At 58.6% G+C, this 57,671-nt stretch carries 31 protein-coding genes and 1 pseudogene (2 of these 32 cut by a window edge); 11 read left to right on the top strand and 21 right to left on the bottom strand.

What is annotated here, in order from left to right; genetic code table 11:
- The 3 genes and pseudogenes from GH656_RS14400 to GH656_RS18310 all read right to left on the bottom strand — a co-directional run.
- Positions 1–4,615: the 5' portion of a non-ribosomal peptide synthetase gene (locus GH656_RS14400; protein WP_153076767.1), read on the bottom strand. Its footprint begins 554 nt before the window's first position; only the first 4,615 of its 5,169 coding nucleotides appear in the window; its start codon is at positions 4,613–4,615; its stop codon lies beyond the left edge, outside the window.
- Between the two features lie 11 nt (positions 4,616–4,626).
- Positions 4,627–11,499, bottom strand: coding sequence for a non-ribosomal peptide synthetase (locus GH656_RS18315; RefSeq protein WP_246184318.1), 6,873 nt, complete (start codon positions 11,497–11,499; stop codon positions 4,627–4,629).
- Between the two features lie 83 nt (positions 11,500–11,582).
- Positions 11,583–15,347 (bottom strand): annotated as a pseudogene (locus GH656_RS18310) (amino acid adenylation domain-containing protein); the annotation flags it as partial.
- Between the two features lie 623 nt (positions 15,348–15,970).
- Here GH656_RS18310 and GH656_RS14385 point away from each other — a divergent pair.
- From GH656_RS14385 to GH656_RS14370, 4 genes are all read left to right on the top strand, one after another.
- A complete protein-coding gene (locus GH656_RS14385) occupies positions 15,971–17,818 on the top strand; it encodes a cyclic peptide export ABC transporter (protein ID WP_153076764.1) in 1,848 nt (615 codons plus the stop codon).
- 276 nt (positions 17,819–18,094) lie between these two features.
- Positions 18,095–19,708, top strand: coding sequence for a methyltransferase regulatory domain-containing protein (locus tag GH656_RS14380; protein ID WP_153076763.1), 1,614 nt, complete (start codon positions 18,095–18,097; stop codon positions 19,706–19,708).
- Positions 19,709–19,990: 282 nt separating this feature from the next.
- Positions 19,991–20,272, top strand: a complete 282-nt coding sequence (locus GH656_RS14375) for a hypothetical protein (protein ID WP_153076762.1) — start codon at positions 19,991–19,993, stop codon at positions 20,270–20,272.
- Between the two features lie 132 nt (positions 20,273–20,404).
- Positions 20,405–21,598, top strand: a complete 1,194-nt coding sequence (locus GH656_RS14370) for an LD-carboxypeptidase (protein ID WP_153076761.1) — start codon at positions 20,405–20,407, stop codon at positions 21,596–21,598.
- 177 nt (positions 21,599–21,775) lie between these two features.
- On the opposite strand, the gene GH656_RS14365 is transcribed toward GH656_RS14370, so the two are convergent.
- Positions 21,776–25,081 (bottom strand): autotransporter domain-containing protein, encoded by a 3,306-nt coding sequence (locus GH656_RS14365; protein ID WP_153076760.1) that lies wholly within the window; start codon positions 25,079–25,081, stop codon positions 21,776–21,778.
- Between the two features lie 1,177 nt (positions 25,082–26,258).
- On the opposite strand from GH656_RS14365, the gene GH656_RS14360 reads away from it, so the two are divergent.
- The 4 genes from GH656_RS14360 (at position 26,259) to GH656_RS14345 (ending at position 32,818) form a co-directional block, all read left to right on the top strand.
- A complete protein-coding gene (locus GH656_RS14360; RefSeq protein WP_217352295.1) occupies positions 26,259–27,626 on the top strand; it encodes an ankyrin repeat domain-containing protein in 1,368 nt (455 codons plus the stop codon).
- Positions 27,627–27,997: 371 nt separating this feature from the next.
- Positions 27,998–29,698, top strand: a complete 1,701-nt coding sequence (locus GH656_RS14355; RefSeq protein ID WP_153076759.1) for an ankyrin repeat domain-containing protein — start codon at positions 27,998–28,000, stop codon at positions 29,696–29,698.
- 349 nt (positions 29,699–30,047) lie between these two features.
- A complete protein-coding gene (locus tag GH656_RS14350) occupies positions 30,048–31,280 on the top strand; it encodes a hypothetical protein (RefSeq protein ID WP_153076758.1) in 1,233 nt (410 codons plus the stop codon).
- 305 nt (positions 31,281–31,585) lie between these two features.
- The gene (locus GH656_RS14345; RefSeq protein ID WP_153076757.1) at positions 31,586–32,818 is read left to right on the top strand and encodes an ankyrin repeat domain-containing protein; all 1,233 of its coding nucleotides are present in this window, start codon (positions 31,586–31,588) and stop codon (positions 32,816–32,818) included.
- Here the strand turns inward: GH656_RS14345 and GH656_RS14340 are convergent.
- The 15 genes from GH656_RS14340 to GH656_RS14270 form a co-directional block, all read right to left on the bottom strand.
- The gene (locus GH656_RS14340) at positions 32,815–34,029 is read right to left on the bottom strand and encodes an ABC transporter substrate-binding protein (protein WP_246184317.1); all 1,215 of its coding nucleotides are present in this window, start codon (positions 34,027–34,029) and stop codon (positions 32,815–32,817) included. The genes GH656_RS14345 and GH656_RS14340 overlap by 4 nt on opposite strands.
- The gene (fhuF, locus tag GH656_RS14335) at positions 34,026–34,823 is read right to left on the bottom strand and encodes a siderophore-iron reductase FhuF (RefSeq protein ID WP_246184316.1); all 798 of its coding nucleotides are present in this window, start codon (positions 34,821–34,823) and stop codon (positions 34,026–34,028) included. Before fhuF ends, GH656_RS14340 begins: the two co-directional genes overlap by 4 nt.
- A gap of 164 nt (positions 34,824–34,987) precedes the next feature.
- Positions 34,988–37,159 carry a Fe(3+)-hydroxamate ABC transporter permease FhuB gene (fhuB, locus tag GH656_RS14330; RefSeq protein ID WP_153076755.1) on the bottom strand — a complete coding sequence of 724 codons (2,172 nt, stop codon included), beginning with the start codon at positions 37,157–37,159 and terminating at the stop codon, positions 34,988–34,990.
- A gap of 52 nt (positions 37,160–37,211) precedes the next feature.
- A complete protein-coding gene (locus GH656_RS14325) occupies positions 37,212–38,135 on the bottom strand; it encodes an ABC transporter ATP-binding protein (RefSeq protein WP_153076754.1) in 924 nt (307 codons plus the stop codon).
- Positions 38,132–39,148, bottom strand: a complete 1,017-nt coding sequence (locus GH656_RS14320) for a TauD/TfdA family dioxygenase (protein ID WP_153076753.1) — start codon at positions 39,146–39,148, stop codon at positions 38,132–38,134. Before GH656_RS14320 ends, GH656_RS14325 begins: the two co-directional genes overlap by 4 nt.
- Positions 39,149–39,357: 209 nt before the next feature.
- On the bottom strand, positions 39,358–39,633 hold the full coding sequence (locus tag GH656_RS14315) for an MbtH family protein (protein WP_153076752.1): 276 nt from the start codon (positions 39,631–39,633) through the stop codon (positions 39,358–39,360).
- A gap of 134 nt (positions 39,634–39,767) precedes the next feature.
- The gene (locus GH656_RS14310; protein ID WP_153076751.1) at positions 39,768–40,436 is read right to left on the bottom strand and encodes an RNA polymerase factor sigma-70; all 669 of its coding nucleotides are present in this window, start codon (positions 40,434–40,436) and stop codon (positions 39,768–39,770) included.
- Positions 40,437–41,311: 875 nt separating this feature from the next.
- Positions 41,312–41,530 carry a hypothetical protein gene (locus tag GH656_RS14305; protein WP_153076750.1) on the bottom strand — a complete coding sequence of 73 codons (219 nt, stop codon included), beginning with the start codon at positions 41,528–41,530 and terminating at the stop codon, positions 41,312–41,314.
- 100 nt (positions 41,531–41,630) lie between these two features.
- Positions 41,631–42,350 carry a 4'-phosphopantetheinyl transferase family protein gene (locus GH656_RS14300; protein ID WP_153076749.1) on the bottom strand — a complete coding sequence of 240 codons (720 nt, stop codon included), beginning with the start codon at positions 42,348–42,350 and terminating at the stop codon, positions 41,631–41,633.
- A 10-nt stretch (positions 42,351–42,360) separates the two neighbouring features.
- A complete protein-coding gene (locus GH656_RS14295; RefSeq protein ID WP_153076748.1) occupies positions 42,361–43,815 on the bottom strand; it encodes an efflux transporter outer membrane subunit in 1,455 nt (484 codons plus the stop codon).
- A 13-nt stretch (positions 43,816–43,828) separates the two neighbouring features.
- Positions 43,829–45,844, bottom strand: a complete 2,016-nt coding sequence (macB, locus tag GH656_RS14290) for a macrolide ABC transporter ATP-binding protein/permease MacB (protein WP_153076747.1) — start codon at positions 45,842–45,844, stop codon at positions 43,829–43,831.
- Complete coding sequence (gene macA, locus GH656_RS14285; RefSeq protein ID WP_153076746.1) at positions 45,844–47,004, bottom strand: macrolide transporter subunit MacA; 1,161 nt, start codon at positions 47,002–47,004, stop codon at positions 45,844–45,846. Before macA ends, macB begins: the two co-directional genes overlap by 1 nt.
- A gap of 425 nt (positions 47,005–47,429) precedes the next feature.
- Complete coding sequence (locus GH656_RS14280) at positions 47,430–47,669, bottom strand: hypothetical protein (protein WP_153076745.1); 240 nt, start codon at positions 47,667–47,669, stop codon at positions 47,430–47,432.
- A gap of 181 nt (positions 47,670–47,850) precedes the next feature.
- Positions 47,851–49,101 (bottom strand): leucine-rich repeat domain-containing protein, encoded by a 1,251-nt coding sequence (locus GH656_RS14275; RefSeq protein WP_153076744.1) that lies wholly within the window; start codon positions 49,099–49,101, stop codon positions 47,851–47,853.
- A gap of 181 nt (positions 49,102–49,282) precedes the next feature.
- On the bottom strand, positions 49,283–49,879 hold the full coding sequence (locus GH656_RS14270) for a hypothetical protein (protein WP_153076743.1): 597 nt from the start codon (positions 49,877–49,879) through the stop codon (positions 49,283–49,285).
- A 93-nt stretch (positions 49,880–49,972) separates the two neighbouring features.
- Here GH656_RS14270 and GH656_RS14265 point away from each other — a divergent pair.
- A protein-coding gene (locus tag GH656_RS14265; protein WP_425495843.1) for an IS3 family transposase occupies positions 49,973–51,072 on the top strand; the annotation gives its coding sequence in 2 pieces (ribosomal slippage) (positions 49,973–50,234 and positions 50,234–51,072; 1,101 coding nt in all).
- Positions 51,073–51,101: 29 nt separating this feature from the next.
- Here GH656_RS14265 and GH656_RS14260 read toward each other — a convergent pair.
- Positions 51,102–51,797 carry a hypothetical protein gene (locus GH656_RS14260; protein WP_153076742.1) on the bottom strand — a complete coding sequence of 232 codons (696 nt, stop codon included), beginning with the start codon at positions 51,795–51,797 and terminating at the stop codon, positions 51,102–51,104.
- Positions 51,798–52,318: 521 nt separating this feature from the next.
- On the opposite strand from GH656_RS14260, the gene GH656_RS14255 reads away from it, so the two are divergent.
- Both GH656_RS14255 and GH656_RS14250 read left to right on the top strand, forming a co-directional pair.
- Positions 52,319–55,126 (top strand): hypothetical protein, encoded by a 2,808-nt coding sequence (locus GH656_RS14255; RefSeq protein ID WP_153076741.1) that lies wholly within the window; start codon positions 52,319–52,321, stop codon positions 55,124–55,126.
- A 129-nt stretch (positions 55,127–55,255) separates the two neighbouring features.
- Positions 55,256–56,851 (top strand): hypothetical protein, encoded by a 1,596-nt coding sequence (locus GH656_RS14250; protein WP_153076740.1) that lies wholly within the window; start codon positions 55,256–55,258, stop codon positions 56,849–56,851.
- 206 nt (positions 56,852–57,057) lie between these two features.
- On the opposite strand, the gene GH656_RS14245 is transcribed toward GH656_RS14250, so the two are convergent.
- A protein-coding gene (locus GH656_RS14245; protein ID WP_153076739.1) for a hypothetical protein crosses the window boundary here: on the bottom strand, positions 57,058–57,671 show its final stretch. Its footprint extends 832 nt past the window's final position; the window shows 614 of its 1,446 coding nt (coding positions 833–1,446); its start codon lies off the right edge, out of view; the stop codon is at positions 57,058–57,060.

The following is a 57,671-nucleotide window of genomic DNA, read 5'->3' as shown; positions in this document are numbered from 1 at the left end:
CGTCCCAGTCGCACGTGCTGCTGGTGCCTGGGCGCAAATAATTGAACATCACCTGAAACAGCGGATTGCCATGTGGCGTGCGTTCGGCGCGCACTGCTTGCACCACTTGGGCGAAGGGCGTCGCGGCGTGCGCGTAGGCCTCAAGCGCGGCATCGCGCACGGCTCTCAGGATGGCCTGTGGTTGCAGCGTTGACGGCATCACGGTGCGCACCACCACCGCGTTGATAAACAGCCCGAGGGTTTTGGCTTCACCGCTGTCGCGTAGCGAGGCCAGCACGCCTACGGCCTGGTCGCGCACGCCCGTGGCGTGTAGCAGCGCGGTATTCAGCACCGCATGCAACAGCATCGGCAAGGTTGCGTGGGCGCTGTGCGCCAGCGCTTTGGCGCGTTGCATCAGGCTGCTGTCGAAGCTAAAAGCGAAGCGGCCCGCCTGCCATTGCGGCGCGATGCTGGTGCTGGTGCTGGTGCTGGTGCTGGTGCTGGTGCTGGTGTTCGCGTTCACACGTGCCGAAAGCGGAAGCGGCAATGGCAACCGCGTCAGATCCGCCAGCGTGGTGCGCCAGAACTGCAAGTCATGGGCATGGTCATGAGCCTCATATCCGTCTAGTAAAGCCACCGGCTCTGCACGTGGCGTCACGGTCTCTGGTAGCGCGCCACTCAGCACGGCGTGGTACGCCTCGCGTAATTCGTCGAGCCAGGTTTCGAGCGACTGGCCATCGGCCACGATGTGATGAATCACCAGCGATAGCACGTAGTCCTGTGGCCCCAAGCACAGCACGCGCACGCGCCATAACGGCGCGGCGTAAAGATCGAATGGCGCTAGCGCGTCGGCATCCGTCAGGCGAGCCGCCTCGGCTTCGCGTTGCGCGAGCGATGGCAACGCCCGCAGGTCTACTCGGCCTAGCGCCAGCGTGCTAACTGCTTCGCGCTTTAGACGTGCGCCCTCGCCCGGCACGGGCACCAGACACGCCCGCAGCACCGGATGACGGCGCGCGCTGTGCTCGAACGCCGTTTGCAGCGCATCGAGCTTCAGCGGACCGCGCAAACGCAGCGCGAGTGGAATGTTGTAGGCGGCGCTTTCCGGCTGGTTGCGCCAGAGAAACCACAAGCCGCGTTGAGCCGCGCTCAGACGTACGCTGCCATCGGCATCGGCATCGGCATCGGTGTCGGCATAGGCCTCGTTCGCTGCCGCGTGCGGCACGGTTTGATCCGGCGCGGCCGAGCCAGCAGCAGAAGCCGTGAGCGATGCGGCAGCCCGCGCCACGCGTGGTGCTTGCATCACGTGCTGGGCATACAGGCTGAGCGTCGGCGCTTCGAACAGTGTCCGCACCGCGATCTGGTGCCCCAATCTGTCGGCCACGCGTGTGGCCACGCTCACTGCCGCGAGCGAATGCCCGCCTAGTTCAAAGAAATGATCGGCGCGGCCCACGCGCTCAAGCCCTAACACCTCACACCAGATATGCGCCAGCGCAGTTTCAGCACCAGCTGCGGGCGCGATAAAAGCCCGCTCGGCGCGCACTGGTGCGGGCAGCGCGGCGCGGTCGATCTTGCGGTTGGCGTTACGCGGTAGTGCCTCGAGCACCACGATCTGGCTCGGCACCATGTAGTCCGGCAGCGTGCAGCGCAGATGCGCCGCCAGCGTTTCACCATCGGTGCGTGAGACGCGCCGCGCGGCCTCCGCAGCCAGTTCGACATATGCCACCAGCAGCGCGTCGCTGCCGTTGCCGCGCACCAGCGCCACGGCATCGCGGACGTCAGCGTGCGCAGCGAGCCGCGCTTCGATCTCGCCCAGCTCGATGCGCAAACCGCGCAGCTTCACTTGGTGGTCGATGCGCCCAACAAACTCCAGCACGCCATCCATGCGCCGTCGCACGAGGTCGCCTGTTTGATACAGCCGGGCCCCTGGCGCACCAAACGGATCAGGCACAAAACGCTCGGCGGTCAACGCAGCACGCGCGTGATAGCCGCGCGCCACACCGGTGCCGCCCAGATAAAGCTCGCCCGTCACGCCAGGTGGCAGCGGCTGCCCCTGGGCATCCAGCACATGCGCGGTGCGCTCACCAACCGGCGTGCCAATCGGCAAATACGCAGCGTCGACACCCGAGGCATCGGCGTGCGCGTCGATCATCCATAGCAACGGGGTAATCACGGTCTCAGTTGGACCGTAACCGTTAACGATGCGCGTCTCTGGAAACGCACGGCGCAATGCAGCGAAGGCTTCACGTGAGGTGGCTTCGCCGCCGACAGTCAGCGAGCGCAGCGCGGGTGGCGCACCATGAACGCTGGCCCATTCGCCCATCTGCACCGCGTAACCCGGGGGAAACGCAGCCATCGTCACGCCTTCCAGCGCCATCGTCTGGCAGGTTTGCGCGGGCGACCAAAGCTCGTCATCGGTGATACGAATTGGAATGCCCACCGTCAGCGGTGCCATCCAGCATTCATGCGCGCCATCGAAATTGATCGACATGAAATGCAGCACCCGGTCATCGGCGCGCATGCCGTAACGGGCGACGATAGCGGCGCTGTGCATCGCCAGGGCGGCGTGTTCGACCACCACGCCTTTGGGCTTGCCGGTTGAGCCTGAGGTGTAAATCAGATACGCCGCCTGCGTCGCGCCAAAGTGCGCGGGCAATGGCGTGGCCTGGCTGGCAGCGGCGGTGCGGGAATTGACCTCGGCCTGAGCCTGAGCCTCCGCCTCAACGGCAAGCTCGGCATCGGCGTCCGTCAGCCAGACCCGGATGCCGGGGCGCAATGGCAGCTTCGGCACGTGGCGGCGTTGTGTAATCACTTGTTCAATGCCCGCGTCTTCGACGATATAGGCGAGGCGTTCGCGCGGATGAGTCGGGTCCAGCGGCACGAACGCGCCCCCTGCTTTCAGGATCGCCAGCAAGCCGATAAAGAGCTCCGTCGAGCGGCCAACTGCGATGCCAACCCGAGTCTCGGGCCGTACCCCGGCTGCCACCAGACGTTGAGCCAGGCGCTGAGCCCGGATCTCCAGCTCAGCTCGCGTCAGGCTGCCTTGCGCATCGCTCAGCGCCTGCGCCTCGGGCGCGGCTTGCGCGAGGTGCGCAATCTGTTCCTGCACCGTGAACCACGGCGCGTGATTGGGACGGTAGTGATTCCATGCATCAAGCTGCTGCCGTTGTGCGGGACTGATCCAGTCGAGTTCGCCGATCCGGGTCTCTGGCTGCGCCAGGGCATGGCTCACGAGCTGGGTGTACTGGGCCGCAATCTGCTCGATGGCTTCGGCCTCGAATAAATCAGTGGCATAGACCAGCGTGGCGTCCAGTGCGCCGTCTTCGCGTTCTTCCAGCCCCAGGCTCAGATCGAACTTGGCGTAAGGAGCGCCAACCGGCATCTCCGTCACCTGCACCTCGCCCAGCGCAGGCAACGCGCGCCGCACGGCATACGTGGCCATCACCTGAAACAGCGGGTGGTGGCTGGCGCTGCGGGTCACGCCCAGCGCTTCGACGATCTGCTCGAATGGCACGTCCTGGTGCGACTGGCCTTCCACCAGTGCCTGCTGTACGGCCTGCACCAACGCCCGGAAGCTCATCTGCGGCGTCACCGCCACGCTGATGACTAGCGTATTCACAAAGAAACCAATCAGCCCGACGGTCTCGGGCCGCTCGCGGTTGGCGGCGGGCACGCCAATCTGGATCTGGCGCTCGCCGGTGGCACGGGCCAGCCATGCATGCAACGCGGCCAGCAGCACGGCGAACGGCGTCGCGCGCTGCGCCTCGGCCAGCGTTCGCACCTGGCTAACAGCGGTAGCTTCGAAGGCAAAGTAGTGACGGCCGCCTCTGGCGCTGCGCTGCGTTGGCCGAGGGGCGCTGGCGGGCAACGCGGGCACGCCCGCTTGCGGATCCAGCCGGGTGCGCCAGTACGCGAGCTGGCGCTCGCCCTCGCCTGCGCTTAACCAGCGGCGCTGCCATAGCGCGTAGTCGGCGTACTGCACCGCCAGCGGTGCCAGCGTCACGGGCGTGCGCTGTGTATACGCGTGATAGAACCGCGCGAGTTCTTCGAGCAACACCTCCATCGACCAGCCATCAGCTGCGATGTGATGCAGCGTCAGCACCAGCCAGTGCGCGCTCGCGCTGAGGCGCACCAGATGCACGCGCAGCATCGGGTCATGCGCCAGATCGAAAGGCTGTGCCAGATCAGTGGCGGCGGCCTGACGCGCGGCCAGGTCACGCTGGGCCAGTGGCACCTGGCTCACATCGGTGCTGCGCCAGGGGCAGCGCACCGGTGCCTGGATGCACTGCTCAACACTGCCGTCAGGGTTGGCTGCGAAGGTCGTGCGCAACGCTTCGTGACGCGCCACCAGCGCATCGAACGCGTAGCGCAGCGCATTGAGCTCAAGCGGGCCATCCAGCTTCAGTTGGCCTGTGATGTGATACGCCGCCGCTTCATCGACGATGCGCGCGTGCAGCCATAAACGGCTCTGGGCGAACGAAGCAGGCACTGGCAACGCACGTGCCGCCCGCGGCGGGATCGGCAGCAGGCGAAAGTCGATCCCTGCTGCGTCGAGCTTTTGCATAAACAGCGCGCGCTGGGTCTCGGGCAACTGTGCGAAGCGGCTGGCCAGCGCCAGCAAATCAGGGGTGTTTTTCATGCAACGAATCCTTATTGCGCTTCAAGTTCGCCTAGCAATGCGTCGATGGCACTGGCGGCGTCATCCAGTGCTTGTGCGCCGCGTGCATGCAGCGCGTCATCAATCGCTGCGGCGTACTGCCGCAACGTGCGGGTGTCGAACAACACCCGTAACGGCAAGGCCAGCGACCAGTGCAGGTTGACCTGGGCATTGACCTGGGTAGCCAGCAACGAATGGCCGCCCAGGGCGAAAAAATCGGCGTCACGGGTGAGCTTGGTGCTGCCGGGAAGGCGCAGCACGCGCTGCCAGATCGTGCTGAGTTCGGTTTCGGTGACGCTGTGCGGTGGTAGTGCTTCGGCAGACCTCGCGCCATGCGCGGCATCCGGTGTATGCGGTGTATCCGGTGCATGCGCCACCGCGCTGAGCGGCGTGGGGGCGGGCAGCGCGGCGCGGTCGCATTTACCGTTCGGCGTGACCGGCAAAGCGTCGAGTTCGATCAGATGAGACGGCACCATGTAGGCCGGCAGTTGTCCGCGCAACGTGTCGAGCAGTGCCGCTTGATCGAGCGTGCCGGGTTGACGGCAGGCGATATAGCCCAGCAACTGTTCGTCGCGCACGATCACCACCGCGTCGTGAACGCCAGGGGCCGCGCGCAGCAAGGCTTCAATCTCGCCTGGCTCGATACGCTGGCCGCGCAGCTTTACTTGCTGATCGGCGCGGCCCAGGTAGTCGAGCACGCCATCGCTGCGACGCCGCACCAGATCGCCAGTGCGATACAGCCGCGCCCCCGTCTGAAACGGATCGGGTACGAAGCGCTCGGCGCTCAGCGCGGCGCGTCCCAGATAGCCCCGCGCAAGCCCTGCCCCGCCGAGATACAGCTCGCCTGTGGCACCCGGTGGCACCGGCTGCCAGGCGCAGTCGAGCACATGAAGCTGGAGATTGGCGATGGGCTGGCCGATGGGGATCGGTGACAGTGCTGACACGTCCGATGGCACGCCAGTCTCAGCCGTTGTTGCGTGTTGCATGCAGTGCCAGTGCGAGACGTCGATAGCGGCTTCGGTCGGGCCATACAGATTGAAGAGCTGCGCCTGCGGCAGCAGCGTGGCGGTGCGGGCTGCGAGTTCGGCGGAAAGCGCTTCGCCGCTGGCCACGATGCGCGTCAGGCTGGCACAGCGTGCGGCTGCGCCGAAGTCGTCGAGATACGCGAGGAACACGCCCAGCATCGACGGCACGAAATGCAGCGTAGTCACCTGCTGGGCTTCGATGATCGCCACCAGCCGCGCAGGATCACGATGGTCGCCCGGTGCGGCCACCGCGATGCGCGCGCCCACCGCCAGCGGCCAGACAAATTCCCACACTGAAACATCGAAGCCAAATGGGGTTTTATGCAGCACCACATCTGCGGAGCTCAACGCGTAAGCCTGCTGCATCCATGCGATGCGGTTGGCCAGCGCGCGGTGGGTATTGCCCGCGCCTTTTGGTTTGCCGGTCGAGCCCGAGGTGTAAATCAGATACGCCAGTTGTTCTGGATGGATCTCGGGTGCTGGGGTGGGTGTTGTTGCTGTTGTTGCTGTTGTTGCTGTAGCTACTGCAGCCGCTGTAGCCGTTGTAGCCGTTGTAGCCGTTGTAGCCGCTGCCGCGACGGCCAGGTTCGCTGCGCTCTCCAGCCAGTCTTCGATGCACACCACCTGCGTGGCGTGGCTGTCCGCCACGGCGTCCCGCACACGCGGGTACAACGCGCGCTGCGTCAGCACGACGGCAGGCTGAGCGTCGTGCAGCAGATAAGCGATGCGCTCAGCGGGATAGTCGGGATCAACCGGCAGATACGCCGCGCCAGCCTTCAGCACGCCGAACAGCGTCGCTACTAGCGCCACCGAGCGCTCCATGCAGAGCGCCACCACGGTATCCGGCCGCACCCCGGCCGCGCGCAGCGCAAGGCTTATGTGAGTGGCGCGCGCATCGAGCTGGGCGTAACGCAACGACTCCCGCGCCTGGCCATCCAGCCCTTCAGCGGCGCTCATCTGCACAGCAATCGCGTCAGGCGTGCGTTGCGCTTGCTGCTCGAACTGCTGCTGCAACGGTTGCCATTGCGCGGCAGGCCAATCGTGAGCGCTCTGGTTGAAGCGTATGAGGTCGCGGGCTTCGCTCACAGTCGTCACGACAACGCGGCCCAACGGCGCAAGCGGGTCCAGCATGAACGCCTCAAGACAGGCGGCGAAGGCCCGTTGCACGGCTTGCACGCGAGCCAGATCAACTCGCGCCGTGTCGAAGCCGTAATCCAGCGTCAGAGTCGTGCCGTTCTGGACCAGCAGCGTCAGCGCAAAATCCGTGGCTTCGATGCTGCGCACTTCGCTCAGGTTCAGCGTGCGTTCGTTACGTTCGTTCCAAGCCTCATCGACCGGATAGTTTTCGAACACCAGCAAGGTGTCGAACAACGCGCCGCCACCCGAGCGCGCCCAACGCTGGATCTCGTATAGCGGGGTATGCGCGTGTTCGGCACTGGCGACGTTGTCGCGCTGCAATTGCGTCAGCCAGTCCACGATGCGCATGGCTGGCGCGGGCGTAGTCAGCACCGGCAGTGTGTTGATGAACAGGCCCAGCACGCTTTCGATGCCGGGCAACGCATCGGGGCGGCCCGCGACGGTCGCGCCAAAGGCGACGCTCGATTGATACGTGAGGCGTTGCAGCATCAACGCCCAGGCACCTTGCACTACGGTGTTGAGCGTCAGCTTCAAACGCCGTGCCAGCTCCACCAGGCGGGCCGTGTCCGCTGCGCTGAGCTCCACGCGCCAGGTGGCGTGAGGCGCGTCGGTGGCCGTGCTGCGCTCGTTGTATGCGATCAGCGTGGGCTCATCGAACTGCGCCAGACGTTGTTGCCAGAACGCCTGATCGGCTGCGGCATCGCGCCCGGCCAGCCAGTGGATGAAATCGCGGTAACGCAGGCCGGTGCTGGTGCCTGTGCCTGTGCCTGTGCCTGTGCCTGTGCCTGTGCGCCGGGCGACTGTTGTGAACCCTTGAGCGCGCGCCTGGCCAGGCGGCAGTGCTTGTTGATAGTCGCGCAGCACTTCAGCAAACATTTGCGCCGTGCTCCAGCCATCCAGTAGCAAGTGATGCCTAGTCCACACCAGATGCCAGTTGTGCTCATCAAACTGAATCAACGTCACACGCATCAGGGGTGCCTGGGACAGGTCGAAACCAGCGGCACGATCCGCCTTGAGCCACGCGTCAAACGCGGCCGCGGGCTGGCCGCGCCAGTCGAGGATCTGCACCGGCAAGGTGGCCTGGCGATGCACCATCTGCAATGGCAATGCGGCCTCATGCCAGAAGCTAGTGCGCAAAATATCGTGCTGCGTCATGCGCCGGTTAAACGCGTCGACCAGGCGAGGAATATCCGGACGCTCCAGCCGCGCGACCAGCTGGTTCACGTAGGTGGCTTGTTCCGGGGCGTACAACGAATGGAACAGCAAGCCTTGCTGCATCGGTGATAGCGGGTACAGATCCTCGATTGCGCGGGTGTCGTGCGCGAGATGCTCAAGCATCGGCTGGGTCAATCCTGCTTGCTGCGCCTGCGGGAAATCGCCCGGTGTGGCACCCGCGCCGCGTTGCGCCAGCCGCTCGGCGCAGGCAGCGACGAGTGCGCGCAACGTGGCGTCAAAGCGCTGCATCAAGGCTTCGAGCGTGGCGCGCTCGAAGCGGGCGCGGCTGTAGACCCAGTGCAGCGTCAGCGTGCGGCTGGCATCGATATGCGCGTGCAGTGCCAGCTCATTCGTCAGTGGCCCACTGGGATCGCGCTCGCAACCGGTGCCGCCAAACTGCGGCTGTAACGCGCCTTCGCGCGCGGTGTCGAATTGCCCGAGATAGTTGAAGGTCACGCGGGGGCGAGGCAAGGCCGCAAGCGCGGCGCGCGTCGCGGGCTCGCCGAGGTAGCGCAGCACGCCAAAGCCCAAACCCTTATGCGGCACTGCGCGCAAGGTGTCTTTCACGGCTGCTAGCGTGTCTTGCGGCCGCTCGCCCACCGGCAGCGCTACCGGATAGTGGCTGGTCAGCCAGCCGAGGGTGCGGCTCAGATCGAGTTCCTCGAACAACGCTTCGCGGCCGTGGCCTTCAAGCTCCAGCAGCAAGGGGGCGGGGTGGGGCGGTGTCTGTGTCTGTGTTGATGCCGGTGCCGGTGCCGGTGCCGCCAGCGTATGCGTCAGTGCTGCTACCAACAGCTCTAGCGTCTGGGTCCGCCATGCGGCGTTGGCCTCGGTCAGCAGCTGGCGGGTGAGGTCGGCGTCGAAGCGTTGTTCCAGGGTCTCGCTGTCGGCGCAAGTCATCGAGCCGTGCGGATGATCGCAACGCAAACCGGCATCAAGCCCTTGCAAGCGCGACCACCATGCCAGCTCGCCCGCAAACGGCGCGGCGGCATCGGTGCGGCGGACGGCGTCGCTCAGGCGCGCGGCCCAGTCATTTGCACTTGAGCCGGGCGCGGCGAGGCGGATGGGCCTGCCTTCACATGCGCTGCGATAGGCCTGTTCGAGATCGTCCAGCAACACGCGCCACGACACGCCATCAACGATCAGGTGATGCAGCGCGATGAAAATCCGCGCTTCGCCGTTACCGAGCCAGGCGATCAACGCGCCCGCCAGCGGGCCGCGCTCAAGGTCAAAGCTGCGTTGCAGCGTATCGAACTGCGCCAGCGCATCGGCTTCGTCACGTGCCTCGCATACCACCAGCGGCAGCGTTTCGGCCGCGCGGGCGGCGTGACTTGCGTGCCAGATGAGGGTGGCTGGTGGCGCTGTGCTTGCTGTGCTTGCTGTGTTTGCTGTGTTTGCTGTGTTTGCTGTGTTTGCTGTGTTTGCTGTGTTTGCTGTGTTTGCTGTGTTTGCTGTGTTTGCTGTGTTTGCTGTGTTTGCTGTGCTTGCTGTGCTTGCCGTGCTTGCCGTGCTTGCCGTGCTTGCCGTGCTTGCCGTGCTTGCCGTGCTTGCCGTGCTTGCCGTGCTTGCCGTGCTTGCCGTGCTTGCCGTGCTTGCCGTGCAAGCACTACTGGCAGCCGCCTGAATGAAACGCAAGCGGAACACCTCGTGATGGGCCAGCAACGCATCAAACGCCTGGGCGAACGCATCAGGCTCGAAATGCCCTGCTGGCCGCAACGCAATCGCCTGGTTCCAGTGCTGCCGCTGCGGTATCTCCAGTTCAAAGAAGCGCTGCTGCGCCGGAGTCAGCGTCAAGGCAGGAGTAACTGCGGTGTGATGCGTCAGGCTGGCCGCTGGATCAAACACGGCCGTAGCGGCGGAACCAACAGAACCAACAGGAGCAGAAGACCCAGCCGAAGAAACCGCCGCTACGCTCGCCACCTGAGCCACCTGAGCCAGTTCAGCCACGCTCGGGTGCTCAAACAACTGCTTCGGCGTAAACCGCACGCCGTTCTTGCGCGAGCGCGCAATCACCTGCAACGCCAGGATCGAATCGCCACCCAGTTCGAAGAAATTGTCGTCGCGGCCGACCTTTGGCACTTTCAGCACGGTTTGCCAAACATCGGCCAGCACGCGTTCGATACCTTCACCTGGTGCTTCTCCCGCTGCTGCAACCGGTGCAGGCTGTGCCGCCCAGGCGCGCAACTGCGGCCGGTCGATCTTGCCGTTCGAAGTCACTGGCAGTGCTTCGCGCACTTGCAGCAACGCCGGAACCATGTAGTCCGCCAGACGCGCCGTCAGCATCGCGCGCAGTTGCGCTTCATCCAGCCTCGCTTGACGGCCCGCCGCGTTGAGCACGACAAAGGCGGCAAGCCGAGTGCGGCCATCCTCATGCAGCGCCAGGGTTTCGGCTTGCGCCACGCCGTCGATAGCCCGCAGCACACCGCTGACTTCACCCGGCTCGACCCGGTAGCCGCGAATCTTGACTTGATCGTCCAGACGTCCGAGGTAATCCAGCGCGCCATCGGTACGCCGCCGCACGCGGTCGCCGGTGCGATACAGCCTGGCACCGGGTGGGCCGAATGGGTCTGGCACAAAGCGTTCCGCGCTCGCAGCGGGGCGCCCGAGATAACCCCGTGCCACGCCTGGGCCGCCCAGGTACAGCTCGCCAATCGCGCCGAGTGGCACCGGTGCGCCATAGGCGTCCAGCACGCAGGCCAGCACATTCGGCAAAGGCCGGCCGGTCGGCACGCCTGACGCAGCGCTGGCGCTAGTACGCAGCCCAGCGTGAGCGGCGGCGGTGGCATCGAAGGTCAGCGCGCCAACCGTGGCTTCAGTCGGGCCATAGTGATTAATGACGCGGCAAGCGGGTGCGAGGGCGGTGATGCGCTCGACCAGGGCCCATGGCAGGGGCTCGCCGCCTAGCACCAGCGCATAGGCAGGCAGGACATCGGCGGCATGCTGCGCTTCGAGCAGCGCCTGAAGATGGCTCGGGACGATCTTGAGCACCCCTACGGCACGTTCGCGCATCGCCTCAGCGAAACGGTCGGGATCGAATGCGCATTCGGCGGGCAGCAGATGCAGCGTGCGCCCGGAGCAGAGCGCGCCAAATAGCGTCGTATGGCCCAGGTCGGCGGCCACCGTCGACACCATCGCCATGCTCGCGCCGGGGGCGAACGCCAGCTCCGCCAGCATGCCTTCGACGTAATCCGCCAGCGCCCGGTGTTCGACCACCACGCCCTTGGGCACGCCGGTTGAGCCGGAGGTGTAGATCAGATAAGCAGCCTGCGCGGCCGTTGGACTCGATAGCCGTGGCCGGGCGGCAAGCGTGCGCTGCGGCAGAAGAGTGGCTGGAGTGGTGGCTGTGTTGACAGCGTGGGCAAAGCCGCCAGTGCTAATGCCGGTAGCCACAGCCGCAGGCGGCAACGCAGCGAGATCGAGCCATTCAAGCGCGGCAGCGGGAGTAGAAGCAGCAGAAGCAGTAGAAGCAGCAGCCAAATTAGCCTGCACACCCTGCCCCCCTGCGCACCATGCACCAGCACGCAGCGCGCCGCACAAGCCTGCAACGCGGCGCTCAAGCGCTCAACCGGCGCAGCCGGATCCAGCGGCACCGCCATCGCCCCGGCTTTCAGCACGCCCAGCAGCGCCACCACAAACGGCACCGAGCGCTCAATACATAACGCCACCGCCTGCTCCGGCATCACGCCACGCTGCAACAACACCTGCGCGACCTGGGTCGAAGCCGCATCGAGCGCGGCAAAACTCAACTGCTGTTGCGCATCCGTCAGCGCCAGTTGCTCCGGGCTCGCCTGGACGTAGTGCGCGAACGCCTCCACGACCGTGTCAAAACCTGGCCCCCTGGCGCTGCCGCGCAACACGGCAGCAGAAACCGGAGAGGTATTGCGCCCCACCGCCAGCGTGGCCAGCGCCTGCGCTGGTTGCGCCAGCAGCGTTTCCAGCAGCGTCACGAAACTCTCTAACCAGGCCTGGCCGGTCGCGTCGTCGAGAACATCCGTGGCCCATGCGGCAACCAGTTCGATACCGCGCGGGTCATCGGTGAAATCGAGGGCGAAATCAAAGCGGGCAGCCAGATCGGGGCCTGGTGTGAGGGTCGCGCTGGCACCGGGCAGCGTCACCGGCGTATCGAATACGAACTGCTGCGCGAACTTCACCCGTAACCAGTCTTCGCCGCGCCGCACTGGAGGAGCGGCCGCGTCGAACACCTGCTCGAATGGCACGTCCTGATGCGCGTAGGCCTCAAGCGTCGTCGTGCGCACCTGGTTCAGCAAAACGGTGAAGGGTTCGAGCGGATTCACCCTGGTGCGCAGCGCAACCGTGTTGATAAAGAGCCCCAGCAGCGGAGCGACTTCACTGCGCTGACGGTTCGCCACGGGCAGCGCGAGCACTAGATCGGTGGCGGCGCTCAAGCGGTTCAGCCAGGCGTTGAAGGCCGCCAGCAACACCATGAACGGCGAGGCCTGATGCTGCCGCGCGGCTGCGCGCACGGCGGCTGACAGCGTAGGCGTCAGCCGTTGCGCATGCCGTGCGCCGCGCAGCTCGCGGCGCAGCGGCAAGGCTCGATCCAGCGGCAACGGCAACGGGCCAGGCGCGTCACGCAACGCCTCGCGCCAGTAACCCAGTTGCCGCTCACGTTCGCCCGCAGCCAGCCAGGCGCGCTGCCAGCGCGAGAAATCTGCGTATTGCAGCGGCAGCGCCGCTAGCTGAGGACGCTCACCGGCGTGCAACGCGGTATAGGCCAGTGCCAGCTCAGCGAACGCGCAGCGCGAAGACCAGCCATCGCTGATCGCGTGATGGGTGCTCAGCAGCAGGCGATGCTCGGCCTCACCGAGACGCAGCAGCGTAGCGCGCAGCAGTGGGCCACGGCTCAGGTCGAACGAGGCGCTGGCATGTTGTGCTGCCAGCGCGTCTGCTTCACGCAGACGCGCGCTGGCACTGGCGCAGCCGCGCAGATCGTGCTGCAGCAGCGCCACCGGCAACTGGGCGTGCACCCGTTGCAGCACGATGCCGTCATCGTTTTCCCGCAACGTGGTGCGCCAGGCTTCGTGACGTTCGATCACGAGCGCCAACGCGCGTTCGAGCAACGCGGGGTTCAGCTCGCCGTGAATGCTCCAGTGGGCAGCAATGTGGTACGCATCGCCCGCGTCACGGGTTTGCGCCAGCACCCAGAAGCGCTGTTGTGCAAACGAGGCAGGGTGATCGGTAAAGGTGCTGCTGTCTGTGATGGCGCTTGTATCAGCGCTGCCTGGTGTAGTGGTGGCTGTGGCAACAGCGGCGGGCGCACTGGATGTGGCGCTGAAAAGCGGCGTCAGTGCTTCATCGGCTGGGCTGCGTTCCACCAGGCTGGCCAGTGCAGCAAGCGATGGATCATCGAACAAGCTATCGAGCCGCAGATTGACCCTGCACTGCTGACGAATCGCCGCTTGCACTTGCATCAGCGCCAGCGAATCTCCGCCACGGGCGATGAAGTGGTCATCGAGACCAATGGGATCGAGGGTATGCGAGGCGTTGATCGCGTAAGCAGCGTTCCCTGCCGCGGCCTCGCTCGGGCCGCCTGTGAGGACCCGCTGCCAGATCGCCGCGAGCGTCCGCTCCAGCGTGCTGACCGGGGCGCGGTAACCCTCGCGGGCACGGCATTCAGGCTGAGCCGCGAGCAGCGCGCGCAACGCTTCGCGGTCGAGTTTGCCGTTCAGCGTGTAGCGCATGGCCGTCACGCATACCAACCGGGAGGGCTGCAAAGCCGCTGGCAAATGCTGGGCGAGATGCGCCCGCAAGCGGGCTTCTGTCTGTGCGTCAACGTGAACGACAGCGGCCTGGATCGTAGCTGTAGCCGCTGTAGTTGCTGTAGCCGTTGTAGTTGCCGTAGCTGTAGCCGCCACATCCTCCGCCTGCAACACCACGCATGCCACCAGCCGCACCTGCCCCGCTACGTTTTCAACCAGCACCGCCGCTTCACGCACCTGCGGATGCGCACGCAGGCAATGTGCCAGCTCACCAGGCTCTACCCGCACGCCGCGAATCTGCACCTGGTCATCCACCCGGCCGAGGTATTCATATGGCTGCCCAGGCGGCGCGGGCTGAACCCGCGTCAAGTCGCCCGTGCGATACACCCGGGCACCTGGTGCGCCATGCGCGTCTGGAATAAACCGCTCAGCCGTTAACCCAGCGCGGCCATGGTAGCCACGCGCGAGACACAAGCCGCCCAGCAGCAGCTCGCCGGCCTGGCCCCCAGCCAGCGCCGCGCCGTCGGCCGCATCAGGCCGCGCCACTCGCGCCGTGCGGAGCCCAATCGGCCAGCCAATGGGTAAGGCGTTGGCATTTGCATTTGCATTTGCATTTGCATTTGCGTTGGCAATTTCAGCATCAACATCAAGCGGCCACAGCAGCGGCGAGATCACCGCTTCAGTCGGCCCATAGCCATGAATCAAGCGCACCGCAGGCAATCTCTGGCGCACCTGGGCAAACACCTCGCGCGGCATCGCTTCACCGCCAAACGCCACGATCTTTAACGCGGACGGCACACCATCACGCACCGCCGCTTCGGCAAATTCGCGCAGATAAGCCGGTGGGAAAGCCGCAATCGTCACGCGCTCACACTCCACCAAATCACGCACAGCAGAAGGCGCGACAGGCGGTGGATCGGTCAACACGACGCTCGCGCCTGCGAGCAACGGTGCGAGCCAGTACTCATGCGCCAGATCAAAATTGACCGAGGCGAAATGCAGCACGCGATCCGAGGCGCTCATCGGATAGGCCTGCACCACCGCCGCGCAATGCGCCGCGAGCGGGCCATGTTCGACCACCACCGCCTTCGGTGTGCCCGTAGAACCCGAGGTGTAAATCATGTAAGCCGCAGCGCGCGGATGCACGGGCAGATCCGCGAGCGGGTCTCGTTCTGCGCCAGCACCTGCCGCCAGCCCGGCCGCAGCCTCCAACTCAAGTTCAAGTTCAAACTCGATACAGTTGGCAAAACCCACCTTCAGCCCAGCCGGAGCATCACGTCCCACCACACCGTGCTGCAAGCCCGCGTCACGCATGATCCATTCGAGCCGCGCCGCAGGATGACGCGGATCAAGCGGCACAAAAACACCGCCCGCCTTGAGCACCGCCAGCAACGCCACGATCAGCTCGCACGAGCGCTCGATACACACTCCCACCCGCACTTCAGTGCCCACGCCCGACGCACGCAACTGCTGCGCCAGACGCGTCGCATGACGCTCCAGCGCACCACGTGAGAGCCGGACCGGAGAAGGTGAGAACGAGGCGAGCGCAGGCGCGTCGGGAGCGCGGTGCGCCAGCTCACGAATCTGCACATGCAAGGCGGGAGGAAACGTCGTCATACGCGGGTAATCCTTCGGTAGAGCCACCACGCTGCCAGGTTCAGCCTGGTTCAATCGAATTCAGATGCAATCGGATTCAACCAGGCTGAAAAGCGGCAACGCCAACCTCACGGGCCAAAATTAATGCACGCCGAATAACAGCGGCTTCACTCAGGTGACGAACTACATGGCGAAATATTTACCCCTGTCATGCAAATACTCCTAAATACTTATTCGTTTCGCATAACGTTATAAAAGCCGCTCTCGCTCAATGCCTAGTCATGGCAGCGCGCTGGTACATGCATTGGTTCCCGTTCGCGCTGAATTCCTAAAATTCCAGGCCGCTCACTCGTCTTACTGCTTGAACCCCGCGCTTTTTTATCTGAGCGCCAGACCCTGTGGGTTTGTGCTGACTCCGCTGCGCCCTGGTGCCACGCCGTTTCTGCAGCGCGTTGCTGGGCTGTTTTCTGTTTTGTTTGCGCTTCTTGCCCTGTGCCCTGTGCCCTGTGCCCTGTGCTTCGTGCTTCGTGCTTCGTGCTTCGTGCTTCGTGCTTCGTGCTTCGTGCTCTGCGTTTCGCGCCCCATGCGTTCCATACGCTTCATGCCTGACTCAGGTTCCTGCCTTACTCGCCCAACTCATGCCGATGACTGCCACTTCTGCCCCGCCCCGCCCCGCCAACCCCGAGCGCCCCGCGACCCGTTTGCTGCTCACGCTGCTGCGCCGCTCACGCGGCACGCTCGCGCTCGCACTGATGGCGTGCGTGGCGAATGGCGCTTCCAGTGTGTTGCTGGTCGCCACCCTGAACCAGGCGCTGAGCGCGCCCAGCGCAGCCAACTCATCGTTGGCACTGCGCTTCGCGGCTTGTGCCGTGATCGCACTGCTGGCGCGGATTCTCTCGGGTGTGCTGTTTGCCGGGCTGTCGCAAGACACCATGAGCCAGATGCGCCGCCATGCCGCTGAGCGAGTCGCCGCCGCTGAGCTGCGCGACGTCGAGCGGGTCGGAGCCGCGCCAGTGCAGTCGATCCTGACCGACGACGCCACCAACGTCTCCATGCTGTTTTTCGCGCTGCCCAACATCGTCATGCACGGCTCCATCGTCGTGGGCTGCCTCGCTTATCTGGCCTGGCTGTCCTGGCCAGTTTGCCTGCTGGCGTTGAGCGCCATCGTGATCGGCTCGCTGGGCTACCGGCTGGGCGACATCCGCGCGCTCGCCGCGCTCGAAGCAGCAGGCCACGCGCAAGACCGTCTGTTTGGCTATCTCGGCTCGCTCTTTGCGGGCGCAAAAGAGCTCAAGCTGCATCGCGCGCGCGCCGCCCAGTTCGTTGATGGGCAGCTAGGCGCGGCGATTGCCGAAGTGCGCGATCACCGGCGTCGCGCGTTTATCGCGTATGCGGTGGGGGTCGGCTGGATCGTGTTTCTGTTTTATGTCTTTCTCGGCCTGGCAACCTTCTGGCCAACCATGGGCACACACGCCAGCCCGCAGGCGGCGGCCAGCTATGTGATCGTGTTTCTGTTCCTGCTAATCCCGCTCGATGGCCTGTTGAACAACCTGCCCACCGTCAACGCCGCACGCGTCTCGCTAGAACGGATCGAAACCGTGCTGGCCGAATTCGATCCACCTGCATTAGCGGCATCAGCCGCATCAGTTACATCAGCCACCTCAACCGTCACCAGCGGCCCCACCCACGGCAGCAACAGCAGCAACAGCAGGACCAACAGCGCGGCTGAGGTCACACCATCCGCTGAGTTTTCCACGCTGACGCTGCGTGGCGTGACGCACGCGTATTTCCACGAACGCGACGAGCGCATGTTTCGCATCGGACCGATCAACCTGACCTTCAAACCAGGTGAGCTGGTCTTCATCGTCGGCGGCAATGGCAGCGGCAAAACCACGCTGGCCAAAGTGATTACCGGTTTGTACGAACCCGAGGAAGGCGTGATCGAAGTGGATGGCATCACGCTCCCAGCATCCGGGCGGGCGCAATACCGCGAACGCTTTTCGACTGTGTTCAACGACTTTCATTTATTCGATGCGCTGCTGGGCATCGTCGATCCCACCGAAGCCTCACGCGCCAGCGCCGATGCCCGAGCCAATGCACTGCTGGCCCAGCTCGCGCTGGAACACAAAGTTCAGGTGGTGGATGGGCGCTTTTCTACCCGGGCGCTTTCGACTGGCCAGCGCAAGCGTCTGGCGCTGGTGGTGGCCTATCTCGAAGACCGGCCGTTTTATTTGTTCGACGAATGGGCGGCCGATCAAGACCCTGCGTTCAAGGCCGTGTTTTATGAACAACTTTTGCCGGAATTACGCGCTCGCGGCAAAACCGTGGTGGTCGTGACCCACGATGACCGCTACTTCACGCTGGCCGACCGCGTGCTGAAACTCGATAACGGTACGATCGTCAACGAAACTCGCGGCATGCCGCACAGCCTTACGCCACAAGGCTCTGCGCCGCCAGCCTACCAATCCGCCCCCTCATCCCGGCAGCACTGAATTATTTACAAACCTTTCAAAATACGGATGTAAATGAGATCTGTCTTATTGATTAAGCCTCTCGATCTTGAAAAGATCAGGCCAGTTCTATTTCCTGATTCCCTGACAGAGGCCCCTTAAAGTTATGACGCAAACAAAAACTGCTGTAACGGAAGCAATTAACACCACTGAAGCCATCGCCGAACATTACGACGCTCTTCCCTACACCTCCAATCCGTTTCCACAAACCGCGCCTGAGCAACTCCATAGCGTCGCCTACCTGTTTGGTCTCGATCTATGCCCCCGGCAAATGCACGGGTGCTAGAGCTGGGATGTGCGGCGGGCGGCAACATCATTCCGTTTGCCGCACGCCATCCGGGTGCCACGGTAGTCGGCATTGACCTTTCCGGGGTGCAAGTTGGTGTGGGGCAGCAAGCCATCGAGGCCACCGGCCTCAAGAACATCACGCTGAAGCAAGGCAGCATTGCCGATCTCGACAAAAGCATCGGGCAATTCGACTACATCATCTGCCACGGCGTGTATAGCTGGGTGCCCGAAGACGTCCGTGCGGCGATCCTGCGAATTTGCGGCGAATGCCTGAGCACCAATGGCATCGCGTATATCAGCTACAACGCCTATCCCGGCTGGAAAGCCAAAGAAATCGTGCGTGATGCGATGCTGCTGCGCGCCGCTGGCCGCCCTGAGAGCGAGCGCCTGGCCTATGCACGCGGCCTGGTCGACTTCATGCACGACAACGCGTCGCCCGGAAGCCTGCTGCAGAAAGTCATGGAAGACAACATCAAGAGCATCCGCGAACACGACTCGTATTACCTCGCCCATGAATATCTTGAGCGCTGCAACAACCCGTACTACTTCCAGGATTTCATCGCAGCAGCCAGAACGGAAAAGCTGGACTATCTGGCCGAGGCCAATATTGTGTCGATGTTCCTGAGCAACCACCCCAAAGAAATAGCTGAGCCGCTGCTGCAGGAATGTGGCGGCAGCCAGGTGGTGCTGGAGCAATTGCTCGACTTTATTTCGAACCGCACGTTTCGCCAGACACTGCTGGTACGTCAGCAGCACGTCCCCAACATTGCCTACCGGCTTAACTGGGACCGGATGCGCAAGCTGCACGTGGCATGCGTGTCAACGCCTGACCCTGAAAATCCGGATACCTGGAAAACACGCTCTGGCATCTCGCTCTTCACCTCGCGTCCTGTTCCCGCGCTGGTGGTCAAGATGCTTAACGATGCATGGCCTTCCAGCGTGTCGGTCGACGAGATTGTCAAGCACGTGTCGCAGCACTATGAAGACCAGCCCGCGACGCAACCAGTGGCCGAAGCCGTCGCACTCGAAACCATCCAGTCATTTCTGACCAGCGGGGTGCTGAAGTTCCGTGTCGATCCCGTTATGCTCGGCACGCTCACGCCTTCAACTCGCCCGCACGTCGATCCCGTCATCCGCAAGCTGGCGGAGTTCACTGCTGACAAACAGTTGCCGCTTAGTATCTCAAACGGCTGGCACGAACCCCTTGCCAGGTTCGATTCAGGTGAGAGAGACCTGCTAGCGTTACTCGATGGCACACGGACAGTTGATGAACTGGTCGATGCGCTCTATGCCTCCTACGCGGCAACCATTCAACTGCCAGCCTCGATTGGTACGCACGTGATGAATACGCAGGAAGATCTCAAGAAGACGGTACGAGACAGCGTAAAACTGTATCTGGACCAGTTTGCAAGCATCGCGCTCCTGACGCCGTCAAGTGATGAAAAAGCACTCGCCGCTAAACTCACGCCAAAACCAGCGGCCGCACCAGCCACGGCGGCTCAAGCTGCATCTAAAAGTGAAAGCAGTAACGGCAATAACAACGGATCAAACGCAGGAAAAAAGAACAAGAATAAAAAATCTTGATCTGCGATAACGCCGGATGCGTTTCATCCGGCTGTTTTTTTTCAATGCCCAGTGCTTAAGCTGGGCATTGTCATTTTTGCGTTTTCACTTTATTGCTGATTCAAGCAAATACTGTTTCGGCAGGTAATTAATCCTGCTTAACACTCAATGGAACGATTCCGACTCTTTGCGTTACTTAGGGGTTTCACTGGCGCGATCTCCGGGCCACAACCACGAAACCCTATGCCGATATCCATTCATCCTCAATGCTTCAAGAACCCACCCCTCTTCATGGACGAACTCATGCCGCAGCAACCAGTGCAGCCGCATGGCGCTCCTGGGATGCAACAGGCCATCGTCATTCCAGTCGTGAATGACCGGCCCCGCGCAGGCAGCTCGGGCACCGCTCTCTTAACACATGAACTCGGCAGCCCCAATATCGCAGCGCCGAATGCCACGCTCACGCCACCAGCAGACAACAACGCCACCGAAACGCAAAGGCTTGTCGATCTCCCCCCCACTGAAGACCGGAATGAGATGCGTACACAGTCCGACTCCACAACGGTTTTCCACCGCTTGATGTAAGCAAACCCTGCAACGCAATTTCATGAAACGGCTCCGGGATATCTTTCATCCAGCCCGTGACACCCGAGCGTGGCCAGATCGTCATGTCACTCCCTATGCAAGTTTCACCTCATGCCAACAGGTAAACAGCAAATGAAAAACAAAAGCGATCGAGACCCCCAGGCCATCAACAACGGCAGCCCCTCTGCTGCGCTCACTCCCACCGCCCAACCCGTTGCTGACAACGCTGATTGCAGCTCGCCCCGGCGGCAATTTCTCACCCGCGCCACCGCGTTACTAGCAGCAAGCACAGCCCTCAGCGGCTGCGCCTCCCTAAGCGCTGGTGCATCTGATTCATCTGGCGCAGCCAGCCCAGGCCCAGTGGCAGCGACCCGGGGCGCAACCCCCGTTCCCCGGCTCAAGGCCGGCGGCCGCATCGCCATCGTGGCACCCGCGTCGAGCGCGACCGACAAAGTGGATGAAGCGAGCCGCTGGCTCAATGCGCTCGGCTTCGAGGTGCGAATCATGCCCGCGTGCCGGACGACGCTACCCGCCCCATTCGACTATCTGGCGGGCACCGACACCGCGCGGCTGGCCGACCTGCACGCGGCCTTTGCCGCACCGGATGTGGATGCGGTGTGGTGTCTGCGCGGCGGCTTCGGCTCCACTCAGTTACTCGACAAAATCGACTACGCGTTGCTGCGGGCGAACCCCAAGCCGTTCATCGGCTATAGCGACATCACCGCGCTGCACGCCGCGATTCAGCGGCATGCCAACTTCGTGACTTTTCACGGGCCGATGCTGTCATCGGATTTACTGATTCCGAAACAAGCGCCTACCGAAGAAAACGTGTTTGCGATGATTCAAGGACGCGTCGCGCCAGGCGTCTGGTTCAAGCCGCCAGCGGCGTTCCCGCTAACCGCACTAGCGCCAGGTGTGGCAGCTGGCCGCCTGGTGGGCGGAAACCTGTCCTTGCAATGCAGCGTGCTCGGCACGCCTTACGAAATCGACACGCGCGATGCCATTTTGTTTATCGAAGATGTTGGCGAAACGCCGTCAAGAATTGACCGCCTCCTGACGCACCTGCGGCTGGCAGGCAAGCTGGCCAGCATCAAAGGCGTGCTGATCGGCAATTTTTCTGATCTGGGTGAACATCCGGATGAGGTGGTCGATCCGGTGGTGCTTCAACCGCTGTTCCGGCGGATCTTTGAACCGCTTGGCATACCGGTGCTCGCGGGCTGGCCCAGCGGACATTGCGATCCGAACCTGACCTTGCCGCTAGGCGCGTCAATCCGGCTCGATACCGCGCGGGGTGCGTTGCTGCTCGAACGACCTATAGTGGTTTGAGCACGCCGTGCTTTGAAGCGCGGTAACGGCGGGTGGTTTGAGACACCGTGCTTTACAACGCAGCAACGGCTAGTGGCTTAAGACACCGCGCTTTGCAACGCAGCAGCGGCCGATACTCTGCTGCCCCTGGTTCCTGGCCCTGGCCAGTAACAAGGGGCAGCATGTCCAGCCCGCTAACTAGAAGCGATAACTCAACGACATCCTGAACGCCTGGCCTGACACATTGCCGGTATGCAGCAGCGTGTCGTAGCTCGCGTTCAAATCGAGGGCCTTGCGCAGTGGCAGCTTGACGCCGACTCCGGCACTCAGCATCCCTCGTGACGACGTAGTGCCCGGCACCACAAAACCCGTCCCGTCTGCCGCCGTCACCGCCACGGCGCGTGACGGATCAAGCGTTTCGTAGGCATAGCCGAGGCGCACTTCCACCAGGCCCGGCCGTTCACCCATCATGAGAAATGGGTAAGCGGCCGTCACACCGAGATACGGCTGCAAACTTTTCAGGTTCTGCATCCCCACGGCCAGGTTCTGGTTCGTCGGGCCGGATTCGTCAAACGCGTGGCCATGAAAGTACTGATAACGCACGCCCGCGCGCGGTGTCACGACGAAGCGCCCGAGGTTCAGCGGCAAGCTGGCCTGAGCCGCCAGATGAAACTCATCCCCCTGACTATCGCCATCCGCATCACCAAAGCCAGTGAAGTTGCGGCTCGATGTCAGAAAGTCGTGAGCATAGCCAAACGTCCCGGCAAGATTCACCGGCCCCAGTGCGCGGCCGCCGTAGGCCGCGATGCGCAACGTATCAATCGTGCCGCTGCTCCCGGTCTGGTCTTCGCTCACATCGGCATGGCTATAGCCTCCGGCCACCCCTGCAGTCCATGCATTGAATTGCCGCTCAACCCCCGCCAGAAAACCATACCGGCGATCCGTGTAGCCCGGCGCGCCATGATTGCCACCAACGCGCGCCACATCACCCGTCGCCTGGACCCAGGCGTGACGGCCCAGCGGCTGACAGTTCGCAGCGTTTGAAGTTGAATTTGAGCCCGCACCAACACTCGCCGTGTCATGACAGACATTGCTCAAGCGCTCCAGCAGCACGTCATTCACCCGCTGGCCTTCTCGCATCGCCGCTGAACCCAACGCGCCAAACAGCGTCGCGTTAGTCGGCGCGAGCACCACGGGTGTCGGTGGTGGCGGCTCTGGCTGCGGTTGCGGCTCTGGTTGCGGCTCTGGCTCTGGCTCTGGCTCTGGCTGCGGCTGTGGCCCATCGCTGTCATTCAGTGCCAGCACTACGCCAGTGCCATTCACCTGGACGTTTTGTTTCAGGTTCTGCGGCACGCTGCCGCTGGCGGTGATCGTGTCGAAATTGCCGGTGATTGCCGCTGCGCTCACCAGTTGGTATTGCGTTGCGCTGTAAGTGCCGGGGGCATACAGCAGCGCCAGCTTTCCGCCCAGATTTGCACTGCCGCCTACCGCGAGTTGCGATGCGCCGCTGGGACTAACGTCGAGCCTCAGCGTCGCGCTCGCTGCCTGACTGTAGTTGCCGCTTACCGATAACTGGCCAATCGAGCTGCCCGGCCAGACCGTGCCGGTGCTAGACACATCGCCCGTCACGGTGCCGTAGCCCCGCAGCGTTGCACCGAGTCCAACCTGCAGGTTGCCTGGGACGATGGCGTCAAGGTGGCTGCTATCGCCAACCGTCAACGTGCCATTCAGCACCCTAGTGCTGCCGCCGTAAGTGTTATGTCCGTTCAGGATCAGCGTGCCGCCGCCACTCTTGGACAATCCGCCATCGCCCGTCACCTGGCCGTTCAACACGGCCTGTGTCGCGCCGTCGGTCTGGATCGTGCCATCGCCCTGCAACACAACCTGACGCGCCGAGTTCAGGTTCGCCGTGGTTTGCAACGTCGCGCCATTCAGCGTCAAGGAACCGGCTAAAGCGCCGAGACTATCGTCACTGCCAATCGACAGCGTGCCGCCACCGACATACCATGGCGTCAGCTCCGAGGTCGCCCCGGTCAGCGCCCAGCGGCCCACGCCGGTCTTGCTATACCTCTGAAAACCTACGAACTGCTCGCTCGCACCCGCCTTGAAGCCAAGCAAGCCCGCATTGAAGGTGTTGTTCGTGTTCGCCACGCCACTGAGAATCAGCGCATTCGTGCCCCGTCGAGCATCCACACCACCCCTGATCTGCGCGCCATCTTCCAGCGTGAGGGTGTTGTTGCCACCCGTGAACTCGATTGCATTGGCCCGGGTTGTGCCATCACCGTTCAGCCCGCCGCTAACCGTCCCGGCGTTGGTGATCTGCAAATTCATTCCCTTGATGCCAACGCCACCTGAGCCCGGCGTCATATTGCTATAGGCAGCACCGCCATCACCGCCTGCAATCGTCGCGCCTGCCAGGTTATAAATCACGCTGGTCGAAGTGGTTCCAGTGACCAGCAGCGCCGCGCCACCATTACCACCGTTAATCACGCCATTCTTTGAGTTGATGCTGCCACCCGAGATTGAACCGCCATTGATAACCGAGCCCTGAACCATACTCACCCCATCGCCCCCGCCACCACTGCCACCGTTGGAACTGGACCCGGCACCGGCACCACCGGCACCACCGGCACCACCATGAATCGAACCGGAACTGGAATTGGTCAAGGCAAGGCCTCCGCTCGTGCTGATGACGCCATCGCCACCGCCGCCGCCGCCACCACCGCCGCCGCCTTCATCACTGGTATAGGGGCTGCTCCCACCTGCGCCGCCATCTCCGCCCGTCACCGTGCCACTGTTGTACAGCGCGCCGCTGCTCATCAGCAAACCAGCCCCCCCCCCACCGCCGCTGCCCGGGGACAAGACGTACGCCACCGAAGCACCATTACCGCCATTACCTCCTTTCACCGATTCCGTATTCTCGAAACTCACGCTTATAGCCGTCGAATACACGCCCGCGCCGCCACCACCACCACCCGGTCCATTTCCTAAAGAAGGCGCTTCGCCGTTAGCGCCGTCACCACCGGCAAGTGGACCATCATCCTTGTTCACGGAAGTGGCACCGCGGGCGCCGCCGCTGCCGCCCGCGTCCGCACCGGACGTGGAGCCAGCGCCGCCATTGCCATCGGAAGGTGCGCCCGGGGGAAGGCCATAAACCGCAAAGCCGCCATAGCCATTGCCTGCGCCACCCAAATAAATGCCCGACTTGTAGCTCACGTCACCGCCCGCACCCGCCGCCCAAACTGGCCCGGCGACACCCGTCAGACCCACGATCAGCGTGAACGCGGCTGCCTTTGTAGTTCCAATTGCATTTGCACTAGCGCATGGCAGGCGCTGCTCAAGCTCAGCTTCAGGGCGATAGCTTGCGCCATGCGATGCCGCTGCTTTCGCTGAGCGCCGAATGCGCTTACGGCCCGGCTGGCCACAACAGGAGCGAACCTGTTCTGAAACGACTTGCAACACGCCCAGGGTGGCGTTCCAGACAACGCTGTAGATACGGTTCATAAGGATGGTCTCTGCTTGCGGGAAAAATCCATTGCCTGCTAGCTAACGCATGACTTTTCAACCGCGCACCGGTTGCGCTGTGACATCGGCACAGGCATGGATGCTGAGCTCGAACGAGCGTGAGAAGCCACGCTCAGCTCCCCTTTTGGCTGAAAGCAATTTGTTATTCAACAGGCATATTTCTCGTTCTGTAACAAACCGCTTAATTCAGTTCCGTAAAAATGAAATTAATTTCCACAAGGCCTTGCCTGGCACATGCCGCGGCACTCGGATATCAGACTAGAAGCCTTATTGGGAAAGGGAAAAAGACGATCTGATGGCCTTTGCAGGCGGGACAAAAAAGCATCAAGGCATACGCGGCAAGCGGTCTACAGAGAACCTGCGTGAGCCTTATTTCTTTCAAAACAGACCCTAAATTTCTTTCATATTTAATCGGCGCGCGTGACTGGCAACGCATCCTTTGAGTCGTTTTCAACTGGCTCTGCGCGTGGCGGCCTCATGCAGCGCTCAACTGTTCGTACACCTGGCCCGAGGCAAAACAAACCAGGCAATCAAGTGTTTGATCTGGCCACGGCCCACCTGAATGAACACAAAAACCGCAACGCTCACGCACTACGTTTGCGGCGAAATGGCGCCACCTCCTGGCTCGTTGAGTACACACTCATTACGCACTCGCGCAGTAACAAGCACAGCGATTTTGTTCCAGCCTCGCCAGATAATTAAATACTTACCCGTGGGAACGTTTCACCTGGCCGACGTTACTTAGTGTTCCGTATCGCGCTACTACCGCGTTGATACCTCTCTATGAATACCAGGTCCAGAAATTGATTACCCGCTACTCCTCTCGCGCTATTTACGCTGTTATCTGCTCCGCTCTTCACTCGCCAAGCAAGGCTGAAATAACACTGTCAGCACTGTTATGACGAAGATTTTCCGGTAGCGCACAAGCCGCTATTTGACCGCTTCGTAAAAAGACACTGCCCTCTCTGCGACAGAACACGCGCCAAGGCTTTCCGCTCAGCACGCGTGACCTGGGGCGGCTCACGCACGCCTGCTTGTGGCGAACACGTCTTGCATTGCCCTAACGCTTCTCCGGCAAACCGGAGTTGAGCGGGCCACTGTTCGCCCATTTTTTATTTGATTTATCGCGCCGACTTGCGCATTTATTTCAGGAGTTTTGAAGTTGTTCTCCGGCTCATTGCGTCAAAGTTTTTCCCTCCGTCCCAATCCATCGGCTAATTCACAGGACGATTCACTATTAGATAGCGTCCCCAAACTGGCCAAAGTGGACGCGAAGAAAAAACGGGGCGATCAACTTGTGCCTCAATTTCTGCCAAAAACTATTAATGCCCAGATTGAGCTATCTCGCGGCGAGCCACGATCAACGCAATCAACGCCACTCAACAACGAATCATCGCCCCAGAGAGCAAACCCGCCGAGCAACACCTCTGCATTACCGATGACGGCGTATCCATCTGTCCGCCACTCGCAAGGGAACCAATATTGGCTAGCGCTCCAGTTGCAGTGCGCGATTCTTGGCCGTGATGCGATGCGAGTCGGGCCGTTACTCAGACAAGGTGCGGACCCCAGCCTCTGCGTCAAGGAAATTACTACAGCGCTGCATACTCGCAGCAACAGCAAAGCGCCAGAAGTGGATTTCGATGTGCTGCTTGATATGCCTGACCCTATGGACGAGAGGCACCCGGCGCAACGCACGATTCATGGGCATGGTGACGCACCGAGCGACCTGTTAAACGGAACAGAGACCGCGCTGTACGTTGCGATCAGCAACGGCGCGTCAGAAGCAATTCTCGACCTGCTGTTTAACGCGCCAACCATGACGCTCAGCGCAGCGGGACCGAACGGCTTCGCGCCGATCCATGCAGCAGTAGTACACAACAACCTTAACGTCCTCAACCGGATAGCGGTCGCGCACAAAATTCACATCAACTTGCCCGACTGCAGGGGCAACACGCCGCTGCACTATTCAGCTGTTACCGGCAACTTTGCGGCAGCCGCCAGATTGCTGGCGCTGGGTGCCAATCCATGGCCGCTGAACCACAAAGGCTCGACGCCGCTGGATATCGCCCAACGGCGCAAGCCCGCAAGCGGAGCCACGCGCTTGTTTGAGGTTATCGATAAATATCAGCAATGCGCATCGCGCGGCATGAGCTTGATCTCGAACGCGGCGTATTACGGCGACGGTAATCTTGTGGAATTGCTGCGTAGCCAGATTATTTTTCCGCATGAATTCCTCCACATCCACCATCTGGATGTGTCGATAACGTGCGAAATCCTGCTCAAATACGACGATCCAGAGCCGCTACAAACAGTCTTACGCTTGCATTCAGCATCAGCATTAATCACCTACCTTGACGCAATACTCCGCAATCTGCCGGGCTCAACGAGCACTGCGCAGTTACACAGGCTTTACACCGAATTAATGTCTCATGCGACTACCACCATGCCAGATCAAGAAGACCGCATCCGCTTTCAAACATGGCTCGAAACATGCATGCCGCAGCCGTTTTTATCCAAGGTGTAATGCCACGCTTTACCTGGAAGCGCCGATGCCGTTAGACAGTATTCAGCTGTGATATCTGGCAGCGGCTGAATCAAGATCTGTCCATCAAGCTCAAGCACCCGGAGAATCGCAAAACGTTTGACGACTACCAGGCAGTTAATCGGCTTAACTCCGTGCCTCGCGGCAGGTAATGCCGCTGCATCGGGTCAACGCAGCGGGCCCACTTCATTCAAACAATGCTAGCGGCCGTTTAGCTTGTGCATTGCTCTGGCAGCACTTATCTCTACTCCATGCAAAAAATTTTGTGGCATGGAACTGGGCATGCACTACCCGTTACTTAGGCTATTCATAAGGCATAGCATGTGCTCGCCAAGTCAGGAATTTCACTTTCAATGCGATATCTCGTTTCTGAATCAATCCAGCCACCTTCTGCAACACCAAGTCAAGCAACACATTCGCAGCCTCCTCTACGCGTCACCATAGATTCACCACCACTACTCGTGCGAACCACTGGCGATCTTCATCGCCCCTCTCCGTTGTCAATGTTGAATCTCTCGACCGAAACCACAGGGGATCATCCAAGCCCACCACTCCTGCAACGGACTGGAAACCTGCTAACGACCACTAGCGTCAGGGCGAACACGTGGCTGTATCAAGGGATTCAAAGCAATCGTATTGAATGGGTGCGCGCTGCACTTGAAGACCCCACGCTAGACCCAAACACGTTCTTCAAAGAAAACCCGCCATTGCACCTCTCCATCTTCCTGGGACGGGACGAAATTTTTGAGCTTCTGCTCAATGACCTGCGTATCGGAGGCAAGATCAACCTCCGCGACAGAAACGGCAACACTGCGCTTATCAGCGCATTCAAATTCGAACGACATGAATACGCCGGCCCGCTGCTAGACGCTGGTGCCGATGTAAATCTGCTCAACGGGCAGGGAGAAGCAGCGCTGCTGCTTGCACGCGAACTGGCAGAGAAAAATGTTAAAGGAAGCACTGAAGCACTTCAGCTATTGCTCAATGCAGGTGCCGACCTGAAGTTCGCATGGCGCACAACCGATGAGCACGAACCCGTTGCGCACCACATTAATTCTCTGCTTCTGTCTTATGCGATTGTGCGCGGAGACGTTACAGCACAAGAGAAAATTGAGACTCGCACGTCTCATCAATTTTTCCCGGAATGCTATTTACGCAATTATTTTGAAGTCGACGCATTAGGTCAGGAACGACTTAGAAATGATCTTTTTAAAAAGCTTTCCACACCAGAAAGATGGCGATCCCTAGTGCTGATCCTGTTCCCTCCTTTCATGAATTTCTATTCATTCAGCCAGTTTGAGCGCGTAATCAAACACCATCAGACAGATTTAAGCGCGTTTGCCACGATCCTTGAGCAGTTGCAACTCCGTGTGCCTGACACGTTAGACAGCGACTTCCTCAGCAACAGCCTGATCAACCTGCATGCAGCATGGCGGCTATCTGATCTGTATCAGAATCATTCTTCGCATTATGTAAAAGACTTCCCTTATCCATACGACCTGAATCGTCAGCACCTGAACGAGCAGTACTTGCAGAAGCACTTTGAAACGATGGTGCATCTGATTGGACCGGACTCACCCGACGAAACATATGAAACGCTCGATCGGCTGCTCACCATGGTGGTCGAACTGGAGCAGATCCATGCCGATGCGCTCGACGGTCAGCGCGCCGACATCACGATGAGAATGGTTTTTCTGGCGAGATCCATCGCAGCACTGATTGAACAATCCAGTTATCTGGAAGCCGAAGGCTATTACTACGATCCGCTGGCTATCACGGCACGGCTGGCAGGTTTATCCGGCCAGCCAGGCCCGGTCAATCCTAAACGCTGGTTCGACGACCCCTTCTGGCTGACGAGAAAAGATCTGGCATTGTCGACGTTACCGAAATCAGGCGAAAACGTCAGAACATTTATCGAGTCGCAGCGCAAGAAGTTCAGCGAGCAGATGCGGGCTGCGTCAGTCTCTTCACAAGACAAAGCCTGGTTTCCCTATATCCCTGAGCAAGCGCAGATCATGATTGAGGACGAGCCAAAACTTGACCCAATGGAATAATCCGCAGCAATGCTGCGGCACAAAGCCAGGCCGCTTAAGGCTGCTTGCCGCAGCAGTTTACAAATCCCAGCTTTAAACTGGAATTGCTGCATCAAGCTATGCACTATCCAATCAGATCAAGCTCTTCATGGTGGTCCATGCCCGCCAGGTTGCGCGTGACCTTGCTGGCGCTCTCCAGCCGCCGCGAAATTTAGAAAGTGTTGCGAAATAAAATTTTGGACCTAAGCAGGATCCGACAAACCGAACCATTACGGCAGAGTCTGCAGCCCGCACTTCCAGATTCACATCCCAAAGAAATTCGGATCACGTGTTTCCAGATAGCCGATCCGAGCCTGCGCAGGCGAGCATCGTGAGAATTTCTTGTGCGCTTCCCGGTAAGCGGGATGAACAGGATCCAACCGGATTGGCTCGTTCCGGAAACGTGATTCGCCCGTGGATTACGTTAAAAATGGAACGAATTTCAACATCAAGTTACTTATCGTTTTTAATTTTCGACAAAACCATCATGCCGGATAATTTTTCAATCAAAAATAAAACTTATAAAACCGAAACGAAAACCATTGAATCCGGCAAAAGTATTTCAAAATTTTCCACCCAGCCGGCTGCTGCCCCGCGAAGCAAAGAGCAATCGGTGTTTAATTTTTTTGAAAAATTTATCTCATCAATATCTCTGAAAAAGAAAGAAAAAATCACACCTGCAGCACTCGAAATTTCAAATCTGGATGGCATTTTCAATATTAACGATGAAAATTTTGAAACCAAAAAAACACTAACCAGAATATCAGACAATAAAGAAACGTCATTTATAATAACCAATGAACACATCATGCAAAAAATAATTGGGGATGGCGACGCTCAATCCGTCATCAATTATTCCCTGGTTTCAAAACAGTTTGAGCGGCTGGCAGCAAAAAAGATAAACAAAAAGAAGGAAAATTCAGGCTGGAAAATTAGCGAAGAAATTGTTCACAACGCAAGAAAAGTGACTCAGAAACATACCATAACCGGGCTTAATTACTGGACAAGTTTTTCCACAGAAAAAGAAATTTGTGAAGTTATCGCCAAGACTATAAAAAATCGCAAGCTACCTCATGTTGAATTGACCATTCAACCGAATTTATTCAAAGATGATTCCCAGGATGAATTTTCTGGCGATGACTTTGAACACCAGTTCAAAACTGGCTTGGCAAGTTCCGTATTCAATCGCGAAATATCAGGCAATCAGGAAATTACGCTCAACCAACCGGGCAATTCGTTTTATCAAACGAATAGTTTACTCAAAATAATGGAAGAAAATCAGAGCAACCCGTCGAATCTTGTTGCACTTAATCTTGAAAATTCCAGATTCCACCCGGATACATTTATTTCAATCTTAAATCTCCTTACCCAATACACGTCACTTAAATCATTAAATATAAACAAATTAAAGTTTCAATCCGGCCCATTAGATCTCCCCGTAAGGGCCTCCAAGATGCGCCAGGTCTTTACAGAATTGCTCAAGGCCCTGGCAAACTTGACCATTATTCACACTCAGTTCCCCCGCCTCCACCAGGCTCATGTTGTTCACCCTAAGACTGTTTAGCCGACCTGAATCTCCTGCATGCAGTCGCCCAGTGTTTAGCCAACGGCCAGCGAATAGCCGCGTGCAACATCCATTTGCGTTACTCAGGTGCGGTGTGGCGTATTGTGCGCCGCTACCACCATCGTGATTCCACAGGTTTAAATCACCCGTTTTAGCCCAATCCTGGGTTCGGAAGCCAACCCGAAAAGCTCAAGCAAGATATGGCTAGCGTTGTATTCAAACGCCAGCCATATCTTGCAGACGCACTCCTTGTACAGGTTTTCATTCTGGCTATCCGAGCTTGAGATTTTTCTACAAGGATTGTTATGGAATCAGCCCAGTTTCACAGGCAAAACCCTTCTGGTTTTCAAGCGTCAACGTTTCAAGCACCCGAGCACAACAACGCAGTCTCTCCGCATGTCCAGGTGAACGGCCTCAACGGAAACCCCCACTCCACTGGATCAGCGCGATACGTGCAGTTAATTCAGCCACGCATGCTCGACCAGACTGTTTCTGTAAGTCTGCCGGACATGATCCGTCATGCAGGTAATCAGCAAACCGAATATCGCGTGCCCGAATTAAACGGCGATGAAGTGCCATGGGGCGATCTCTGTCAAGTCGGCGATGCCGGGCAAACGCCTGACTGGACGAACCGGACGAACGTGATTGAAGTGCCGCAGTCGTTCAACACACCGCAGCAATGCCCCAATCTCCCCCCTCAACTTGGGACCGGACAGCTAAAGCAGTTGGCGCAGGCCATCGTCGAGAGGCGTCCCGATGTCGTCGCCGGGATACTGAAACAAGGCACCCCACCGATCCAGAACATCAGCCCGCAAGACTCACTGCTTCATCTCGCGCTTCAATATGGCTGCAACAGCACCTTCGAGCTGCTGCTCGACGTCCCTGGCATGGATCTCGAACAAACCGATACCAAGGGCAGGACGCTCATGCAGCATTCGCTTCAGTTGGGCACACTGCGCCGGACGAAAATCCTGATTCAACGAAATGCTTCCTTGTCGCAACTGGAAGCCATGCACGTGATCTCGCAGCGCATCGACCTATGCCATGAAACAGCCCAGTTGCACGCATTGTGCGATAGCGCCATCCACGACGAAAACACGCTGCCATTGCGCGAATTTTTGCGTACGTCGCAATCTTTAATCCTGGCGGAAAGTCTGAACTTCTACCTGCGCAACTCTATCGAGCCGCTCAATTACGCGATCGCGCAAGAGTTCATGTTCCATGCCATCGTCCATGGCCTGAAAGAATTACACGACCAGATTGAAACGCGCGCGCATTGTTCCTTTTTCCCCGAGGTGTACAAAAGGCCCGGCTACACCATCAACCTGATAAATGAAATCGTCACACCTGAGATACGGAGCTTGCGCTCCCATTGGCTAATGAAAATGGACCCCGAAAAAAACGGTCAGACTCAAACGCCGAAAAGCATCCCCATGTCACATCCGGACAACTTCGTTCCGTCCGTCCATCACTACCTGCCCTGGTCAGAACCAGAGCTGGGGCAACGCCACGAGGGCACAACACCGGGCAGCGCTTAATGCTGTGGCGGTACAACCGGTGGTGGCAACGCCAGTAGCGCATCAGTCATGGCATTCGCCAGCCGCTGTGCCGACATCGGTCCGCCAAAACCCCAAATGTTGCGCTCCAGCAGCGCCACGCGTCCCGCACGCCGCGCCGGGACAAAGCGCCAAACCGGCGCATCCAGCTTCGCCGCCAACGTCATGTCCGGGCCGGTAGCGCTCACCATCAACACCGTCGCGCGCGGCTGGTGCAGCAAATCTTCGGTGCTCACCAGGCGAGTGCCTTCACGGCTCGGCTGGCCAGGCCATAAATTCAACCCCAGCTTGCGGGCGATGCCGCCAGCCATGCTGTTTCCGGTATAGGCCCAGTAACGCCCTGGCAAGCCCAATTCCTGCAGCAGCACTAACGTTTCGCCACGACGTCCTGCGGCAGCGAGCCGTTGCGCATCACGGGCGAGCGCGGCATCCAGTTGCTGCTCCACTGTCTGCGCCTCTGCCTGACGGCCTGTCAGGCAACTGATGGTGCGAAAAATCTGCCGAGTCCATTCGAGCTGGGTGGTGCTTGCAGCGGCGGCGGTATGCACGTTTTGCACGGGTAAATCAGGACTGAACTGAAACAACACCGTAGGCGCAAGCGCATCCAGCGCGGCAAAAACAGGCGTGTGACGAAAACCCATCCCCAGCACCAGATCAGGCTTGAGCGCGGCAATCGCTTCGAGGCTGGGCTCCTGGCGTGTGCCCACATCTGGCACGGTGCGCAGCCGTGCGTTGTCATAGTCGATCCAGCCGGGGTAGAACGCGACATCAACCATGCCGGCTGGGGTGAGATCAAGCGCCGCCAGCGCTTCAGCAAACATGAACTCCAGCACCACGACCCGCTTGGGCCGCAGTGGCAACCTTGCGCTGGCTTGCGTGACGGTGAGATTGCGCGTCAACGGCTCGCAGGTGAATGGGGTGAGGTGGTTTGGGGCAGTGGGTGATGTTGTCGCTGTTGTCGCTGTTGTCGCTGTTGTCGCTGTTGTCGCTGTAGCTGATGTAGTCGCTACAGCCGAGACCAAAGCAAGCGATGCCGCAACCGGTGGTGCCGCGGCCACGGCATTAAACGGCAACACCCCACCCAGCGCCAAACCACACACAAGCGCCAGCGGCACCCCTCTTAAAGCAGTTGCCCCCCAGCCCCATCCCCGGCCACGCGCCGCCACCATCGCGCCATTCATGACATCGCTCATTTCACCGCCTCCTGGCGCGCGAGTTCGTCCTCGCTCAACGTAAGCAGCAGTGGGCAACTTGAACACAGTTGTTCTTCTCCAGGGATTTCATAACGCACACAGCACACCCGGCGAACCCGGAACGGTGTGGGCAGACATGCCGAACGTGGCGTCACCCAGCGCACCGGGCAACGCAAAGGATTGCGCTCGGTGTCACCAGCGAGCAGGCGCGCGCCAAAAAGCCAGGCGGCATCACGCCCGGCCTGCGGCAGCGTCGCGGCTTGTTCAAAGAACCAGTCCAGCAAATTGCCCGCGTTGCTCCAGAACACACGCGGCGCAATCTGCGTGAAGCTGGCCAAAGTCTCAATGACCCAGGGCAGATGTTCATCGCACAACGAGGCATAACGTTGCGCTGGGTCGTCGGTGCATGGGCCGAGCGCATCGGCGCTGAGATACAACGCCTCGGGCATGCCAGCGCGCAACACCAGGGTGCATTGCGATGGCGCCATGGCGAGTGGCCGTTGCAGCTCCAGTGCCGTCACCAGCGGGGCCAGCGCCACGAGGCGAAAGTAGTATTTGCTCCATTGCGATAACAGCGCGCGAGCGTGTTGTTCCTGTTCGCCGCCGTAATGCCGCACCATCGCGTCAAGCAACGCTGCGCGTTGCTGCGGTAGTTGCGTCAGCGCAATGCCGCAGCAATCGGGCTCATCGCGCCAGCGCTCAGGCACCGGACCTAGCCACACACCGTCGACAGACGTTACCCACGGCGAAACATCAGTTAGCCATGCAGACAATGGCAAAGCAGGGGCTAACACAGATGCACCGGGCATCTCAGCACACAGCGGCCGCACTGCTGCCACGGCGGAACCCGCAGAACCAGTGGAACCCGCAGCAGAACCAGCAGCAAGCCCAGCGTTAGACCCAACCACGGGTCCCGCCACCATCGCAACCGCACCACTCCGCCCTGGCAACCCGGCCGTCATCGGCTACGACCACGTTCGCGGCGCGTCTGCAGCACTAGCAGCGCGAGCAGATAAGGTGCGCCAATCAACGCAGTCAAAATCCCTGCCGGAATTTCACGAGGTGCCAGCAAGGTCCGCGCGCCAATATCAGCGGCGGCCAGCAGCAGCGCACCACATGCCGCCGCCAGCCAGAGCCGCACGCGATGCGTTCGCGCCCCCAGCAGCGTCGCCAGATGCGGTGCCATCAAGCCGACAAAACCAATCGGCCCGACTGCGGCCACAGCGGCACATGCCGCCACCGTCGCCACGCTCAGCGCCAGCGGGCGTAACGCGGCCACTGGCAAACCCAGTGCGGCGGCCTGATCGTCGCCCAGTGCCAGCAAATCCAGTGGCCGGGCCAACAACGCGAACACCGGCAACGCCAGCACGCACCACGGCAACAAACCGCGCACATCAGCCCAGCTTCGGCCATACGTGCCGCCCACCAGCCACACCACGAAGCGCGCGGGTTGCACGCTTTCCTGCACGATCAGCCATTGCGCCAAGGTGGTGCACAGCGTGCCGATGACAATCCCGCTCAGCGCGACCGCGAGCGGTGCATAGCGCGTGCGGCGATTCAGCATGAGCGTGAGCAGCAAGGTCGCCCCGCCCCCAATCAATGCCGCAGCCGCCAGCGTGCTGTGTGCTGCCAGTGGCCACAGCACCAGCGCAACCAACGTCGCCAGCGCTGCGCCTTGCGTCACGCCGAGCACTTCCGGGCCCGCCAGCGGATTGCGCACCACGCTTTGCATCAGCACCCCGCTGCCAGCAAGCAGTGCACCCGCCAACAGCGCGCAGAGCAACCGGGGCAAACGCAAATCCAGCACATTCCGCGCGACCTGATCGAAGCCATGGTGGCCCCAACCCCAACCGTCTATTCCGAACGCTGCGAGCCAGCGTGCCGGGCCAATCAGCGTCGGCCCTAGCGAGCCGCCAAGCAGCAGCACCAGTGCCGCGCCAACGCTCAAAACGGCAATCACCGCCACTGGCGGCAACGCCGTCAGCCACGCGGCGAAACCACCACGCACGGGCGGCACCACGGGCGCTTCGACGGCACCCGGCGCGCGCAGCCACACGCCGCCATGACGAATCATCGCCAGCATCAACGGCGTCCCCACCACGGCAATGGCGACCCCAGTCGACAACGTGCCATCCAGATCCAGCGCCAGCACCACGCTATCGGTGGCTAGCACCAGCACCGCGCCCACCAGCGCCGACAACGGCACCAGCGTGGCCAGCCGAGCCGCACGCACACCGCGCCAATGCCGCAGCAGGTTTGGCGCAATCAGCCCGACATACGAGAGCGCCCCCGCCAGGCTCACTGCAATGCTGGCAAACGCCACGGCCACCATCAGCCCGGATAAACGCGTCGCCGGAATCTGCACGCCAATCGCCTGCGCCGCGTCATCGCCCAGCGCCAGTGGGTCCAGTGGACGCACAAGCAGCGGTAGCGCGAGCAACGGCAGCACCAGCCACGCAGCAGCGCTCAGCCAGCCCGCTGCACCCGCTTGATACAGGCTGCCGCTAGCCCACAGCGCGACACCTGCGATGCTTTGCTCGAAGAACGCAAGAATCAGCGTGGTCACCGCCGAAAACAGCAACATGCAAATGCTACCCGCGAGTACCAGCCGCAACGGGCTCGCACGCCAGCCCCCCGCCGCCGCGCCAACGCATAGCGCCGCCAGCAAACCGCAGCCAAACAGCAGCGGCACCGATGCCGCCCCGGCGAGGGCAGGCACCAGCATCGTCGCTAGCAAACCCAGCTGCGCTCCACCAGTAATCCCAAGCAAATCGGGCGATGCCAGCGGATTACGGGTCAGCGCCTGAAACAACGCCCCTGCGACACCGAGGCAGCCACCCGCCAGCACGGCCGCGAGCACGCGCGGCAAATGCTGCTCAAACAACAGCACTTGCGCCAGCGCGCGGGTCGCGGCGGTGTCGAGTCCAGTGAGTGACATGGCGGATGCGGCGGATGCGGGACGGAGCAGCAAACGCAGATCAGGGCCTAAACGCCAGGCAGCGAGCGCCACCAGCGCCAGCAGCAGCGCCAACCCAAGCGTGCCCGCGTAGCCAGGCGGTGCGGCACGCCAGCGCGGCGGCGTAATAGCAGTGGCAGCGGCATCAGGAGAGGAAGTCGTTGTGATCGTCATAGTGGCAACGGCCTGGCGTGAACGACGGTGCGGCGGCACGGCGCACAAACCGTCATGCGCTGCGCTTCATCGCGGGGGGTACGACGGGCGCTACCGTATCGGCCGCAACAAACAAGCCCGCGTGATTCGTATGGCTAACTTCTTGCCCCCCCGCAGCTGCATCGTCCCCGGACGGATGCGCAGGCACGCACATCGGCGTGCCCGTCTGGGGATGCGCCATACGCAGCATCGGCACGCCAAACGTCGCCTCCAGCGGCTCGGGGTTGATGATCGCGTCAGGACTGCCCTGGGCGATGATCTTGCCCGCGCGCATCAACACGATCTCGTCGCTAAACGCCGCCGCCTGATTCAGGTCATGCAGCACCCAGACCAGCGTCAGCCCACGCTCACGATTCAAGCGCCGTAGCTCAGACAAAATCTCCAGTTGATGATGCACATCGAGGTAAGTGGTGGGCTCGTCGAGCAACACGATCGGCGCTTGTTGCGCCAGTGCCATCGCAATCCATGCGCGCTGCCGCTCGCCCCCTGAGAGTGCTGTGATCTCGCGCTCAGCGTCATCGCTCAGCCCGCTCGCGGCCAGCGCCTCATCGACAGCCAGGCGGTCTGCCGCCGACATCCCACGCAACCAGCCGCCATGCGCATAACGGCCATACGCAACCAGCTCGCGCACACTCAGCCCGGCTGGAATCTGGTTGAACTGCGACAGCAGCGTCAAAGTGCGCGCCAAATCGCGCCGCCGGTAAGCGCTCAACGGCACGCCCGCTATCGTGACCGAGCCAGCCTGCAGCGGCTGCAAACCCGCCAGGCTGCGCAACAAGGTGCTTTTGCCGCAGCCATTTGGCCCGCACAACGCGGTCACGCAGCCCGCGCGCAGCGCAATCTCCAGCCCGTCCAGCACTACGTAATCGCGGTAGCCCACCGTCAAGCCGCGCGCCGCCAGCGCGATCGAAGCTGCATTGCCGTCCAGTGGCCTCATCGCGCCATGACCGCGCGTTGCGGCGCACGTGCTGGGGTATAGCTTTGCGCCATCGCCACCACCACTTTGCGCGGGCCTTCGAACGGATCACGAGCATGCGCGCTCAACATGTTGTCGAGCATCAGCACATCACCATCGAGCCATGGAAACACCACTCGCTGCTGCTCTAGCACCGCGCGGATCTGCGCCAGCGCCTCGGCTTCAAGCGGCGCGCCGTCGCCGTAATACACATTACGCGGCACGTTTTCCAGGCCCACCGCATCCACCAGCGCGTCTTGCATATCGTCATCGAGTGCCGACAGATGGAACAGATGCGCCTGGTTAAACCACACATCGTCACCCGTGCGTGGATGGCGTGCCACAGCCTGGCAGCGCTCGCGCGTGCGCAGCAATTGCTCACCATCGTCACCGGTACGCCATTCGCACTCAATGCCGCGCGCGGCGCAATAGCCCTCCACCTTGGCCCGGTCCGCAGAACCAAAAACCTGCTGCCACGGCAAATCGAGCCCCTGGCCGAAGTTGCGCACATACAGCAACTCGCGCTCAGCAAAGCGGCGCACCAGCGCCGGATCGAGCGCGCGATAAATCGCCCGGCTGTCCGCAATCGGCGTCGCGCCACCCGCACGCGCCGCCAGCGCGCAATGGAACCAGATGCGCATCGGCCATTCGCGCGTGTACGCCTGCTCGTTGTGCAAGGGGATCGAACGGTGCGGCGGGTATTCGGTGGAGGTGTACACCGCGCCTTCCACCTGGCTGCGCGGTGTTGAAGCAAACTCATAGCCAATCAGCGGCTCGCCAAATGAAGCAGCAAAGCGCTGAAACGCGTCAATGGAAGGCACGGCAAAACCGGTGAAACGCACGCCACCGGCGCGCTCAAGACAGTCGTCAACCACCGGGCGCAGCGCAGGAGTGGCTTCTTCAAGCGTCAGCGTCACACCCGCGCGCGGCGAGATCACGACGGGAAAACCCGGCTCGATACGCAGATCGTCGCGGGCCGGTGAAAGCGATGACATAAGGGTTCCTTACGACGTGAACAAACGGAGAGTCTTGAGCAGCCAGAAAGCAGCAATGATGCGGCGGCCAGCACGAAGCGAAATGACTGGGGCTAGCTGGCGTAGCGGGAAGACCCGAGGCGCGGCAAGGCTGCCGGTGCGGCGAAACCTGACGGCAAACCTGGTGCAACCCTGGCTGCGCCCTCAACGGGCCACGGGCCACACGCGCTTCAAGCCGCGTCGCCTAGCCCAGCCAGATAACGGCGCAAGCTGGCCGGGCGCATATCAGTCCAGACTGCTTCGATATGCTCAAGACACATGGCTTTCGCGCCACGGACCCCCACCTCGCGCCAGCCCGCGGGCACTTCGCGGAACGTCGGCCAGATTGAGTACTGCTCCTCGTGATTAAGCACCACGGTGTACTCAAGCTCGGGCTCACCGGCAACGGCTGAGGCTGAGCTAACGGTGGAAGAAGAAACGGGAGGAGTAGAAGAAGGCTGGTTCATCGTCTCTCGGGCGCGGCCAGGCGCGCGCAATGAATGAATAGAAAAATCGGCAGCACCTTGAGCCAGTGCGGCCTCACACCCCGGCTTCAGCCTTCACCCATGCGATCCATGTGGTGTGGTGTGTCGCCGGTTAATCAATTGACGTTTGACGCCTGGGTTTTTTTACCCCGCGAGCGTGGCCGCGACGCACATGCGTTGTGCGAAAAGCTGCCCGCCGCGCAATTGGCGCAATGCTGGGCCGCGTCACGCACCATGAAATGCACCAGCGTTTGCGACACCTTGAGCTGGCGTGCGGTTTCCTGCAGCGTCTCCTCGCTCAGGCGCACCAGCTCGAAAGCCGTGCGGGTGCGCTCAGGCAATTGCGCGAGCGCATCAAACGCCTGGCGCAGCGCGTCGCGCGTGACGAGGGCAGTTTCAGGGGTGGGTTCGGGCGAAGGGACTTCAAAGCCATCCTCTTCGCAGGCATGCCAGGTGTTTTCCAGCGCCTGGCGGCGGCAAGCGTCGATGGCAGCATTGCGCACCATCCGCGTGACATAAGCCTGAGGCTGGCGAATCGCATCCTGGTTCGGAAATCCGCTCAGTTTGATGAAGACATCGTGAACCACGTCCTCGGCACGGCTGCCACAACCGACAAATGAACGGGCCAGATTCACCAGCATGTGCCGCTGGGCAATCAGGACCTCAGCCAGCAAACCGTACTGCGCACCACAACGCACAGAAGCCTTGCCAGAAGCGGGTGAGGGAAGACACGGGCGAGGTTGCCGGGTAAGACTGGGGGCCGCTTGCGCGAATACTTCAGCCATCGGTGCAACTCCGTCATCAGGTCAGAGGAGCGCAATCTAACACAAATGCGAATCATTCTCACTTAGAGAAAAATTACAGTTTTGCTACGTTTTTTGCGTCGCTGTCTGACCTCGAACGCCGGCTCATGTTGGGACTTCACTCGGAGGCAATGCATCGCTTTTGCCCAGCATCGGAAATTCTGCAGATTCCGCGGTTAAGGCCGCCCCTGCTCCTAAAAACGATCGCGCTGCGGCAAAACATCCAGGGACATTTGCAATACCAGTTTCTGTTTTCAGATTGATCCAATACCGAAGAGTTGTGAAATGCACACATGTACTCGCCTTCGGTGTGTGCGCTTCGAAGAGACACGGTACCGGTTTGCACTCGTCCATTTAAAACTGGGAGACTTCAGGATGTCAGATCAGCAGAACCATGAAACGGCGTACTTTTTGTAGCCAATGGTTTGCGCATTCGGCGCGAAGGGCGCATCACCCATGACAGGCCACCGCTTCTGGCCACGGCCACGAACGGAGAGCGCCATCATGCGTAAAGCGGCAGTCCGGCACGGCGACCCGGCCACAACGGGCGGTTTTGTTATGTTTTCTGGATTCCTGGCTGGAATTATTGCTGCCAGTTTTATTTGCTGTGGATCACTGATTTTTTATGGAACAGTTGTATTGCAAGGAAAAGGAAAGCAGAGTCTTTTCTACGCTTCCAGGTAGGAATCCCGCAAATAGTGAATCCTCTGTCATGCTTAAGAGGCCGGCGCGACAACCTGTACTCAGACTTGAGTCAAGCAAAAACAATTTTATTTTTTGAGTTTGGATGAAATGAACAGAAGTGTTATCGCCGCTCCTGGTTTTATATGGGGACTATTTATAGTCTGGCTCTTGCTTTATGTGCTAAGCCACATCCCCTTGGCACCAACAGCTAATCTGCCATTTTCAAGCTGTTCTGATATGGAGTATTGCAACTCAAAATGGCTAACCACCTTGACGTTGAGCGTTATATTTTTATTTCCAGCATGATTATTTTTAATGCTAAATGCAATGGCATGGGCGCATTGGACAATGAAGAAATGGATAACTACATTTATCCTTCTTAACGCACTCATCACACTCTTTTTCTTATCCGGCTATATCGCACCTTTTATCAATCACAGGTGATAAAGCCCTTCTGCAGCCATCCAGATTTGAGGCCCGCAAACCCTCACCTCACAATCTTTCCGACCATGCCACACAGGCCGCGTATCCGTCAGGCATCGCCACCCAGGCGGCAGCAAACTCAGGCCAGCGGGCTCGCGCCGCGGCGCACCACGCGACTTGCTCGCTGGTGCGCGGTGTCAGCGGTGCGATATGCAAGCCTTCCACCACGCCGACGCCAGCGGCTTTCAGCAACGCTTCCTTCGCCACCCAGCTGTCATAAAACGCATGATTCTGTGCCGCAGGCGTGGCGCAAGCGGCCAACGCGACCTGCTCCGCGTGGTCTAGCGTCAGCGCGGCCACCGCGCGCCAGTCAAAATCCGCACGGCGCTGCTCGATATCAACCCCAACCCGTCCCACCGTAGAAAGCGCAATCAGCCCGTAGCCACCTGAATGCGACACATTGAAATCCAGTGCCGCAGCACCAGAGGCTAGCTGCGGCCGGCCATGCGCATCACGCGTCAACACCAGCTCATGCGGCGTGCAGCCCAGCAAGCGGGCCAGCAAAACACGTAACGCAGCGCGCACCGCCGCAAAGCGCGCCGCATCCTCATGCCGCAAAAAACGCTCTGCATGCTGCCGCTCATCCGCCGTTAGCATGGCAAAACATCGGGAATCAAGCGCAGCGTCCAGCGCGATGGCAACGCGCCATAGCGCCACGCCCGATGGCCCTGCATGCGCCACACGCACTGGCTCGCCTGGTAGCGAGTCGAGAAGCAGGTCGAGACTCATCCGCGGTCACTCATTGCTGGCCACCGCCCAGCGCCTGATACAGCTTCATCTGGTTATTGAGCCGGTTCAACTGGTTCGATAACTGCGCGCTCTGCGCATTGCGCACGCTTTGCTGCATGTCGATCCATGGCTGCACACCGGTTGCGCCAGCGCGAAAACGCACCAGCGCCAATGCTTGTGCGCGGCTCGCCTGGGCCAGCGTCAGCGTGCGCTGCTGTGCTTCGGCCTGCAATTGCGCGCGCGCCGAGAGCGTATCTTCCACTTCAGCCAGTGCACCGTACAAACGCTGACGGAAATTCACTAATGCTTCGTCATACTGGCTTTGCGACACCTTCAGATTGAGCTGCGCCGTGTTCCATTGAATAAACGGCAGCGCCAGGCCCAGCCCAACCGCCGCCACCGGGTTTTGCAGCACGCGCACGAGGGTGTCGCTGGCCGTGCCCAGACTGCCTGTCAACGTAAAGCTCGGATACAGACTACGGCGCGTCACCGCGACATTCGCCAGCGTCGCGCGCAAACGTGATTCGGCTGCCTGCAAATCAGGGCGGCGGCTCAAAAGATCAGCGGGCAAACCAGGCTGCACGGGCGGCAACGCGGTAACCGCAAGCGTGCTGGGTTCAGCCGCGCGAGCTTGCGGCGGCTGGTTAAACAGCAGCGCCAGCGCGTTACGGTTTTGCTCGCGTTGCTGCAGCCACTGGGTTTGCGCGGCGCGCTGGCTCGAAACGTTCTGTTCGGCTTGCGCCAGATCCAGACCCGACACCGCGCCTGCCGCATAACGTGCCTGCACCAGCTCAAGCGTGCGCTGGGCATCAGCGATATTGGCCTCGCCCAGCGCGATTTGCTGGTTCAGATAGCCCAGTTGCCAGTACACCCCAGCGGTGGTGCCGATCAGCGTGAGCCGGGTCGCTTCGCGGTCTTCGGCGCTGGCGTGGGCTTCCCAGGCAGCGGCGTCACGCTGGGCCGCGAGCTTGCCCCACAGGTCTAATTCGTAGCTCAGCGAAGCATTCAGGTTGCTGCTGCGGCTTGTTTGATGCTGCTCTAGCGAGCGTGACATCTGGCCGCTCGCACCCACCGTCACCGTTGGCGTCAAGTTGGTATCGACCAGCCCAGCCTGCAAACGGGCGCGATACGCGCGGATGCCTGCCGCAGCCAGATCGTTATTAACCTCCAGCATGCGGCTGATGAGCTGATCCAGCACCGGATCATTGAAGCTGCGCCACCATTCGGCTTGTAGCGTGGCCGTGGCCATAGCCCGTGCCGTGCCCGGATCGGGCTGGCTGACAGACGAAGATAGCTGCGGCGTTAGCGTGGCTAACGCGGTGGCCTCAGGCTGCGGCGTGGACCACTGCGGCGGCAGCTCCACCGTGGGCAGCGCCGCGCCACCTGGATGCGCGCAGCCCGCCAGGCCTGCCAGCGCACAGGCGATGAAGCAGCCGGTGAACGTCATAGTTTTTGTTGAAATCATCAGCTTTCCTGATCTAATCACGCGACAGCGCATCGACCGGATCGAGCCGCGACGCGTTGCGCGCCGGGACGAAGCCAAACACGATGCCAATCAGCGTCGAGCAGAAAAACGCCATAGCAATCGAATACCCCGAAAACACCATTTTCCATTCGTCCACCAGCAGAGAAAACAACACACCAAAGCCAAACGACAACGTAATCCCCAGCGCGCCACCGATCAGGCACACCAGCACCGCTTCCACCAGAAACTGCTGCATCACGTCACTCTGCCGCGCTCCCACCGCCATGCGGATACCAATCTCGCGGGTCCGCTCGGTAACCGACACCAGCATGATGTTCATCACACCAATGCCGCCCACCACCAGCGAGATCACAGCGATCAGCGCCAGCAGCAAAGTAATCGACTGACTGGTGCGCTGCATCGTTTTGGCAATGGTGTCCATGTTGTAAGTGAAAAAATCCTTGCGCCCGTGGCGCTGCTCCATCAGCTTCACGATGCCCGCTTCGGCGGCGGCCGTTGGCTGGCCGTCACGCACGCGCACGGTAATGCTGTCGAGCGACGTCTGACCAAACAAGCGGCTGCTCGCAGTGGTGTAGGGCAGCCAGATGTTGAGATTTTTATCGCTGCCAAACATGCTTTTCTTTTCGCTCGTCACGCCGATCACGGTGCATGGCAGGTTATCTACGAGGATCACCTCACCGAGCGGATCTTCGCCATGGGGAAACAGCTTGCGCTGGGTATTGGCGTCGATCACGGCCACCTGGGTCTGGCGGCGCAGCGCCTCTTCACCAAACGCGATGCCCTGCGCGAGCTTCACCCCGCGCACCTGGAAGAAGCTCTCGCCCACGCCGCTCACCTGAGCACTGACATCGACATTGCCCCGGCGCAGCAGCAGTGAACGGCCCACACCCGGCGTCACGCTGTCGACGTAATACAGGTCGCGCAACGCCTGCGCATCAGCGGGAACCAGTGTCTGGATCGAAGCGGCGCTGGTGTCGCCCCAGTCTTTGCCCGGATAAATATCAATCGTGGTGGTGCCAATGCTGCCGATTTCGTTGAGCATGTACGCCTTCGCTCCCGCGCCAATCGCCACAATCGACACCACCGAGGTAATGCCAATGATGATGCCCAGCATCGTCAGCAAGGTACGCAAGCGATGCGAGAGCAGTGCCATCCACGCCATGCGAAATGCTTCGGCAAAGCGCCCAAGGCTCGCGGTCAAGCGTCGTTCGTGCGGTGGAATATCCACTTCAGGTGTGCTCACGGGCACGTCTTCAGTTGGTGTATTGGCGCGGTCGCTAACGATTTCGCCGTCGCTGATTTCGATGATGCGCCGGGCGTTAGCCGCGACCTTTTCATCGTGCGTGACGATGATGACGGTGTGCCCTTGTGCGTTCAATTCGCGCAGGATGCGGATCACGTCCTGGCCGCTTTTGCTGTCGAGTGCGCCGGTGGGCTCGTCGGCCAGAATCACTTCGCCGCCGTTCATCAGCGCGCGGGCAATGCTCACGCGTTGCTGCTGGCCACCCGAAAGCTGGCCGGGGCGATGGGCTTCGCGGCCACTCAGGCCAAGGCGCGTGAGCAGCGCTTGGGCGCGCGCATGGCGTGCACCAGGTGGCACACCGGCATAGATCGCGGGCATTTCGACATTGCCCGCCGCGCTCAGATTAGGCAGCAAGTGATAGCGCTGAAAAATGAAACCAAAATGCTCGCGGCGCAAACGCGCCAGCTCGTCGCCGTCCAGCGTGCCGGTTTCGCGCCCACGCACGCGATAGCTGCCCGCGCTAGCGTGGTCGAGGCAACCCAGCAGGTTCATCAGCGTCGATTTTCCGGAACCCGATGCGCCCATGATGGCCACGATCTCGCCCGCATGAATCGTCAGATTGATCTCGCGCAGCACGGTGACTTCGCGTTCGCCCGAGAGAAAACTGCGGCTCACGCCGCGTAGCTCTAGCAGCGGCTCAGCAACAATCGCACTGGCAGGCACGGCCGCTGGGGCCGGGGAAATCTCAGTAGCAGCCCGATGCATCAGGAGCCCCCTGCCCCAGCGTCACCGATCACCACTTGCTCGCCTTCGCTGAGTCCTGCCAGCACTTGCACCCGGACGTTGTTATTGATGCCGGTGCGCACCGTGCGAGGTTGCGCCAGACCATCCTTGCCAATCACGCGCACCGTATAAGCGCCGTTTTTATCTTTGATTCCCAGCGCAGCCACCGGGATCGTCAGTGTCTTTTGCGCCGTGGCCTGAACGATGCCCACCTGAGCCGTCATGGCAATCCGTAGCCGATGGCCAGGATTCGGCACGTCGAACAACGCGTTGTAAAACACCGCCGTATTGCTGCGGGACGAGCCGCCCACGCTACTGCCTTGCGTCTCAAGAAAATTCTGCGGCGCGGGTTCGACCGCACGCAATTTGGCGTAGTAGCGCTTGTCGGCTTCGCCAAGGATCGTGAAATACACCGGCTGCCCCGGCTTGATCTGGATCACGTCGGCTTCCGACACCTGGGCCTTGACCGTCATCGTGTCGAGATCAGCCAGTTTGAGAATCACCGGTGCTTGCTGCTGCGCGATCACGGTCTGGCCTTCCTGGGTGACGATGGCGACGACTTCGCCGTTCATCGGCGCAACGATCCGGGTGTAGCCCAGATTGGCCTGAGCCGATTCGACCTGGATCCGCGCCTGTTTGACCTGGGCATCGAGCGATGCCAGATTGGCGCGCTGCACGTTGAACTGGGCTGCGGCGTTTTCGAAGTCAGCACGTGAAGTCGCGTCGGTGGGCAACATCTGCTGCTGGCGGCGGTAGGCCAGCTCGGCCTGCTGCAATTGCGCGGCAGTGGCGCGACGCTGGGCGATCAGGCTATCGGCGCTGACCTGCGCCTGGCGCAGGCTGTTCTGCGACAACACGGGGTCAATCTCCGCCAGCCACTGGCCCTGGCGCACGGTGTCACCCAGTTGCACCTTGAGAGACTTCAACTGGCCGGATACCTGCGCACCAACATCGACTTGCTTATAGGCCTGCAATACGCCAGTGGCGAGCACCGCGCTTTCGAGATTGCCGCGCGTCACCTTGGCGCTCAGATACTGCGGCGCGGATTTTTTGCCGAAAAAATGAAAGGACAGCCCAACGAGTAACAGCAGCACAATGCCGCCGAAAACATAACGGCGCCAACGGCGCGGATTTTTTTTCATAACCCAGCCACACACAAAAAGAATCAGAAAACCTCAAAAGACGGCCAAACCACGCCGCCCAGCAGCATAAAGCTGGTTTGAGAATCTCGCTACTTTCGGTACAACGTTGCCCGCAGCGCGCGGCCAGACCGGTCTGGCCCTGGGGTTTGTGGGTTGCTTTTGAATGTTAACTGGCAATTAACTTGCAGTTGGCAAGAAATTAATGACGTTCCGGCGGACGCTGCATTTGAATGATTTTTTATGCCAGAGCGGCATTTGGACGTGATGCTTTTCTACGGAAGGGGTAATGCGAGGGGGCGGGAATAATCCGCACGCCAGTCAATCTCAGGCGCAACGGCAATCGCCGGTTAGCCCAGAAATGGCAAACCGGCTTTAAATACCGCCAATACGCATCTGGTATTAACGGGTAATGACAAAAGCCCCAATCACTTCGGCTTGGAATCCTGATTCGCACGCGGATTACCTGGAACCTGCTCCTTAAATTTGCCTTCTAGCAAACACCGCGCGAAATTGACACCTTCAAGCATCGCCCCTACATGCGCGAGCGCAGTGTTTGCAATCTGCTCCGCCAGTTTGTCTCGCGCCGTAGCAGGCTGCGTCATCGAAGTACGGCTACTCATATTTTCAGCGTTTGTAACTTTGTTCATTCCACGAATATTGCTCATGTACTACTACCCTCTAAAAAATCACTGACCAAATGTATGGGCCGGCAGAGCCTGTCCGCCGCTAAAATTCCTGCTTCCTGCTTTCTATGTAACAAGCCGTCACAAAACGTTCCCGGTTTATTGCTTGCGGCATCGAATTGTGTGCTGGCAAACGCCAGCACACAGGGGCAGGACGGCCGATTTACAGATGCAGGAAAGACAGGATCGAGTGTTTCAGGTAGCTCACTTTACTTTTCTTCATCGACTCTGAAATATCTACCACCACCTCGACTTTCAGATCACTCATATTGCGCAATATCGCTCGCTGCGCTTTTTCAGAAAATCCATTGTCTCTGATGTCAAGTACTTCAAGATGAGAAAAATGCCGCAGATAGCTTCCGAAGCTTGCTTCGTCATTCATTTCAAATTTATTACTTCTAAGATCAAGCGATTTCAGATTTATCCCGCGACCCAGATTCAGTACGTTTCGAGACGTTATGCCTGCGTTTCTGATTACCAGATCCGTTAAACCCTGCATTTCATTAATATAGTCAATATATATATCACTAATTTCTATATTAGAAATATCCAGCTTTTCTAGATGTTTCAGCTTCGGCAACAATCGCTCCGGAAACTGCGCGCCACTTTCCTTCAGAGGATTTCCACTTAAATCAAGTGATTTCAGATTTTTAGATTCAGCTAGTTCCAGCAAAACCGAGCAAAGTGCGTGAGCGTCAATGCCCGCTTTGTTTGCATTAATTTCAACTTGCTTGAAATTTTTCGTCGCAGCAACCAGGTCTTTAAATTTGTCACTAAAAGCCGCCGAACCGTCCCCGGCTTTTCGGCCTGACATATTCAGCATCAGCGTTTTAGTTTCATCGGCATTTGCGCTCAGACAAGCAAGCACGGCAGTTTGATAAGCATCATCAAGCCCTGCCAGATCAATTTCGATGTCGCTAAACGGTGCAATGATTTTTTCGACGCTTTGCTTAAACACTGCCTCACTGTCAGCGTTTTTTGCCGCCGCCGCGATTTGCTCACGACTAAGGCGCTGCGCATCGCTTCGTGAATAGTGCTGAACGGGTGTTGTCGCCACAGCGCAATCGGATACACCTGGTTTCTGCAGTGCCTGCGGTGCCCATTGCCGCGATTTCGCCTCAACTTTGGCACCCTCGCCTTCAAACTTGGCTACCTGATTGGGCACCGCAAGCTCAAAGTCTCCCGAGCGACGTTTAGCACCAGACAACGTACCCAGCGAGCAACGCCCAAACAGGGCACAAATATTGTCAAGCAGACTGTCCAGCACGCGCGACACGCCCGATTGCGTAACGGACATCCCTGAAGAATTCGCCGATTTTTTGGACGCCAGCACTGACTCATCAAACGTTACATCAGGTGCCGCATCAATCTTTACAGAATTTACAGAATTTACAGAATTTACAGAAAAACCCATACCCCTTTCCTCCGCGCATGTCCTGTGACACACGACTCAACTAGCCAACAAAAATTTACGGCCAAAAAATGACAACCCAAGCCCGTTAAGTAACCATTCGCGGCAAAACGTCGGCTAATTTCCGTTTTTTTTTTGAGCACCAGCCAAACAAGACCCCCGCGCCGTCTACACCAACCCGCCCTCAGTCCTTCACCAACGAGGCTTTCTGCCAATCCAGCATGCGCTTCAGATAGTTGAAGCGCTCCGTCCTGCCTACGCCTAGCCACTCCATCTGTTGGCACAAGGCCAACAGATGGCTGATGTGCTCTTGCCGGCCCGGCGTGCTCTCGCGGCCACTTAGCGTGATCGAGATCTCATAAGCGCACCGCACGAGGCGTTCTTCCTGGCATCTTTGTTCCATATAAAGAAACGAAGACGGCCGCGACCAGACCGTGATAACAGCGCACAAGCAATGCCGCAGCAGGCCCTCCGCCACTGAATCAAACGAACGGCTAGTCAGCCAAGCCTGCGAGCCCATCTCCAGCAGCGCCTGTAGCCGGCGCGCAAGCATACTCAAGTCCGCCACCATCGACTCGGGCGTAGTAGCGCTGCTGGGCAAAATCTCGTGAAAACTGTCGATCACTGCCTGCTGAGCGCCCGGAACATCCTGGAGATACCGGTGAAACCGGTGCAGCAAACGCTGCTTTCCTGGCTCGCTGGCATCTGGAAAAAACATCAGATAAGGCACCGGATCGAAGCAAGTCTCGTGATCCAGATGACGCTCCGCCCAATCCGCCATGGTTTCATCGCCATGACCTCCCCCCGAAAAACCGTAGCGGCGAGAAGTAGAGATTTCTGGCAAATTTGAAGCCCTGACGGGCGGGAGGTTTGCATGAAGAAATCCAGGTACACGGAAGAACAGATCGCGTTCGCGCTGAAGCAGGCCGAACTGGGTACCCCGGTGGCAGAAGTGTGTCGGAAGATGGGTATTTCCGAAGCCACGTTCTACAACTGGAAGAAGAAGTACGGCGGCCTCGGCGTTTCGGAGTTGCGGCGCCTAAAGCAACTCGAAGAGGAGAACGCCCGACTCAAGCGCATGGTGGCCGACCTAAGCCTCGACAAGCAAATGCTTCAGGAGGTGGTGCAAAAAAAGCTGTGAAGCCAGCCCGTAAGCGCGAGCTGGCTGATTTTTTGATTCAAGCGTATCGGGTGAGCATCCGGCGTGCGACAGCACTATTGCAGCTACGCCAGGCCACGTACTTCTATGTGCCGAGCCCACGTGATGACCGTGCCGAGCGCCGGCGCATCCGGGAGATTGCCGAAACTCGGATACGTTACGGCGTAGAGCGCATTCACGTTCTGCTGCGCCGCGAAGGCTGGTTGATCAATCACAAGAAAACCTACCGAATCTACTGTGAAGAGGGGCTGAACCTGAGGCGTAAGCGGCCTCGCCGTCGTGTCGCTGCCGCACACCGTATGGAGCGCCCCGAAATCTCTACGGTGAATGCGTGCTGGAGCATGGATTTCGTGGCCGATCAGTTGTTCAACGGGCAGAAAATCCGGGCCTTAACTGTGGTCGATAACTTTAGCCGGGAGAGCTTGGCGATTACCGTCGATTACGCCTTGAAGGCTGCCGATGTGGTGGCAACGATGGGACATCTAAAAGCGCTGCGAGGTGCCCCGAAACGGATACAGGTCGATAACGGGAGCGAATTTATTTCTCATGCGCTGGATCACTGGGCGTATGAAAATGGCGTAACGTTGGACTTCTCCCGTCCTGGCAAACCCACGGACAATCCGTTCATCGAGTCATTTAACGGCAGTTTTCGGGATGAATGCCTGAACGTGCATTGGTTTCTGTCACTGGACGATGCCCGAGAAAAGATCGAAGGCTGGCGACAGGATTACAACGACTTCAGACCGCATAGTTCGCTAGGCGATTTGACTCCGGGTGAGTTCCGACTTGCCCACCTTGAAGCCGGAACTCTCTAGGCCAAAGTGCTCGGTTATCCGGGGGGAGGTCAGCCAAGCGCCAGCGCATAAGGGAGAAACTGCTCGGCCATCAGGGAAGGAATCTTGCCCTGCGGATCACTGTCTTGCCAAGCCGACTGGATCAGGCCAGCCGCAAGCAAAGTGCGCAATGAAGAAGCGCAGAAATGAGCCTTCTTGTCACAGATGCCAGGCAGCCTGTCTGGCAGCAGCGAACCCAGCTGATGTTGCGCACCAAACTTCACCAGCGCCTTGACGCTTGCCTCATCCCCAGACCGGGCGGCCAGGAGCACCAACTCACCGCCTTGCTCCCGAGTGAAAGCGCAACCGCCCTCCAGCAATGCCCAAGTCAAATCTCCGCGCCGATGCTGGTAGGGCTCACTGGCACGAAGGAATTGATACAGCGCCGCGCCAACCGGCTCATTTTTGGCCCTCGCCCGGTTCGCCAGGAGATCGACCAGACCGCGCCCCAGGGTCTCAGGCAACGATCGCATCAGCCAGTGGAGCGAAGGTAGCCCGTCGATGACCCAGCGGCCATCCTCCAGCTGGTACAAATTCGCGCCAGGAATGTAGCCCCGCAGCACTTGCTCTTTACCGTCAAGCACCGCGGTGCAAATGTTGTCCCAATCAGTGGCGTAAAGATGCTGAAACACCGATGGCAAAACCTGTTGCGACGACAGCGCCTTGGGTTCGATGATCTGCGGGAGCGTCACCCGGGGGGTGAGCAACGGGGGCGCTCCGGTCAGGCCCGGGGCACTAGCAGAAGAGTTGCAACCTTTGCGCACAAAGAGCGCGAAATCCCAGGACATAGATGAAGAAGGCACGAAAAGAATGCAATTTCGTAACATCGGCACCCGGAACGTTCCAATTTTACTCAGTGCGCGTCAGTATTTACCCTCGCATAACGTCCGCAGCTATTCCGGTTATATGCGGCGGCCAAATCTGGTGCCTGGCTGCGTGGGAACTAAGCACATGCCGTTGTTACTCAGTGTTCTGTTGAAAAGTTAGCGATTTTAAATGGCACGCACCATTGCCAATAAATATATCGATACTTCTGGACGCGCGAAACCAGATGAAATAGCAATTAAATAATCGCACATGACACAATAACTTTGAGTTTTTCAACAGCGCAAGCCCCAATGATAAAAATAACAGGAGATGAAAATAAAATACAGTAGCGACACGCTATATTATTCAATTTAATTTCCACCAAAAGTCATTAATAAGTATATTTTTGAGAGATTGCATAATGGACACTAATTTCAAATATGACGAATTATCTGGCAGTGCAACGAATTGGGGCGTTGTTCCGAGCACTCCAGCTCAATCCCCATACGAAATGTTGCCGACTACCGGCATGCAGATTCGGAATAATTTCCCCCCAGCACCATTCGTACCAGTAAACGGTGCCCATTTTTTACCTGTAGATGGAAATCAGGTGGTTCAGAACCATTCGCAGAATTATTCTGGCGTGCCCGACCAAACGGTTTGGCAAAATCAGGGCTTGATGACTTCACCGCTTGTTAGCAACCCGCCTTTGTGCCTGTGCGAAGCTTGTAAGCCGTCAAATAACCAGAATCAAAATCCAAGCTATCAGGGGATGGAAATGCAGATTCAGCATAATCCTCCTCAAGCATCGTTCGTATCAGTCAACAGCGGACATTTTTTGCCTGTAGATGGAAATCAGATGATCCAGAATCATTCGCAAAATGATTTTGGCGTGCCCGATCAGGCGGCTTGGCAAAATCAGAGCTTGATGACTTCACCGCTTGTTAGCAACCCGCCTTTGTGCCTGTGCGAAGCTTGTAAGCCGTCAAATAACCAGAATCAAAATCCAAGCTATCAGGGGATGGAAATGCAGATTCAGCATAATCCTCCCCAAGCATCGTTCGTATCAGTCAACAGCGGACATTTTTTGCCTGTAGATGGAAATCAGATGATCCAGAATCATTCGCAAAATGATTTTGGCGTGCCCGATCAGGCGGCTTGGCAAAATCAGAGCTTGATGACTTCACCGCTTGTTAGCAACCCGCCTTTGTGCCTGTGCGAAGCTTGTAAGCCGTCAAATAACCAGAATCAAAATCCAAGCTATCAGGGGATGGAAATGCAGATTCAGCATAATCCTCCCCAAGCAACGTTCGTATCAGTCAACAGCGGACATTTTTTGCCTGTAGATGGAAATCAGATGATCCAGAATCATTCGCAAAATGATTCTGGCGTGCCCGATCAGGCGGCTTGGCAAAATCAGAACTTGATGACTTCACCGCTTGTTAGCCACCCGCCTTTGTGCCTGTGCGAAGCTTGTAAGCCGTCAAATAACCAGAATCAAAATCCAAGCTATCAGGGGATGGAAATGCAGATTCAGCATAATCCTCCCCAAGCATCGTTCGTATCAGTCAACAGCGGACATTTTTTGCCTGTAGATGGAAATCAGATGATCCAGAATCATTCGCAAAATGATTCTGGCGTGCCCGATCAGGCGGCTTGGCAAAATCAGAACTTGATGACTTCACCGCTTGTTAGCCACCCGCCTTTGTGCCTGTGCGAAGCTTGTAAGCCGTCAAATAACCAGAATCAAAATCCAAGCTATCAGGGGATGGAAATGCAGATTCAGCATAATCCTCCCCAAGCATCGTTCGTATCAGTCAACAGCGGACATTTTCTGCCTGTAGATGGAAATCAGGTGATTCAGAATCATTCGCAAAATGATTCTGGCGTGCCCGATCAGGCGGCTTGGCAAAATCAGAGCTTGATGACTTCACCGCTTGTTAGCCACCCGCCTTTGTGCCTGTGCGAAGCTTGTAAGCCGTCAAATAACCAAAATCAAAATTCCAGCTATCAAGGGACGGGAAATCAGGAAATAACTTACGAGCAATTTTTGTCGTCATTCAATTCACTACCACAGATAGAGAAAGAGAGATTGCTTGGCATACAACCGGGTACTGGCATCCAGAATCAGGATTTTCTGGCCATAACAAATACGTCCCAGAATACAGCCGGTTATATCAGCGAAAATATCAAAACCTTGCCCCAGTCCAGTATTAATAAACGCCCCCCTTCCCAGAAAAACCAGGCTTCAGACAAAACAAATAACTCAGACAGGCCTCATCAAAAAAAATATGAGTCAGTATTAAAAAAATACCGTATGACGGACCCAGGACCTGAAGTTAGTAACGATATCGTTGCCAAAAGAGATTATCTCGCAGAATTAAAAAATATATCCCCCGGAATACTGGCTGCCGGAGGCGAGAAATTGGTTGACCACCCAAGAAATAACGAAATAATTACTTATCTGGCTGCAATATATTCAGAATTCAAATGGGTCGAATTTTCCGATGAAAATATCGTCGCCCTCGCATCTCATTATTATGGAGATATGATATTACGCCTAATCTATAAATATTATGATCAAAGTCCATTTTTTGCAAAAAACACGTTGCACGACGCGATAGAGACATTGCTTAAGCATTATTCCGCCATATCAGACAAGGGGGAAGTTGCTTACTTATACCAACTTTGTCTTATTGAACTGGAAATTACGAAAAATATCGAAAATATGTTTCAAGATATTGACGATATTCCGTATGTGAAAAAATTTTATAATGGCAATTATCTTGCGAGTCGAACCAGGACTTTTATCAATGATGCAAATACCGGTAATATACTAAAAAATCATGTAACTCCGTTGCTTGAAGCTGGATTTAGTCCAGTGCAAATTATGCACACCATCTCATATGACTGGTGCAATTCAGGAATAAATCACCTGCTCACCAAAGGCCGCCGCCTGGTTAATCTGGGATATCATCCAATTGCTATTGCGTATGTTATCTACCAGGGAAAACAAAGGAATTTTATGCAATGGTGGAGCGACATGGAAGCAATGCGGAGCAAATATAAAGGAGATATCTCCGAACTGCAAAAATTGATGATTGAAAATTCAAATCGTAAAAAAATAAAATCCATTGACATCCGCAGTATAATTGATGCCTACCGCGACACATTGATAAAGAACAGTACGCTATCTGTCGCCCACAGAAATCTGACAGATAACAAATAAACTGCCCATCAGCCTGCGAATTAAATTCGCAGCGCAGCCGGGGCCGCAGAGACTATTTTGCAGCCCCGTTTAAATAATTACTGAACAACCTGGCAACAGGATTATTCTATTTTAAGGATGTACTGCTCGATGAATTCTATCGATGGGCTGTCTGGTTTCGAGAGCATAGATATTTCTAATTTAATCCCGTCCTATGACCATGAATATGACCAGATATTCTCCGGGATATTACCAACAAATAATGAAGAAACCCGCGCTAATCTTCCGCAGCTAAGAGCGCAGCCGCTAGGCACAACGCATTGGCTTCAAACGGAAATAACCATTGATGCGATGCCAGACACTGCCTCAGCACGCCATGATTTAAATGAAGCGCAGCAGCGCGAAATTTCTTATCCCGCTACCAACCAGCCGGACATACCTTGCACAAACACCAGCCAAATTAATCAAACTACCGTGACACATGGCAATACAAATACACCAATACCACAAATTTACAGAAATAATTTTCGGCTAATCAATGGGCATTTAATAGAAAGTGGCCCGCAGAATAAACCGAGTACAAAAGTCCCTCATGATTCATCCGTTTTTATTTCTGTTTCTACTTTAGATACGAAGCAGAAAAATCGGCCAACGCGCTGGAAAATTCACCGTTTTGACGCGTCTAAAAACATAGTCAAGCAAAGTATAAGCACGAGCCAGACGCTGAATTTTCCGGATTCCAGTTTAATCTGGGCCAAAAACTCTCCAGCCTGGTCGATATCCCATGGCAACCCTGCTGCTTTAAAAATCTACAATGGCCGCCCGCTTTGTAACGATAATCTAGTCAGCAAAAAACTCCGCTTTTTTCCTTATCCAGGAAGTTCAGGCAGGGAAATGGCTACGATCGAATCGTGTATCAGCCAATTAACCAGCGAACTCCCTGGGTTTTCTGCTGATGCTTTTTCATACAAGCAGGCCTGTCCACGAGGCGTACATTTTTTTAATTGCCTTGCCGCAGTACTCCCCGATCTTAAAAACTGGGGACATTCTGATCAAACAATCCTGAATTTAATTGCCGCCCTAGCACCAGCTTATTACGGCGATCTGGCTTTAAAAATACTTTATGAAAATAATGGAGAAATTAGTAGTGGCATTATTTGCAAGCCAGATCAACTATATAAAGTGATTAACTGGTGCGCGGATAATTTCAAAGCAGGAGAAAAAACAACGCTGGAACGTTTTTTTGATATTTGCCAGTTCGAATTAAAATTTCACAGCCATCGCCCACCTGGCTATATAAATTTTCTTTCCAACAGGCATTTAAACGGAATTTATCAACCAGAAAACGTCAATGGCAGCATTAAAGCTGTTCGCAAATACAAAAATTGCAATGAATTTCTTCAGGAGAATTTTGACAAAATTATTAGCACCGGATTTGATCCGTTGCAAATTTTATGGATAATTCAGGGTTCTAATTACCGCCGCGGCATCACGCAGCTAGTTGATTGGGGTGGCACTTTAATTACGCGAGGATACGCCAGTGACGCCATCACTTATGCTTTGTCCAGAAGCAATAATCACTGTAATTATCTGACGTGGTGGGGAGAAGAAGATCAAACCTGGTTTGCGAATAATTTTCGGCACGGTTCTCACGCCGCTCTGGAACATGCGATCGTCACAGAAATAAAGGAAACCAATCTTTCCCGAAAGAAGCTGGAGGAAATTTTTCAAAAATATAAAACCTGACAGAAAAACAGCACAACTTCATGGCAGCCCAGGCTTGGCCAGTTGTCCGCGCTGCACGCGCAAAAACCAAGCCCGAGCGAGCCACTGAGCCGCGCCGTCCAGAATCAAACCAGCATCAACCGCGCCGGGGCCATGAGCCTCTGGAATGGCGCGTCGCACATCAACGAGGTGTCATGCAGCATGTCTGTCAGATGCGGCTTACCACGTCATGCCGCGGGTGGACCTAAAGAAAACGCCTGAGAACCAGCAATCATATTTGCCGGGCCGCTAATGGTAAGCACGGGTAGAACTGAAGAAAACATCGGAAAAGCCAAAAGCCGGTTGAGATAAGTACTTCGCCGCTCCCCTGTGCTGTCCTCCTCATCGGCCAGTTCCGGGGCCGGGTCCAAAACCTCATCACGCAGCCAGTCAAGCTTCTCGTAAAGCTCTATCCGCAAAGTTGCGCTGCTGCCTTCGCCCAACTCAATTGCCGACTCAAGCAAGCGGCGTAACATGCGCTCCTTGCGCGCGTGGTAGGCCTGACCAGCCTCCGCCAAGGTCCCCATCCAGGAAGACTCCAGAGGCACATAGCAGTTCGCCAGCAGGTTTTCCGCACAGTCTTCCGGCAAAAACGGAACATCCTGGGTAGCTGCTACGGCTTTGATAACCTTCAACGCGGTGAGCCGTGCCTCAATCTGGCTCAGGCGCGCTTCGGTTAACTGACTAACCTGCACGGGCCAGTCAACCAGAAACACAGCATTAATCAACGCCTGCCTTTGCCCGCTGTCGAGCACCGCATTCATGACCTGGTCGTGCAGCCATACTTTTTCGCTATCCCCCG

Source organism: Paraburkholderia bonniea (genome assembly GCF_009455625.1).
GTDB classification, from domain to species: domain Bacteria; phylum Pseudomonadota; class Gammaproteobacteria; order Burkholderiales; family Burkholderiaceae; genus Paraburkholderia; species Paraburkholderia bonniea.
This window is presented reverse-complemented; position numbering and strand designations above follow the sequence as displayed.

Bases quoted from the DNA above. Each gene is read 5' to 3' on its own strand.
- GH656_RS14365 (WP_153076760.1), bottom strand. From the start codon at position 25,081: ATGAACCGTATCTACAGCGTTGTCTGGAACGCCACCCTGGGCGTGTTG.
- GH656_RS14375 (WP_153076762.1), top strand. From the start codon at position 19,991: ATGCCGCAGCAACCAGTGCAGCCGCATGGCGCTCCTGGGATGCAACAG.
- GH656_RS14320 (WP_153076753.1), bottom strand. From the start codon at position 39,148: ATGTCATCGCTTTCACCGGCCCGCGACGATCTGCGTATCGAGCCGGGT.
- macA (WP_153076746.1), bottom strand. From the start codon at position 47,004: ATGAAAAAAAATCCGCGCCGTTGGCGCCGTTATGTTTTCGGCGGCATT.
- GH656_RS14370 (WP_153076761.1), top strand. From the start codon at position 20,405: ATGAAAAACAAAAGCGATCGAGACCCCCAGGCCATCAACAACGGCAGC.
- GH656_RS14385 (WP_153076764.1), top strand. From the start codon at position 15,971: ATGACTGCCACTTCTGCCCCGCCCCGCCCCGCCAACCCCGAGCGCCCC.
- GH656_RS14325 (WP_153076754.1), bottom strand. From the start codon at position 38,135: ATGAGGCCACTGGACGGCAATGCAGCTTCGATCGCGCTGGCGGCGCGC.
- fhuB (WP_153076755.1), bottom strand. From the start codon at position 37,159: ATGACGATCACAACGACTTCCTCTCCTGATGCCGCTGCCACTGCTATT.
- GH656_RS14250 (WP_153076740.1), top strand. From the start codon at position 55,256: ATGAATTCTATCGATGGGCTGTCTGGTTTCGAGAGCATAGATATTTCT.
- GH656_RS14270 (WP_153076743.1), bottom strand. From the start codon at position 49,879: ATGGCGGATTGGGCGGAGCGTCATCTGGATCACGAGACTTGCTTCGAT.
- GH656_RS14275 (WP_153076744.1), bottom strand. From the start codon at position 49,101: ATGGGTTTTTCTGTAAATTCTGTAAATTCTGTAAATTCTGTAAAGATT.
- GH656_RS14345 (WP_153076757.1), top strand. From the start codon at position 31,586: ATGGAATCAGCCCAGTTTCACAGGCAAAACCCTTCTGGTTTTCAAGCG.
- GH656_RS14310 (WP_153076751.1), bottom strand. From the start codon at position 40,436: ATGGCTGAAGTATTCGCGCAAGCGGCCCCCAGTCTTACCCGGCAACCT.
- GH656_RS14315 (WP_153076752.1), bottom strand. From the start codon at position 39,633: ATGAACCAGCCTTCTTCTACTCCTCCCGTTTCTTCTTCCACCGTTAGC.
- GH656_RS14280 (WP_153076745.1), bottom strand. From the start codon at position 47,669: ATGAGCAATATTCGTGGAATGAACAAAGTTACAAACGCTGAAAATATG.
- GH656_RS14300 (WP_153076749.1), bottom strand. From the start codon at position 42,350: ATGAGTCTCGACCTGCTTCTCGACTCGCTACCAGGCGAGCCAGTGCGT.
- GH656_RS14305 (WP_153076750.1), bottom strand. From the start codon at position 41,530: ATGAGTGCGTTAAGAAGGATAAATGTAGTTATCCATTTCTTCATTGTC.
- GH656_RS14380 (WP_153076763.1), top strand. From the start codon at position 18,095: ATGCCCCCGGCAAATGCACGGGTGCTAGAGCTGGGATGTGCGGCGGGC.
- macB (WP_153076747.1), bottom strand. From the start codon at position 45,844: ATGCATCGGGCTGCTACTGAGATTTCCCCGGCCCCAGCGGCCGTGCCT.
- GH656_RS14340 (WP_246184317.1), bottom strand. From the start codon at position 34,029: ATGAGCGATGTCATGAATGGCGCGATGGTGGCGGCGCGTGGCCGGGGA.
- GH656_RS14255 (WP_153076741.1), top strand. From the start codon at position 52,319: ATGGACACTAATTTCAAATATGACGAATTATCTGGCAGTGCAACGAAT.
- GH656_RS14295 (WP_153076748.1), bottom strand. From the start codon at position 43,815: ATGATTTCAACAAAAACTATGACGTTCACCGGCTGCTTCATCGCCTGT.
- GH656_RS14355 (WP_153076759.1), top strand. From the start codon at position 27,998: ATGCGATATCTCGTTTCTGAATCAATCCAGCCACCTTCTGCAACACCA.